Below are 55,989 nucleotides of genomic sequence, written 5' to 3'. Positions count from 1 at the left end.
CGGAGGTGATGCGGAAGACGGGGTGCTTCGGCGCGACGGCGCGCAGCTCCTCGTCGGTGGAGTTCGGGCCGACGCCGGCGAAGAACACGCCGACCTCGGCCTTCCAGCGCTTGAGGTAGGCGCGCAGCACCTCCACCTTGGCGTCGTCGGAGACCTCGGTCGCGGTGAACGCCTCGACGTGCTTGCCGAGGTGCAGCTCGCCGCCGCCGACGGCGCGCATGTTGCGGGTCCACTGGACGTGGCCGCGCGGGGCGACGAGGTAGCGCTCGCCGTCGAGGGTGAGGACGTTGACCGGGGTGGTCCGCCAGGCGCCGCTCTTGCGGCCCCGGACGGCGAGGACCCGCGAGCCCCACACGCTGACGCCGCGCCGGGTCAGCCACGCGACGGCGCGGTTCATGACGTGGACGGTGAACCAGCCGGGCTTCATGACGTGGGCGGGGGTGGTGGACATGGGGGCCTCCTGGGGTGCGGGCGCTGGATGGTGAGCGCGGGGTGGGAGCGGGGTGAGGGCGAGCCAGAGCGGCGGGAGCGAGCCAGAGCAGGTGAGAGCAGGTGAGAGCTGGGGAGAGCGATGCTCTCGATTCGTATCGCTTCATCGAATCGTGAGCACTGCTCTCGCTTGAGAACAGTCTGCACGGATCGGCGCTCACAAGCAAGAGCACCGCTCTCGTTTCAGTGCGGCGATCCGGAACGTGGCAGACTGCTCTCCATGACCACCGTTCAAGGAGCCCGCGCCCGCGCCCGGGTCGAGATCACCGCCGCCATCAAGGACGAGGCCCGCCGGCAGCTCGCCGCCGAGGGTGCCGCCAAGCTCTCCCTGCGCGCCGTCGCCCGCGAGCTCGGCATGGTCTCCTCCGCGCTCTACCGCTACTTCCCCAGCCGCGACGAGCTGCTGACCGCGCTCATCATCGACGCCTACGACTCCGTGGGCGCCGCCGCGGAGAAGGCCCACGCCGCCGCCGTACGCGCCGAGTCCGGCGACCACCTCGCCCACTGGACCGCCGTCTGCCGCGCCGTCCGCGCCTGGGCCGTCGCCCACCCCCACGAGTACGCCCTGATCTACGGCTCCCCGGTCCCCGGCTACACCGCCCCCCAGGACACGGTCGGGCCGGCCGCCCGGGTCGGGCTGCTGCTCGTGGCGGTCGCCCGCGCCGCGTACCAGGGGGAGGGCGTCGCGCTGCCGCCGCTGCCCGGCGGCCTCGCCCCGGAGGCGGAGCGGTTCGCCGCCGATCTCGCCCCTGACCTGCCGCCCGCGCTCGCGGTCGCCCTCGTCTCCTCCTGGGCGCAGCTCTTCGGCCTCGTCTCCTTCGAGGTCTTCGGCCAGTTCAACCGGGTCGTCGAGGACCGCGACGCCTTCTTCGCCGCCGCCGCCGAACGGCTCGGCCGGGAGGCCGGCCTGCTGCCGCGCCCTCGACCGCGCCCGCGCCGGTGAGCGGGAGCGAATGGTCGGACGCCGGCCGGGGGAGGCTCAGATCGCCGAGGTCTCCCGCCACAGCCGCAGGAGTTCCGCGTCGCCGGTGACGGTCACGGCCGTCGCCGGCAGCCGGTTCCACAGCGTCAGGTAGAGCCGTTCGGCGGTCCCGGCGATCTCCGCGTCCGCGGGGCCCGCGGCGGACCCGGCGCGTTCCGTCACGGGCGGCGCCGCCGAGAGCCGTACCGTCCACGCGTCTGAGGTGTCGGTCGCCCGGATGCGCAGCGTGCGCGGGTCCTCGGTCCGGACCCGGCTGCGGTCGCGGCCGTGGAAGCCGGTGAGCAGTTCGTCGACGCCGTCGGCGGCGAGCCGGGCCTCGACCGGTCCGGGGCCGGCCGGCAGCGCCGACTCGGCGTCCGCCCGGTGGACGGTCGTCTCGTGGGCCTGGCGCCGGGCCCAGAAGGCGAGCGGCGATGGGGCCGGCATGAAGGTCCAGCAGGCCAGGGACTCCGGGGCGGCGCGCAGCGCGGTGACCAGCGCCGTGTGGCCCTCGCGGTAGTGGGCGAGGAGCGCGGCGCCGTCCAGCGCGGGCTCGTCGCCCGGAGGCCGGTACGCGGTGTGACCCCCGGCGACGAAGCCGGTCGCCCAGCGGTGCACCGTCGTGGTGTGCCGCAGCAGGTCGCGGACCCGCCACCCCGGGCAGGTCGGGACCTCGGCGTCCGTCCCGGTCGTCTCCGCGGCGGCGGCGAGTGCCGCCCCCGCGGTCTCCAGCGCGTCGACGTGCTCCGTGATCCTCATCGTTCCCCCAGCTCCCGAGTGCGTCCCGCCCCCGCCCCGCCCGGCTCCGGCCGGGTCCGGCGGGCGGCCCCGATCATGGCAGACTCGGGCGCATGAACGGCAAGGCGACGACGACGCGTACTCGGCTGGACAGGGGGCGCAGCGCGCTCGGACCCGCGCTTGAGCTGGTGCACACCGGGCGGGCGCCGACGCGGGCCGTCCTCACCGCCGAGCTCGGCGTCACCCGTGCCACCGCCGGAGCCGTCGCCGCCGAACTGGAGGCCCTCGGGCTGATCAGGGTCGACTCCAACCCCGGGGCCGCCGCCGGTTCGCAGGGCCGTCCGTCGCACCGGCTCGCCGTCGACGAGAAGGGGCCCGTGGCGCTCGCCGCCCAGGTTCACGCGGACGGTTTCCGGGCGGCGCTGGTCGGCCTCGGCGGCACGCTCGTCGCCACCGTCCCCGGTTCGGTGACGGTCTCCGCCGACCCCGCGCAGGTCCTCGGCGCCGTCGTGGACGCGGGCGCCGCGCTCCTCCGGGAGTCCGGGCGGCGCTGCGTCGGCGCCGGGCTCGCCGTGCCGTCCGCCGTCGCCGAGCCCGAGGGCACCGCGCTCAACCCGCTCCACCTCGCCTGGCCGGCCGGCGCGCAGGTCCGGCAGATCTTCGCCGACCGGATCCGGGACGCCGGCATCGAGGGCCCGGCCTTCACCGGCAACGACGTGAACCTCGCCGCCCTCGCCGAGCACCGGCACGGAGCCGGGCGCGGCGCCCGCGACCTGCTGTGCGTGGCCACCGGCCACCGGGGCGTCGGCGGGGCGCTCGTCCTCGACGGGCGGCTCCACACGGGCAGTTCGGGCCTCGCCCTGGAGGTGGGCCACCTGACGGTCAATCCGGACGGCGGTCCCTGCCACTGCGGAGGCCGCGGCTGCCTGGACGTCGAGACCGACCCGCTCGCCTTCCTCACGGCCGCCGGGCGGGAGCCGGGACCCGAGGTGTCCCTGCTCCAGCAGGCCCGCGACCTGCTCAGGACCGCGCCGGACGACCCGGGGGTGCGGGGCGCGGTGGCGGAGCTGATCGACCGGCTCGGCCTGGGCCTCGCCGGTCTGGTGAACATCCTCAACCCCGACCGGATCATCCTCGGCGGTCTCCACCGCGAGCTGCTCGACGCCGACCCGGAGCGGCTGCGCGCCGTCGTGGCCGACCGCAGCCTGTGGGGACGCAGCGGCGGAGTGCCGATCCTGCCCTGCACCCTGGACCACAACAGCCTGGTGGGCGCCGCCGAACTGGCCTGGCAGCCGGTCCTCGACGACCCGCTGGCCGCCCTCGCCGGCGCCTCCGTCTGACCGGGACGCGCACCGGCCCGCCCGGCGGCCCTGGACCGCGTTGCGTAAAGGCGCGCGCAAAGGGGCGCGTAGAGGCGCGCGCAAAGGCGCGCGTAAAGGAGTGGGCAGGACCACGGGGGCCCGGTAACGTCCCCCTCCATGATCACTTCCGATGCTGAACTCCCGCCCCGCCTGGGCAGTCTCACCTTCCACGGCCCGCTCTCCGAGGAGCGGGCCGCGCGCCTCGTCCGCCGGATCGCCGACTCGGGCCCCGCGGACGTCCTCGACATCGGCTGCGGCTGGGGCGAGTTGCTGCTCCGGATCCTCGACGCGGCGCCCGGGGCGAAGGGCATCGGCATCGACATCGAGGCCGATGACCTGGCCCGGGGACGGGCGCTCGCCGCCGAGCGCGGTCTCGCGGACCGCGTCGCCTTCGTGGAGGAGTCCGCGCGCGGCAGCGAGCGCGGCCCGGTCGACGCGATCCTCTGCCTCGGCTCCAGCCAGGCCCTGTGCGATCCGGAGCTGCCGCACGACCCGGCGGAGGCGCTGCGCGAACTGCGCCGCCTCGTACGGCCCGGCGGTCTGGTCGTGCTCGGCGAGGGGTTCTGGGAGCGGACGCCGACCGAGGCGGAGCTCGCCGGGATGTGGCCCGGCGCGACCGCCGGCGACCACTTCCCGCTGGGCGGACTCGTCGACCTGGCGATCGCGGCGGGGTTCCGTCCGGCGTGGATCGAGACGGCGAGCCGCGACGAGTGGGAGGCGTTCGAGTCCGGCTACCGGTACGACACGGAGCTGTGGCTCGCCGCGCACCCGGACCACCCGCTGGCCGCCGAGACCCGCGAGCGCGTCGACCGGCAGCGCTCCGGCTGGCTGAACGGCTACCGAAACGTCCTCGGCATCGCGTACCTGACCCTGGTCGCCACCGCCTGAGCCGGCCCGCCCGGCCGACCGGCGGACCACCGGGCCGTCAGCCCCGGGCGCCCGACGCCAGAGCTCGGGCGCCGGACGTCATCAGCCCGCGAAGACCCCGGCGCCGGACGCCGCCAACGCCGGGGTCTTCGCGGGCGCGCCCAGGGGGACGCCCGCGAGACGGCTGTACGAGACGATCGGGGCGAGCGGCACCAGGTCGAAGCCGAACCCGGCCTCGGCGCCGGCCACCGCCGGGCCGCCGGCGCACGGCGGCGCGGTCAGGGCGAACCAGACGACCTTGCCGCTCGCGCCCCGCGGCCGGACGCCCCAGCTGTCGCTGAGCGCCCCGACGATGGCGAGGCCCCGGCCCGAGGTGGCGAGCGCGTCCGGCCCGTCCCACAGGTCCAGGGCGGACGTCTCGGCCGCCACCGGTATCCGGGGGTCGTTGTCCCGGACCGAGACGGTCAGGCGGTCGAGCAGGAGTTCCAGCTCGACGGTGCACTCCTTGTCGGGCTGCGCGTGGCGGTGCACATTGCTCAACAGCTCGGTCATTCCCAGGGCGACGGGATCGACCAGGTCGTCGAGGTGCCAATGGCGCAGATGGGCGGCGACGATCCTGCGGATCTGTCCGATCCGCGACGGCAGGGCCTGGAGCTCCACCGCGTAATACCTGCTCGGCTCGCTGATCACGGCTGCGACTCCCCGAAGTAGTCCTGAAGACGACGGAGGTTCGGATCTGTCATGCGGTACGGCAGGGCGGCGCACTGAGCACAGTGTCACCACCGTTCCACCCTCAGTGAGGTGCTTCCAGCCTGAGCCAGCCGTCACCGCCCCGCAACCCGCCGCGAGCTTCCCCAGGTCAGGGGCGTCGCCGGGCGGTCACCTGCCGCCGGCCGCCCGTTTCAGCGCGGCGAGGAAGCGGCCCGCCTGCTCGGCGTCCCGGTCGTCGTCCTCCCCGGCCGCGTCCATGGTCAGCCGGTACCGCGTGCCGTTCACCGTCGCCACCGTCTCGTCCGCCTTCGCGAACCACGGGCGGCCCGCCCGCACCGCCTTCACCGGCGCGCTGTCGATCTCGGAGCCGTAACTCGTCAGCAGCGCCAGCCGGCCGTCCTCGATGCGGACCTCGCCGGCCCGGGTGAGCGAGCGCGGCCAGCGCGCGATGCGTACGCCCCTGGCGCTGAACTCCGGTTCCGTCATGGCGGTCCACCCCTTCCGCGTACCCGTCGCTCCCAGTGTGCCGGGCCGTCGGCGCCGGCACCAGGGAACGTCGCCCGACCGCCCCCCAAGCCGATCCTATGGAACGTCAAAGAGAACGTTTGCCCAGGTGAGAGCGGTATCGTCGAGGGTGGGAAGCCAGGGTCCACCCCGGCGGGACAGCGAGGAGAAACCGTTGAGCACCACCCGACCCCCCTACGCCGTGGACGCCGCCACCACCGTGGACGTCGACCGCAGCGATCCGGCGTACCGCGCGTGGCTGAAGGAGGCCGTCCGCAAGGTCCAGGCCGACGCCAACCGCTCCGCCGACACGCACCTCCTGCGCTTCCCGCTCCCGGAGAAGTGGGGCATCGACCTCTACCTGAAGGACGAGTCCACCCACCCCACCGGCAGCCTCAAGCACCGCCTGGCCCGCTCGCTCTTCCTGTACGCGCTCTGCAACGGCTGGATCCGCCCCGGCAAGCCGGTCATCGAGGCGTCCAGCGGCTCGACCGCCGTCTCCGAGGCGTACTTCGCGAAGCTCATCGGCGTCCCCTTCGTCGCCGTGATGCCCCGCACCACCAGCCCCGAGAAGTGCCGGCTGATCGAATTCCACGGCGGGCAGTGCCACTTCGTCGACGACTCGCGCACCATGTACGAGGAGTCGGCGGCGCTCGCGGCCCGGACCGGCGGCCACTACATGGACCAGTTCACCTACGCCGAGCGGGCCACCGACTGGCGCGGCAACAACAACATCGCCGAGTCGATCTACCAGCAGCTGCGCCTGGAGCGGTACCCCGAGCCGGCCTGGATCGTCGCCACCGCGGGCACCGGCGGCACCTCCGCCACCATCGCCCGCTACGTCCACTACACCCAGCAGGACACCCGGATCTGCGTGGCCGACCCGGAGAACTCGTGCTTCTTCGACGGCTGGGTGCACCACGACCCCGACGCCACCGCCGACTGCGGCTCGCGCATCGAGGGCATCGGCCGCCCCCGGATGGAGCCCAGCTTCGTGCCCGGCGCCGTCGACCGGATGATGAAGGTCCCGGACGCGGCGAGCGTCGCCGCCGTCCGCGCGCTGGAGACCGCGATCGGCCGCAAGGCGGGCGGCTCCACCGGCACCGGCCTGTGGAGCGCCTTCAAGATCGTCGCCGAGATGGTCGCGGAGGAGCGCACCGGCAGCGTCGTCACCCTCCTGTGCGACCCCGGCGACCGCTACCTCGACAAGTACTACTCGGACGCCTGGCTCGCCGAGCAGGGCCTCGACATCGCCCCGTACGCGGCGGCTATCGAGCGGTTCCTGGCGACGGGCGTCTGGCCGGAGTGAGCCGCCGGTCCAGTAGGGCCGCCGCCCGGCGGAAGGACAGGCCGAGACCCGGTGCAGCGAGCCGCAGACCGGCGCGGAACGCGGCCGGACCGTCGGCCGCCATCGTCCAGCGCAGCCGTGTCCCCGGGCCCTGACGGGCCATGGCCCACTCCTCGGCCAGCGCGGACACGGCCGGCGCGTTGGTGAGGTCTACGCGGTAGGCGTAGCGCAGGTCCGGTTCGGCGGCCAGGATCGTCTCCTCGAAGCGGACGCCGCCGCGCAGCCGTATCGTGCGGCGCGCCCCGTCGTCCAGGGGGACCGCCGAGGCGACCGGGGTGAACCAGGACGGCAGGCTGCCGACCTCGACGGCTATCGAGCGGTAGACCGCCGGGGGCGGTGCCTGGAGCGTGGCCTCGAAGGCGAGGCGGACGGGCGCGGTGGCGGTGAAGCCGAGCTCCACCGGCCGCAGTCGGCGTGGCATGGACCGGACCTCCAGGAGGGGGCGAAGGGTAGCGGGCACCCTAGGGGCGAAGGGTAGCGGGCACCCTAGCTGACACCGCGTCAGGACGAAAGTCCGTTCGACGAGGGTTGGCTCAGTTCCGTGGACCGCGGCGCAGCAACCCGTCCAGGGCCCGGCCGAAGACCACCCGGCCGGCCCGCGCCAGCACCCCGTCGAAAGCCCGCGGCAGCCCTCGTACCGCCAGCTCCTCCGTCCAGACCACCCGCGCGCCGCCGGACTCGGCCGCCACCCGGATCTCCGCCCAGCCGCGCACCAGCCGCCCGTACTTCTCCAGCCGGCACACCCCCGGCCGGTCCCCGAGCGGCGGCTCCCAGCGGACCACCTCCATCGGGTCGTCGAAACCCAGCGGCCCGAGCCCGGTGCGCGCGGTGAACCGCGTACCCACCCGGCTCGGCCCCGGCGTCAGGACCGCCGTCCTGGTCAGCGGCACCTGCCGGCCGTGCGCCGGCCAGTCGGTGAGCCGCCGCCACGCCTCCGCCGGCGCCAGAGGCACCGAGCGCGCCACCCGGAACCGGCTCACGCCCCCGTCTCTCCGGCCACGAGCAGCCCCGGTACGTGCTCCGCGACCTCGGACCGCACCTCCGCGGCCATGCCCCGGTCCGTCACCCAGGTGTCCACCTCGTCCAGCGACCCGAAGGAACTCAGGCCCACCGTCCCCCACTTGGTGTGGTCCGCGACCACCACCACCCGGCGCGCCGCACGGATCAGACACCCGTTGGTCTCCGCCTCCGCCAGGTTCGGCGTCGACAGGCCCGCCTCCACCGAGAGACCGTGCACGCCGAGGAAGAGCAGGTCGAAGTGGAGCGAGCGGACCGCCCGGTCCGCCACCGGCCCGACCAGCGCGTCCGACGGCGTCCGCACCCCGCCGGTCAGCACCACGGTCGGCGCCCGCCGCCCCTCGCCCGACGCGGGACGCGCCTCGTGGAAGACATCCGCCACCCGGACCGAGTTCGTCACCACGGTCAGGTCCGGCACGTCCAGCAGCTGCCGAGCCAGCGCGTACGTCGTCGTCCCGCCGGAGAGCGCGATCGCCGAACCCGGCACCACCAGCGCCGCCGCCGCCCGCGCGATCTCGTCCTTCGCGCTCGGCTCCAGCGCCGACTTCGCCTCGAACCCCGGCTCGTGCGTGCTCGGCTCCGCCACCGGCACGGCCCCGCCGTGCACCTTCGCGACCATGCCCTGCCGGGCCAGCGCGTCGAGGTCGCGGCGGATCGTCATGTCCGAGACGCCGAGCCGACGGGTCAGCTCGTTCACCCGTACGCCGCCGCGCCGCCGCACCTCGTCGAGGATCAGGGCGCGCCGCTGCTCCGCGAGGAGGTTCTGATTGTCAGTCACCGCCGGGGCCGGTCCTTCCGCAGGAGACGAGGGGATGGCTGTCGGATTCGGTGAGAGACCGTGCGCGGGCGCACCGTCGTCCGCGATCCTGGAGCCGACGTCGCATCCTCCCACTCACGAGAGGAAGACTCCTAAGTGTCCCCTGCCACACCCGCCCCCGAGCACGGGGGCGCGGCGCTCGAACTCCTCGTCCACGGAGTCGGCGGAGCCACCCCCCAGTCCATGCTCGACGACCCCAGGACCGTCCGGGTCACCGGCGACGAGACCGCCGCCGTCCACCGGCGCGCCGACGACCTCGACGCCGAGGACCATCCCGGGCGGCACGCGGCCGGGCCGGTGCCGGAGGCGTACGTCTGGTCCAACCTCACCTCCGGCGACGGCGCCCGCGCCCTCTGGCTGCTGCTCCTGCCGTTCATGGTCGTCAACCTCGCCCACTGGATGCGGCCGCCCGCCCCCGAACGCCCCGGTCTCGTCCGGCTCTACGGCCTCCTCGTCCGCCTCCTCGCCCTCAGCCTCACCGTGCTGCTCACCGCCGCCGTGTGCGAGGTCGCCCTCGACCTGACGGCCTGGCAGTGCGCGGGCACCACCGCCTGCGCCGACGGCCGGGCCTGGCTCGGCTTCGTCTCGGCCGACCGGGCCGGCTGGTGGTCGGGGCCCGGCCGCCGCCTCGCCCTCGCCGCCGTCCTCCCCGCCGCGCTCGTCGCCCTGCTCTGGTACCTCTCCCGCCGCACCTGGAGCGCGTACGAGGCCCAGCGCCCGCCCACGAGCGACGCGCCCGCACCCACGGAGACACCCGCACCCGCCGAGGCGTCCGACGACCCGCGGCCCGCGCTCGGGCGGCCCGGCTTCTGGTACGGGAGGCGGCTCGTCGCCCGGCTGCGCGCGGCGCACACCGCCGCCGGGTTCCTCACCGTCGCGGGCGCCCTGGCCGTCGCCCCCGCCCGCCACGACACCGGCGGGCTCGCCGCCACCGGACTCGCCCTGCGGGCCGCCCTCGCGGTGTGCGCCGCGCTCGTGCTGTGGGCCGTCTGCGGCCGGGGGCGCAGCGAACGCAAGCTCGACCAGCGGGTCGAGAGCGCCCTCGTCACCCGGCTGCCCGCCGCCGCGCTCGGCCTGCTCGCGCTGACCGTCCTGCACACCGGCTGGGCCCGGCCCGGCTGGACTTCCGCCGGCACCCTTCCCGGAAGCGCGGTCTTCGGGATGCTGACCGTCGCCCAGGGCGGCCTCGTCGTCGCCCTCGGCGCCGTGGCCCTGCTGCTCCAGCGGGCGCGGCGCGACTCCCGTACGGCCCTCGCCGGACTCGGCGGGCCGGCCACCGCGATGCTGGCCTGCGCGCTGGCCGGGGTGATGTCCGGCGGCGTCGCCCAGTGGGTCGCGGACCGGCTCGACGGCGGGGCCACCCCCGGCACCGGCGGCAGCCCGCTCGCCGGACCGCCCGTCCTGCTCAGCTGGCAGGCGTCCGTCATCCCCGTCCTGCTCCTGCTGCTGCTCGTGCCCGCCGCCCTCCTCGGCGTCCGCACCGCGCTCGCCGCCCGCCGGCTGCGGGCCGCCGTCGAGGCCGACTACGCCGCCGAGCGCCCCGATCCGGTCCGTACCGGCCAGATCGCCGCGAGCCGCGCCCGCGCCTCGCTCACCGACTCGGCCCCCGTCCTCATCGGTGTCGTCTCCGGCACCACCCTGCTGCTCGGCGCGGCCTCCGTCGCCGGCGCCTGGGCCAGCGACCAGGTCCCCGGCAGCGCCTTCTCCGGCGCCCACCCCGCGATCGCCGCGCTCGCCACCACCACCCAGGCGCTCGGCTCCTGGATGATCGGCTTCGGCTTCCTGCTCTTCGTGACCTGGGGCCGCCGCGCCTACCGCGACGCCCACGCCCGCCGCACCATCGGCATCCTCTGGGACGTCGGCACCTTCTGGCCGCGCGCCGCCCACCCCTTCGCGCCGCCCTGCTACGCCGAGCGGGCGGTGCCCGACCTCACCTGGCGGATGCGTTCCTGGACCGGGCACACCGGCGGCCGGCTCGTCATCTCCGGCCACTCCCAGGGCAGCGTCCTCGCCGCCGCGGCCGTCTGGCAGCTGCCGTCGGCCACCCGCGCCCGGGTCGCCCTGCTCACCTACGGCTCCCCGCTGGAACGGCTCTACGGCCGCTGGTTCCCCGCCTACTTCGGCCCCGACGCGCTGCGCGGCCTGCACCGCGCGGTGCACTGCTGGACCAATCTTCACCGGGCCACCGACCCCATCGGCGGCCCGGTCCGCGTCCCGGCCGAGGACGGCCGCCCGGGCGTCGACGCCCCGGTGCTGCGCGACCCGGTCGCGTACGGGCGCACCCGCGACCACCCGCTGCCCGAACCGCTCCTCGGCCACTCCGACTACCAGGCCGACCCCGGTTTCGCGATCTGCCGGGCGGCGCTCCTGGACCGGCTGCTGCCCGCGCTGCCCCGGCAGCGAGGCGTCGACGAGGCGGCGGATCAGGGGAGTTCGGGCAGGTCCTCCGGGTAGAGCAGGGTCAGGTCGTCGGTGCTCGCCTCGGCGAGCACCGCGACGCGGCCCGCGTGCCGCTCGACCATCGACTCGAAGGTCTGGCGCGCCGTCCGCCCGTTGCCGAACGCCGGGCCCTTCGGCAGCTTCTCGAAGTACCTGAGGAGGGCGTCGTCCGCGCCCTCCGCGAGCCGGTACTCGTGCTCGTCGGTCTGCTGCCGCACGATCCGCAGCAGCTCCTCCGGGGTGTAGTCACCGAAGCTGATGGTCCGTGAGAAGCGGGACGCCACACCGGGGTTGACGGTCAGGAACCGCTCCATCTCGGCGGTGTAGCCGGCGACGATGACCACCACCGCGTCCCGGTGGTCCTCCATCAGCTTCACCAGGGTGTCGATCGCCTCGCGCCCGAAGTCCCGGCCCGAGTCCTCCGGCGACAGCGCGTACGCCTCGTCGACGAACAGGACGCCGCCGCGCGCCCGGTCGAACGCCTCCTGGGTGCGGATCGCCGTCGAGCCGATGTGCTCGCCGACCAGGTCCACCCGGGAGACCTCCACGAGGTGCCCGCGCTCCAGGACGCCGAGCGAGGCGAGGATCTCGCCGTAGAGGCGGGCGACGGTGGTCTTGCCGGTGCCCGGGTTGCCGGTGAAGACGAGGTGGCGGCGGACCGAGGCGGCCTTCAGACCGGCCTCCTGCCGCTTGCGGCCCACCTCGATCATGTTGGTCAGCGTCCGCACCTCGTGCTTCACGCTGTCCAGGCCGACCAGCCCGTCGAGGGCGCCGAGCACGTCCTCCGAGGACCGGGGGGCGGGCACGGCGGCGGACGCCGGCGCGGGTGCCGGTGCCGGAGCGGCGGCGGTACGCGGCGGGGGATAGGCGCCGAGCAGGCCGGGCGAGTGCTGGGCCGCCGTCAGGACCGGCGCCGCCGGGGCGGGCTCGGGCACCGGCGGGGTGCGGACCGCGCTCTCGTCGCCGGTGCAGTCCTCGGCGACGGGACCGTCCTCGGGGAACTCGTACCCGCCGCGCGCGCACCGCTCGGTCCGGCAGCGGCGCAGCACGGTGCGGCAGCCGTCCATCACGTGGAAGCCGTAGCCGCCGCTGCCGGTGACCCGGCAGCCGTGGAAGGTGCCGCGGCCCTCCGCCGACACGTAGAAACCGGCCTCGGCGGGGGAGGTGACGACACAGCGCTCCACCGTGGGGTCGGCGCCCTTGGTGACGATGACGCCCGTCTGCACCGCGTCGATCGTGCAGTTGGCGAGGGTGCCGCCGCTGCCGTGGTCGCGGAACCAGGCGCCGGTGGACGCCTCCTTGATCCGGCAGTCGTCGAGCTGGGCGGTGGCGCCGTCGCTCACCGACACGGCGGTGTTGCGCACCTGGGTGAGATCGCTGTCCACGACGTCCACCCGGGAGCCGCGGTCGAGCACGAACAGCGCGTCGGGCACGTCGTGCACGCGGCAGGCGTCGAGGACGGCGCTCGCCCCGTCGCTCACCCACACCGCGGGGTAGTCGCCGGTGCTGTCGTGGATCTCGCACTGATGGGCGTCCACGCGCGTGCCGGGGTCCCAGACGGAGAGGCCGTTGCGCCCGAAGCGGCGCACCGTCGAGCGGGTCAGCGTGAGCACCGAACGGGACCGCAGGTCCACCGCGTTCTCCGGCACGTCGTGGATGTCGCAGTCGGAGAGCGTCAGGACGGCGTCCGTGTCCAGGGTGACGCCGTCGGCGGAGGTGCGGTGGACGGAGGAGTCCACGAGGTGCGCGCTGCCGCGGGCGGCGATCTGCAGTCCGGCGCCCTTGATCTCGTACACCTCGCAGCCGACGCCTTCCAGGCCGCTGCCCTCGCCGGTGACGGCGATCCCGGCGCCGGAGGCGTGGTGCACCCGGCAGCGTTCGAGCCGGGGATGGGCCCCGCCGCGCACCGACACCCCGGCCTGGCCGGCGGAGACGACCTCGCACTCCTCGAAGACGCCGCCGGCGCCGTCGACGGTCGCGATGCCGACGCCGGCCGGGTTGTCCACGGTGCAGCGGCGGACGGTGGGGCGGGCCTGCCCGCGCACCTCGATCCCGGCGGCGGAGCGGGTCATGATCCGCAGGTCGAGCAGTTCCGGCGTGCCGTCCTCGACGAGCAGCGCCGGCGCCGCCACGTCCTGGCCCTCGATGTGCAGGTCCTGCACGATCGCGGACGCGCGCAGGGTCAGCGGCACGCCGTCCGGCGGCGCGATCCGCACCGGCCCCGCGCCGTCCTCGGGGCCCCGCAGGGTCACCGCCCGGGTCACGACGAGGTTCTCGCGGTAGGTGCCGGGCGCGACGGTGAGGACGTCGCCGTCACCGGCCGCCTCCAGGGCGGCGGCGAGGGTGGCGTACTCGCCCGTGCGGCGCCGCCACCGCGACGTGCCGGTGTGCGTCACCTGGACCGTGCCGTGTGCCATGGGTGTGCTCTGCCCCCGCCTCGTGCGATGGGATCCAGGATCCGGTCCCCGCCGCGTGCGATGGGATCCTGGATCCGGTCTCAGTGGGATCCAGGATCCGGTCTCCTGGATGGTGGATCCGATGCCCCACCGTAGCGCGCGTGGAGGCGCGGGGTTGACGGGTCGTCGTGCCGCACCCGTACGGGGCACGGAAGCCTTGGTTCCGGTCGTCGTCAGCTGCCGGTGCCGGTGCGGCCCCAGTCGGGGCCGACCGACGCCCAGGCGCGGTCCAGGCGCGCGTACCGGCGGAAGGTCAGCCGTCGCATCACGAGCCGGCGGACGAGCTCGACGCCGAGTCCGGCGAGGACGGCCGCCGTCAGGCCGGCGACGAAGGCGTGGGCGCGGGCGGTGTCGCGGGCCAGGGGGGCGGGGACGGCACGGCCGTCCCGGTCGGTCCAGAGCGGGAAGGTGTCGCCGGGCGTGGCGCTGGCCCGGGAGGTGGTGACGGTTCCCGTGCGGGAGGTGCCGTCGGGCGCGGTCCAGCGGGCCACCACCGCGCGCCGGAAGCGCTGTTCGGCCGTCTGGCCGCCGGATCCGGTGGCGCCGGGCGGTGTGGGGGCGGGGCGGAGGACCCGGGCGGTGGTCTCGATCCGTCCCTGCTGCTGGGCGCGGACCGCGCGCTGGAGGGACGCCTGGGCGGAGGAGCCGGCCGCCCAGCCGGCCAGGGGCACCGCCACGCACAGCACGACGACGGCGATGAGCGCCACCCACGCCTCGACCAGGTCCGTCGTCCGGCGCAGGGGATTGCGCCGCCAGCGCCAGAGTCCGGTGATCGCACGCATACCGGAACCCCCTCGTTCGTCGTTCCTCGGACGAGTCTGCCCGGGGGACGCCGGGTTCGCCTGTCGAGAGCCGAGGGGGAAGGGGCGGCCGGGGGAGCCGGGCAGGGTGGAGGTGCCGGGCAGGGTGGGGGAGCCGGGCTGGTCAAGGGCGCCGGGCCGGTCAAGGGCGCCGGGCCGGTCAAGGAAGCCGGGACGGCCGGGGGAGTCCGGCCGGCCGGTCGAGGGGGCCGTGTCAGTCGAGGATCTTCACCGGGTCGCCGACGCGGACGGTGCCGCGGTGTTCGGGGACGAGGTTCTGGCCGAAGACGAGCTTGCCGTTCAGCTTCCGGTGGGCCCCCAGCGTCCGCAGCGGCTCCTTGCCGCGCCGGGCGGTGGTCTGGTCGGTGGTGGTCACCACGCACCGGCCGCACGGCTTGGCCACCCGGAAGGTCACCTCGCCCACGGTCAGGCGGGTCCATCCGTCCTCCGCCCACGGCTCGGTCCCGCCGACGACCAGGTTCGGCCGGAAGCGGCTCATGGGCAGCGGGCCCTCGCTCGCGTGGTCGCCCCGCGCGATCAGGGCGTTGAGGGCGTCGATGGAGGCGGCGGAGGTGACGAGCAGCGGGTAGCCGTCGGCGAGGCTGACGGTCTCTCCGGGGAGCGCGTAGGCGGGATCGACGGGGCGCCGGTGCTCCGGCGCGTCCAGGTGCACCAGGCGCGCGTCCGTCTCCAGGAAGGCGGAGAACCAGGCGGCCGCGGCATCGCCGGCGGGGACCGTCTCCACGGGCGTGTCGAAGACGTCCGCGGTGACCGTGACCGAGGGCTCCGGCACCGGGACCACGAGCGGTTCCCGACCGGGCGCCGTCAGCCGCAGGCCGCCGTCGGCGAGGGGTTCGGCGGTCGCGAGGGCGAGCCGGGGGTGGCGGCGCTGGGTCATGACCGTGCCCCGGGCGTCGACGACGGCCCAGCGGCGGTCGTGCGCGAGGCCCCAGGGCTGCACCTCCGCCTCCGTGCGGTCGAGCGCCCGGAGGGCCTTCACCGGGTGGACGTGGACGGAGCGGAGGACGGGATCAGACATGTCCTCATCCTGCCAGCCGCTCCGTCCCCGGTGGACCTGACTCGCGCGCTCCGTCAGTAACCGCCGCCCTGGTAGGGACGGTTGTACGGGTCCTGGTACGGCGCGGGGGCCGGGACCGGCGCCGGCGCGGGACGCGGGGCGGCCGGGCGCATGGCCTCGTAGCCGCCGGCCATCGGGCGGGCGGGCTGCGGGACCGGACCGCCCGGGTAGCCGCGCTGCGGCGCGGGCTGCTGCGGGATGTACGGCGTGGGCGCCGGCTGCAGCGGCGCGGGGGCCATCTGCGGGGCCGGCTGCGGGTATCCGTACCCACCGCCCTGGTAGACGGGCGCCTGCTGGGGGGACGGCGCCGACGGGAGGGCCGGAAGGGCCGCCGGCAGCGCCGGCAGGTAGGAGCCCGTAGGGGCGGGCGCCGGGTAGCCGACGGGGGCCGGGTAGCCGGTGGGGGCCTCGTACGCGGCGGGCACTCGGATCGGGGCGATCTGAGGCGTGCCCCGCTCCGCGACCAGGGAGTCGTAGATAGGGGTGTCCGGGAAGGACGGCGCGGTGTGGTAACCGCCTCCATAGCTGGAGCGGGGGGAGGTCATGGCACATAAGTTAAGCCCACGATCTGCCGATTGGGGAGCCTGCTCAACACCTTCTTTGACAGGCTTCTGACGGGCATGGATCCCCAACCAGAGCGAACATGTCAAAAACGGGCACGTTTCTGTCCCATGATCGCGTAAAACCCGAGCTGGGAGGGGGTTACCGGCGGGTCTTCCGGGTCGGCGGCGAGAACCACTCCCGGTATGAAGAACAGATAAAGAAAAAGCGACCGGAAGGAGTGACAGAAGTGATCTTGGGTATGCCGAATCGTCAATCCCGCGCCTCGGCGTACCTTGCGCACGCGCCGAATTCGCCGCGTTACTCCCCGTGTCGGGAAGCGAATTCCCCGTCCCCGGGGGCGGCGCCGCCGGAGGCGCCGCCCCCGGAGTGGACGCGCCCCTTCCACGCCCCGCCGCGCCCCCGGTAGTGCAGCACCGCCGAATCGACCGTCATCAGCAGATAGAGGAAGGCGGTGAACGGCAGCAGCGGCGCCGCCCACGGAGACCGGCCGTAGTAGCGGAGCATCGGCAGGTACGTCCCCGCCATCACCGCCCACGCCGCCCCGCCGGCCCACGCGGCCGGCGCGTCCCCGGCCACCGCGCCCGCCACCAGCGCGAACGGCGGCACCAGATAGACGAGCGCGAGCCCGGCCACCGTCCCCAGGAGCAGCAGCGGGTCGTACCGCAGCTGGGCGTACGCGCTCCGCGCCACCATCCGCCACAGCTCCCCGAGCCCCGGGTACGGGCGCACCGAGTCCACCCGCTCGGCGAGGCCCAGCCAGATCCGGCCCCCGGCCGCCCGCACCGCCCGTGCCAGCGCCACGTCGTCGATGACCGCCGTACGGATCGCGTCCGGCACCCCGGCCGCCACCGCCGTCTCCGTCCGCAGCAGCACACAGCCCCCGGCCGCCGCCGTCGCCCGCGGCCGCTCGGCGTTGATCCACCGGAACGGATACAGCTGGGCGAAGAAGTAGACGAACGCCGGGACGACCAGCCGCTCCCAGCCGCCCGCCACCCGCAGTCGCGCCATCTGCGAGACCAGGTCCCGGTCGTCGCCCCGCGCCGCGGCCACCAGGCGCCGCAGACTGTCCGGCTCGTGCGCGATGTCCGCGTCCGTCAGGAGCAGGAACTCGGGCCCACGCGCGCGTGCCAGCGCCATCCCGTGCCGCAGCGCCCACAGCTTCCCCGTCCACCCCGGCGCGGGTTCCCCCGGCGACACCACCGTCAGCGGCAGCCCGCCGTGGCGCGCGGCCAGGTCGACGGCGAGGCGGCCGGTCCCGTCCGTGCTCCCGTCGTCGACCAGGATCACCTCCGCCCGGCCCGGATAGTCCTGGGCCAGCAGCGACGGCAGGCTCAGCGGCAGGACGCCGGCCTCGTCCCGCGCGGGCACCACCACCACGACACCGGGCCACTCCTCCGGTCCTCCGCGCGCGGAGGACCGGCACGCGCGCGTGCCGGTCCGCGGCAGGCGCTGGTCCGTGCGCCAGAAGAAGCCCTGGCCGAGCAGGAGCCAGACCCAGACGGCCAGGGAGGCGGACGCGAACCAGGCGAGGATGCTCATTTGCCGCAGTCTGCCCCAGAACGGCGGGGACATGAGGGCCATCGGCTAGGGTGACCGGGTGAAGATCGCGCTCATGGACTCCGGAATCGGCCTCCTCCCGGCAGCCGCCGCGGTGCGCCGGCTGCGCCCGGACGCCGAGCTGCTGCTCTCCAACGATCCCGACGGCATGCCGTGGGGACCGCGTACCGCCGAAGACCTCACCGGGCGCGCGCTCGCCGTCGCCCGCGCCGCCGCCGCCCACCGGCCGGACGCGCTGATCGTGGCCTGCAACACCGCCTCCGTCCACGCCCTGCCCGCCCTGCGCGCCGCCCTCGAACCGGCGATCCCGGTCATCGGCACCGTCCCCGCGATCAAGCCGGCCGCCGCGGCCGGCGGCAAGGTCGCCATCTGGGCGACCCCCGCCACCACCGGCAGCCCCTACCAGCGCGGACTCATCCGCGAGTTCGCCGCCGGCGCCGAGGTCACCGAGGTGCCCTGCCCCGGCCTCGCCGACGCGGTCGAGCACGCCGACCCCGAGGCCATCGACCGGGCCGTCACCGCCGCCGCCGCGCTCACCCCGCCGGACGTCCGTGCGCTCGTCCTCGGCTGCACCCATTACGAGCTCGTCGAGGACCGCATCCTCGCCGCCCTGACCCCCCGCCGCCGCCCCGGGCTGCCCCCGGTCGTCTTCCACGGCTCCGCAGGCGCCGTCGCCGCCCAGGCCCTCCGCCGCGTCGGCGCCGAACCCGCCCCCGCCGCCGCCCCCACCGGCACCCTCTCCGTCCTCCTCAGCGGCCGCCCCGGCCCCCTCCCGGCCGCCGCCCTCGACTACGCCGCGGGCCGCCTCCTCGCGGCCGCGCCCGCGCCCACGCCCTGACCGCTCACCCCGGGTGACCTGCCCTGGCCGCTCACTCTTGGTGACCGGACGGCTCCGCTCCGACGCGCTGAACCCGGCATCGCTGGGTAATCTTCCCGATATGAGGCAATCCAGGCGGCAGCACGCCGGCGGGCCACAGCCCGCCGTGTGGACCGGCCGCGCCACCAACCGCTTCCAGTGGATCGCCGCCCTCGCGGGAGCCGCCTTCATGGCGCTCGGCATCACCATCGCCGTCGAATCCGCCTGGACCTCCGGCATCCTGGCCCTCGTCATGGCCGTCGTCGGCTGCGTCGCCGCCGGACTCCTCGTCCTCTTCGGCACCCTCGCCTTCGTCCACGTGGAGGTCCGCGTCGACGACCGCGCCATGGAGGTCCGCTGCGGACACATCGGCGTCCCGCGCCGCACCATCCCCTTCACCGAGGTCCTCGACGCCGACTACGCCCCCACCGTCACCCCCCGCCACTGGGGCGGCTGGGGCTACCGCTGGCGCCCCGACCGCGGCACCGCCGTCGTCGTCCGCCGCGGCGAGGGCCTGGTGCTCCGGCTCGCCGACGGACGCACCTTCACCGTCACCGTCGACGGCGCCGAGGGCGCGGTCGACTCCATCCGCGACCACCTCCGCCGCCCCGCCCCGCCCCAGACCCCCGCCGGCGCCTGACCGGCACGCGCGCGTACGGGTGGGACCGATCGACCGGTCCGGACGCCCGGCCCGCCGCCGTACCGTGCCGGACAAGGCGTCAACAGGCACGCCCCGTACACTCCGCAAGGTGAGCACCACCATCACTCCCGAAGCCGCCGGCGACGCCTCCGCCGACGAGGACCGGCCGCGCCGCTTCGGTACGGCCGCGCGCTTCCTCCGCCCCGGGGCGGCCCTGCTCTCCGGCGTCCTGCTCTACCTGAGCTTCCCGCCGCGCCCCCTGTGGTGGCTCGCGCTGCCGGCCTTCGCCCTCCTCGGCTGGAGCCTGTACGGGCGCCGCCTCCGCGCGGGCTTCGGCCTCGGATACCTCGCCGGGCTCGGCTTCCTCCTGCCGCTCCTCATCTGGACCGGGGAGGAGGTCGGCCCCGTGCCGTGGGTCGCCCTCGCCGCCGTCGAGGCCCTCTTCGTCGCCGCCGTCGGACTCGGCGTCGCCGCCGTCTCCCGGCTCCCCTGGTGGCCCGTCTTCGCCGCCGGCGTCTGGATCCTCGGCGAGGCCGCACGCGCGCGCGTGCCCTTCGGCGGCTTCCCCTGGGGCAAGATCGCCTTCGGCCAGGCCGACGGCGTCTTCCTGCCCCTCGCCGCCGTCGGCGGCACCCCGGTGCTCGGCTTCGCGGTCGCCCTCTGCGGCTTCGGCCTCTACGAGGCCGTCCGCCTCGTCCGCCTCCACCGCGCCACCGGCAGCGTCCCGCGCGGACCGCTCGCCGCCGCCGCGCTCTCCGTCCTCGTCCCCGTGACGGGCGCCCTCGCCGCCCTGCCGCTCGTCAGCAACACCGCCGAGGACGGCACCGCCACCGTCGCCGCCATCCAGGGCAACGTCCCCCGGCTCGGCCTCGACTTCAACGCCCAGCGCCGCCAGGTCCTCGACAACCACGCGGCCCGCACCCGCGAGCTCGCCGAGGAGGTGAAGGCCGGCACCCGGCCCCAGCCGGACTTCGTCCTCTGGCCGGAGAACTCCTCCGACATCGACCCCTACGCCAACCCCGACGCCGCCGCCGTCATCCAGGGCGCCGTCGACGCCGTCAAGGCGCCCACCGTCATCGGCGCCGTCATCTCCCCGCCCACCGGGAAGCTCCGCAACACCCTCATCCAGTGGGAACCCGGCCGCGGACCCGTCGCCACCTACGACAAGCGGCACGTCCAGCCCTTCGGCGAGTACATCCCGCTGCGGCCGCTCGTACGGATCTTCAACAGCAACGTGGACCGCGTGGCCCGCGACTTCGGCGCCGGCGACGAGGTCGGCGTCTTCGACCTCGCCGGCACCAAGGTCGGCCTCGCCACCTGCTACGAGGCCGCCTTCGACTGGGCCGTCCGCGACACCGTCACCCACGGCGCGCAGCTGCTCACCGTCCCCAGCAACAACGCCACCTTCGGCCGCAGCGAGATGACCTACCAGCAGCTCGCCATGTCCCGGGTGCGGGCCGTCGAGCACAGCCGCGCCGTCGTCGTGCCGGTCACCAGCGGCGTCAGCGCCGTGATCCGCCCCGACGGCGAGATCGTGTCGAGCACCGGGATGTTCACCCCGGACTACCTCGTCGAGGAAGTGCCCCTGCGCTCCACGCAGACCCCCGCCACCCGGCTCGGCACCCTCCCGGAGGCCCTGCTCGCCGCCGTCGCCGCCGCCGGACTCGGCTGGGCCGCCACCCGCGCCGTACGGGCCCGCCGCGCACGGGCCTGAGCCCTCGGACCGCTCCGGCGGATGATCTAGGGTCGGGCCCATGGCGACCCCTGACTTCATCCGAGAACTCCGCAAGACCGCCGGGCACCAGCTGCTCTTCCTGCCCGGCGTCAGCGCCGTCGTGTTCGACGACCGGGGCCGGGTCCTGCTGGGACGGCGCGCCGACACCGGGGCGTGGGCCGTGATCGGCGGCATCGTCGAACCGGGGGAGCAGCCCGCCGACTGCGCCGTCCGCGAGGTCGAGGAGGAGACCGGGGTCCTGTGCGTGCCCGAGCGGATCCTCCTCGTCGAGACCCTGCGCAAGCCCGTCGTCTACGCCAACGGCGACATCTGCCAGTACCTGGACGTGGCCTTCGCCTGCCGGGCCGTCGGCGGCGAGGCCAGGGTCAACGACGACGAGTCCATCGACGTCGGCTGGTTCGACCTCGACGCCCTTCCCGAGATGAGGGGCTTCTCGCACCGGCGGATCGACAAGGCGCTCGCCGACGAACCCACCTGGTTCCGCACGGCACACGGCCGCTGAGCCGGGGGCCGGGCTGGGCCGTGGGCCGTGGGCCGTGGGCCGGCTTCGGGAAGTCGGAGGGGGATGCGGGGGCCGGGGAGCTGGACGCCGGGCGCCCGCGGCGGGGCCTGGGGCCGGGGGCTACGAGCCGCGAGCCGGAGCCGTGAGCCTGGGCGCGGGGGACTGGGGCGGGGTGGCGGGACCGCCCCGGCCCGGGTTGTCCACAGGAGCCGTCCACAGGGCTGGCGCGGGCCCGCCCTCGCCGGGTATCCCTGTCCCATGTCCCACGAACACGTCTCCTACCTGGAACTCCTCGCCCGGGGAGCCGCCACGGAGGCATACGACCGGCCCGTGCTCCTGGCCCGCGCGAGCGGCGCGGGCCCCGAGACGCTGGCCGGTCTCGAGGAGGCCAAACAGCTCGCCCTGCGCGTCCGCGCCGAGCTGGAGGGCCGGCGCCGCCGCGAGGCCGAGCTGTCCGCGCTCTTCGCGACCGCCCACGACCTCGCGGGACTCCGCGACCTCGACGCGGTGCTGCGCGCCATCGTCCAGCGCGCCCGCGCCCTCCTCGGCACCGAGGTCGCCTATCTGAGCCTCAACGACCCGGCGGCCGGGGACACCTACATGCGGGTCACCGAGGGCTCCGTCTCCGCCCGCTTCCAGCAGCTCAGACTGGGCATGGGCGAAGGACTCGGCGGCCTCGTCGCCCAGACCGCCCGCCCCTACGTCACCGACGACTACTTCGACGACGAGCGCTTCCAGCACACCCGCACCATCGACACCGCCGTCCGCGACGAGGGACTGGTCGCCATCCTCGGCGTGCCGCTCACCCTCGGCAGCCAGGTCATCGGGGTGCTCTTCGCCGCCGACCGGCGGGCCCGGGTCTTCGAGCGCGAGCAGGTCGCCCTCCTCGGCTCCTTCGCCGCCCACGCGGCCGTCGCCATCGACACCGCCAACCTGCTCGCCGAGACCCGCTCCGCCCTCGCCGAACTGGAGCGGGCCAACGACATCATCCGCGCCCACAGCGCCGGCATCGAGCGCGCCGCCGAGGTCCACGACCGGCTCTCCGAGCTGGTCCTGCGCGGCGGCGGCGTCCACGACGTCACCGAGGCCGTCTCCGAGGTCCTCGGGGGCACCGTCGAGTTCACCGAGACCACCGCCGGCGCCGTCCGCCGCGCGGGCGGGCACGCGGTCCGCGCCGGCGACGACTGGGTCGCCGCCGTCTCCGCGGGCGGCGAGCACCTCGGCGCGCTCGTCCTGCGCGGCAGGCCCGGCCTCGACCCCGTCGACCTGCGCACCCTGGAGCGGGCCGCGCTCGTCACCTCCCTGCTCCTGCTCGCCCGCCGCTCGGCGGGCGAGGCCGAGCAGCGGGTACGGGGCGAGCTGCTCGACGACCTCCTCGACGCCCCCGACCGCGACCGGCGCCTGCTCCGCGAGCGCGCCGCCCGCCTCCGTACCGACAGCGACGCCCCGCACGTCGTCCTCGCCGCACGCGTCGACCGGGCCGGCCGCGACGGCGGCACCGAACCGCCCGGCCGCGAGGGCGCCGACCGGCAGCGGCTCTCGTCCGCCGCCTCCCACCTCGCCGCCACCCGCCGCGGCCTCGCCTCCGCCCGCGACGGCGGTACGGTCCTCCTGCTGCCGCTGGGCCCCGGCGAGGACGCCGCCGAACTGGCCCGCCAGACCGCCGCGCACCTGGGCGGCGCCCTGCGGGAGCCGGTCACCGTCGGCGCCTCCGCACCCGTACGGGACCCGCTCGACCACCCGGACCGGGTTGCGGGCGCCTACCAGGAGGCCCGCCGCTGCCTCGACGCGCTCGGGCTGCTGCACCGCGCGGGCGAGGGCGCGGCGGCCGAGGACCTCGGCTTCCTGGGGCTGCTCCTCGCCGACAGCCGGGACATCGGCGGCTTCGTGGAGCGCACCATCGGCCAGGTCGTCGCCTACGACGCGCGCCGGGGCACCGACCTGCTGCGCACCCTGGACGCCTACTTCGCCAGCGGCATGAGCCCGGCCCGCACCAAGGACGACCTGCACGTCCACGTGAACACGGTGGCGCAGCGGCTGGAGCGGGTGGGCCGCCTCCTCGGCCCGGACTGGCAGGCGCCGTCCCGCGCCCTGGAGATACAACTGGCGCTGCGCCTGCACGCCCTCGCGTCCCCGCCGGCCCGCCGGTGACCGCCGGGCCGCGGCCGGGTGTCGGTGACCCGGAGTGTCCGGCGCGCCGCGCCGTGTCGTCGCCCTGCGGGGCCGAAGCGTGCTACGGTGGACTTGTTGCAGTTGTGGTACCCATGAACCTATGTGCGCCTGACCGGAATGTTTTTCCGCAGGCGCATATTTCGTTTTACCGGCATCTCCGGATGGGGCCTCTGCCTTACAGAAGGAGAACGTCATGGCACAGGGAACCGTGAAGTGGTTCAACTCGGAGAAGGGCTTCGGCTTCATCGAGCAGGACGGTGGCGGCCCCGACGTCTTCGCCCACTACTCGAACATCGCCACCCAGGGCTTCCGTGAGCTCCAGGAGGGCCAGCGGGTCTCGTTCGACGTCACGCAGGGCCAGAAGGGCCCGCAGGCGGAGAACATCGTCCCCGCCTGATCACCGGACGCCAGTCCGTCGCTCACCGGGGTCCGCACCGTCACGGTGCGGACCCCGGTTTGTGCTGTTCGAAGAAAGGCAGAGAACCCTATGTCCCGCAGGCCCAGGAAGCCGAACAAGCGCGGCTCGAACCCCTCGGCTCCGGCCTCGTCCCCGGCCTCGCCCGCCGAGTTCCGGATGCCGGAGAGCGCCACGCCCGCCCTCCCCGCCGCGGAGGACTTCGCCTCCCTGGACATGCCCGCGGGGCTGCTGGCGACCCTCACCGCCCAGGGCGTGACCACGCCCTTCCCCATCCAGGGCGCCACCCTGCCCGACTCGCTCGCCGGCCGTGACGTGCTGGCTCGGGGGCGTACCGGCTCCGGCAAGACCCTCGCCTTCGGCCTGGCCCTGCTGGCGCGCACGGCGGGGCTGCGCGCGCAGCCCAAGGCGCCGCTCGCGCTCGTGCTGGTGCCGACCCGCGAGCTGGCGCAGCAGGTCACGGACGCCCTGGCGCCCTACGCGACCGCCGTGAACGTACGCCTCGCCACCATCGTCGGCGGGCTGTCGATCACCAAGCAGGCGACCACGCTGCGGCGCGGTGCCGAAGTGGTCGTCGCGAGCCCCGGCCGCCTGAACGACCTGGTCGAGCGGGGGGACTGCGTCCTCGACGACGTCCGCATCACGGTGCTGGACGAAGCCGACCAGATGACCGACATGGGCTTCCTGCCGCAGATCACCAAGCTGATCAAGCAGGTGCGGCCCGACGGGCAGCGGATGCTCTTCTCCGCCACCCTGGACCGCAACATCGACCAGCTGGTGAAGCGCTTCCTCACCGACCCGGTGGTGCACTCGGTCGACCCGTCGGCCGGTGCGGTGACCACGATGGAGCACCACGTCCTCCACGTGCAGGACGTGACCGACAAGAAGGCCGTCACCACGCGGATCGCGGCCAGGGACGGCCGGGTCATCCTCTTCCTCGACACCAAGCGCTCGGCGGACCGGCTGGCCAAGCGCCTGCTGTCCGTCGGCGTCCGCGCGGCGGCCCTGCACGGCGGCCGGACGCAGCCGCAGCGGAACCGGACCCTGGAGCAGTTCAAGACCGGCCAGGTCACGGCGCTGGTGGCGACGAACGTCGCGGCCCGCGGCATCCACATCGACGACCTCGACCTGGTCGTGAACGTGGACCCGCCGGCCGACCACAAGGACTACCTCCACCGCGGCGGCCGCACGGCCCGGGCCGGCGGTTCCGGCAGCGTCGTGACGCTGGTCCTGCCGGAGCAGAAGCACGAGTTCAGCCGGCTCATGAAGGACGCGGGCATCGCCCCGCGGACGACCCGACTGAAGTCCAGCGACGAGGAGCTGGCCACCCTCACCGGCGCCCGTGAGCCGTCCGGCGTCGCGGTCACCATCGAGGTGCCCCAGCCCGCCGCGCCCGCGGCCTCCCGCTCCGCCCGCGGGGCCTCCGCCGAAGGCGGCCGCCCGTCCCGGCGGCGTCGCGGCGGTGGCGGCGGCGCGGCGGCGTCGGCCGAGGCCCCCGCGCGTACGGGCGGGCGCGGCACCGGCCGCCGTACCGCCGGTACGGGTGGTGCCGCCGGTTCCGGCGGTACGAAGGCCGCTGCCGGCGGCAGGTCCGCCGCGGCGGCGAAGTCCACCGCCGGCGCCACCGCCGGCGGCCGCGCCCCCTCCCGGCGTACGGGATCCGGCGTGGCGGCCAAGGGCGGCGACGCCGTCGCGAAGTCCGGCGGCCGGGGCGCCGACCGCCGTCCCCGCCGCCGCGCCTCCGCCCAGGGCGGCACGTCGGAGCGCTGACGGCACCCGCAGGACGAGCACCGCACGGGCCCGGTTCCCCTCACGGGGGCCGGGCCCGTCCGCGTCTCGGGGCCGGGGCGTCAGTCGAGGTAGTCGGCGACGAGCTCGGCGAACGCCTCAGGAGCCAGGACCTCCACACCGAGCCTCTCGGCGGCGACCGCCTTCGAGCTCGGCTTGCCGCCCGCGCCGGGCGCGGAGACCAGACAGCTGGTCCCGGAGTTGACGCCGCTGCCGGCCCGGCCCCCGGCCCGCTCGATGAGCTCGCTCATCCGGGAGCGGCTGTACGAGGCCAAGGGGCCGGTCATCTTCCCGGTGACCACCACCGTCATACCGGCCAGCGGGCCCTCGGCGGGCGTGGAGCCGTCGGCCGCCGCGCCGTCGGCCGCGGGCCCGGCGGACGGACCGGGCCGCTCGGGCTCGGTCATGTTGACGCCCGCGGCGATCAGCTTGTCGACGACGGGCGCGAGGGCGGCCAGCTCGGCGACGACCACCGGCGCCTTCTCCGGACCGATGCCCTCGACGGCCAGCAGGTCCTCGGCGCTCGCCGCCCGGATCGCCTCCATCGTGCCGAAGTGGTCCGCGAGCCGCCGCGACATGCGGCGGCCGGTGCCCCGGATGCCGAGGGCGCAGAACACCCGGCTGAGCGGGCGGCTGCGGGCCAGCGCGAACTGCTCGGCGAGCTTCGCGCCGCGCCGGGCGCTGCCCGCCGCGGCCGACAGCTGTTCCTCGGTGAGGGTGAAGAGGTCCGCCACGTCCGTGACCAGGCCGGAGTCGATCAGCGCCTTCACATAGGTCCTGCCCAGGCCGTCGATGTCCAGGACGTCCCGCCCGGCCGCGTACTCGATCAGCGGGGCGAGGGCGCACCCCGCGCCCTTCGCGCACCGCCAGCGCTCCTGGCTCTTGTCGATCCCGCCCCCGCAGTTCGGGCAGACGGCCGGCAGCGGGACGGGCTCGGCGCCCTCCGGCCGGAGCTCCACGACGGGCGCCTGGACGCGCGGGATGATGTCGCCGGCCTTGTGGACCGTGACCGTGTCGCCGAGGTGGAGGCCGCGGCGGGCGATGTCGGCCGGATTGTGCAGGGTGGCGCGGGAGACGGTGGAGCCGTCGATCTCGACCGGGTCGAGGACGGCGGTCGGCGCGAGCACGCCCGTGCGGCCCACCTCCCACACGACGTCCCGCAGCACCGTCTGGCGCTCCACCGCCGACAGCTTGTAGGCGATCGCCCAGTAGGGGAAGCGGCTGCCGAGCCCGGCCTCGGCCTGCTCCGCCGCGCTGTTCGCCTTCACGACCACGCCGTCGATGCCGAACGGCAGCCCCGCGCGCAGCGCGCCGATCGCGTCCACCCGCTCCTGAGCCTCGGCGATGGTGTCCACCACGTGCAGCCCGGCGGGGGTGTCCGCCGTCGTCCGGACGCCGGCCGCGGAGACCGCGGCCAGGACCTCGGCGTGCGTCGCGCCGGCGGGGAGAAACGATCCGCCGTCCAGCTCGGCGGCGCCGTACGCCCAGAACGTCATCTCCAGCCGGTACGGCCGGTCCTTCGCCCGCAGCGTGCCCGCCACCGCGTTCCGCGGGTTCGCGAACGGCGCCCCGCCGTGCGCCGCGCGCACCTCCTGCGCCGTCTCGAACTGCTCGCGGGTGAACAGCACCTCGCCGCGCACCTCGAAGGTCACCGGCTCCGCCAGCCGCTCGGGCAGGCCGACGACCGAGCCCACGACATGGCTGACGTCCTCGCCGTGCGTGCCGTCGCCACGGGTGACGACCTGGGTGAGCCGCCCGTCCCGGTACCGGGCGGCGACGGCCGCCCCGTCCAGCTTCGGCTCGACCGTGAACCCGCCCTCGACGTCCCGGCCGAGGCGCCGGCGGAGCGAGGCGTCCCACGCGAGCAGCTGCTCGGGCCCGAAGACGTTGTCGAGGCTGAGCAGCCGCGTGGTGTGCGCGACGTCGCCCTCCGGCGCGGCGCCGTCGGCGACGAGACCCGTCGGGGAGGCCGCGGCCTCGCCCGGGTGCTCCGCCTCCCAGGCGAGCACGGCCAGCCGCAGCGCGTCGTACGACGCGTCGTCCAGGGGGCTGTTCTCCCCGGCGTAGTAGGCGCGCGACGCGGCACGCAGCCGACCGAGCGCGTCCTCGTACGCGACGGATCCGGACAGGACAAGGGGCGCCTCGACGGCGGGAGATGCGGTCATGGGTCCATCCTTGCGTGGGGGTCTGACAACGCCCTTCCGGCAGGCGGGCGGGCAGGTGGGCGGGCGGCCGGCAAGGCTCGGCGCGGTCGTTCGGACGGGACGAAACCGGGTGGGGCGAGCTCGTCCGTGGCCTCTACGATCCCGGAGTGCGTCCGACGTCGAATCCGCCCACGGGTCCCCTCCCTTCCTCTTCCCTCCCGCCCGCCCCGGTTCCCGCCGGCCCCGAGGCCGCGTTGCGACTGGCCGCAGCGGGCGGGCCGCCGCCCGGGTGGCGGGAGTGGCCGGACGAGGTTCTGGTGCCGGCGGTGCGGGTCGCGCTGTCGGCGGCGGAACTCGCACGGGATCCCGGGGCGTTGGCCCGCGCGCGGCGGGACGAGGTGCTGTACCAGGCCCTGCGGGGTCTCGACGTCGCCGCCGTCGTGGACGCCGGCGCGCTCGTCGGGGAGCTGGCGGGCAGCGGGGACGCCGTTCTGGAGGCGGAAGCCGTGCGGCTGGCCGGGGCCGGGCTGCGTACGCGGGTCCTCGGACCGGCCTTCGTACGGCAGACGCTGACCGGGCTGCTCGGGTCGAGCGCCGGATCCGTGGTGAACGCCGCGCTCGCCGCGCTCGCCGAACCCTGGGCCGCCGTCGAGCCGTTGCCGCCCGCCCGCCTCGCCGGGCTCCTCGGCCCGGTCACCGGCGACGCCGCGCTCACCGCGGCGGCCGCGCACGGGGCGGCCGCCGTGCTGTGGCGGGCCGCCGGCGATCCGGACCAGGCGCCCGGCGTACGGAGGCGCGCCCTGGCGCTGTACGGGGAGACCGCGCGGCGCGACGACGTGCGCGCCGTCCTGGAGCTCGCGGGGGAGGACCCGCTGCTGCTCGCCGGTCCCGCGGTCGACTGCCTGCGCGCGATGCACCGGCGCGGCCACTTCGTCACCGACCCGGACGTCCCGGCCGTGCTGGCCCTCGCGCTCGCCGACCACACCGTCCCGGCCCGCACCGTGGCGACCGTCCTCTTCACCGCCCGGCGCGCACTGCTGCGCCTGCTGGTCGACACCGCCCCGGACGATCCCCGGTGGCCGCGCCGGCTCGAACTGCTCGTCGCCCTGGACGCGCAGGGCGTCGGCGGCCTGCCGGTCGCTGCCGAGATCGCCCGCGTCCTGCCGCGGGCCCCCGCCCCCGGTCCGTTCCTGCGCGCCCTGCGCGCGCTCCGCGACCCCGCGACCGAGGACGCCGTCCTCGCCGCCCTCCCGCACGCCCCCGCCGACGCGCTCGACGCGCTGGAGGCCGTCGGCGGAGAGCGAACGGTACGCCTCCTGACCGCGGCCCTCGGCCTCGACGGCGTCGGGAGGGACGGCGGAGGATCGGATGGAGGCGGAGGGGACAGCGCCGGGAGGGACGGCTCTGGGGCGGACGGCGTGGGGGCGGATGACGCCGGGTCGGACGGCCCTGGCGCGGACGGCTCCCGGTCCGATGGCGCCGGATCGGATGGCGTTGGGAGGGACGGCTCCGGGGCGGAAGGCTCTGGGTCGGACGGCTCTGGATCGGGTGACGCCGGGTTGGATGGCTCCGGCGCGGTCGGCGCCGGGTCGGATGGCGCCGGGGCGGATGGTTCCAGGGCGGTCGGTGTCAGGACGGACGCCGGTGGACTGCCCTCGCCCGCGCGGGTCGAGTGTGCGGTGCGGGCCTTTCGGGGGCGGGTCCTGGAGTTGGTCTGGCTGCTGGCCGTGGATCCCGGGACGCGGCGCCGGCTGCTCGGTCGGGTGGACGCCGCCGAGCTGCCCGCCCGGATGGCCGCCGACCTCGGCGGCCCCGACGAACGCGAACTCGCCCTCCTCGCCGCGCACCTGGACCCGGCCCGGCCCGCCGCCGCCCTCGCCCGGCTCGCCGCGCACGCGGCGCCCGGCCTCCTGCCCGTCCTCGCCGACCTGCTGCTGCGGGTCGCCGGGGAAGCCGCCTCGGCCTGGGAACCCGGCGGCACGGCGCCCGTACCCGGAGCGGAACCCGTGGTGCCGCCCGAGGCCGACGAGGCGCTGCGCGGCCTCGGCCGGCGGCTGTACGAGCGCGGCCGGATCCGGCCGGTGTGCCTGCTCGACGCCCCCGACGCCGACGCGGCCGGACAGGCGCTCGTCGCCGATCTGACCCTCGGCCTGCTCGACCGGCCCGGTCTCACGGCGGGCGAACAAACCGTGCTGCTCCGCCTGCTGACCGACCTCCCCCGCGCGCCCCACGCCACGGTCCGGCGCCGCGTACACCCCCTCCTGCGCCACCCGGACCCGCACGTGCGCAAGCACGTCGTCGTCCTCCTCGCGCGCGACACGGACGGCGACGGCGTCGAGGCCGTGTCGGCGACGCTGCTCGCGCTGACCGGACCGGACCGCGACCCGCAGACCGTACGCCGCACGGTCGAGGCCCTGGGCGGCGCCGGGGCCCGCTGGGCCTCCGACGCGATCGCCGCCTGCCTCGACCACCCGACCATGAACATCCGCAAGACGGCCGCCCGGGCCCTGGCCACCGCCGGCACCGCCCGGGCCGTACCCCACCTCCTCCGCCGCCTCGGCCACGACGACAACCCCGGCCTGCGCACGCTCCTCCTCGACGCGCTCCGCGCCCTGCTCGGCGACACCCTCCCCGCCACGGTCACCGCCGCCGCGGCCCGCGCGACGGACGCCCACGCCCGCGACCGCCTCCATGCCGCGCTCGCCGCGCTCGCCCCACCCGAACCCGACCAGGACCAGACCGACCTCGACCACCTCGCGGACCACGGCTGGGACCCGGAGGCCGCCCTGCGCCTGGCCGAACGGCACGCGCCCGGCGGGCCTGCCGCGCCCAGGGCCGCGCGGCTCGGTGCGACGCGCCCGTACCTCGCCGACTGGCTGGCGCTCGCCGCCGGCCCGGCGCGCCGTCCTGGGCCTGCTGCCGGTCCACCTCTGCCCCGGCCCCCGCCCGGCCCACGAACGCGACGCGCTCGCCCGGCACGCCACGGTCCTCCTCGACGGCCTCGCGGAAGCGGAGGGAGAGGCCCGGGACGGGCTGATCGGGCTCCTGGAGACCGTCGCGGACCGCCCGGCCGTCGGCGAGCGGGTCGTCAGGGCCGTACGGGCGCTGCCCGCCCGCCGCCCCGGCCGCCGCTCGGTGCTGCCGCTGCTCCGGGCCGCCGGCGCGGTCCTCGTCCGCGCCGACCTCGACCGCGCTCTCACCGCCACGGCGCTGGACCCCGACCCGAAGCGGGCGGGGACCGCGCTGCTGCGGGAGACCTTCGGGGTCGCCGGTCCGGCCGTCCCGTCGGAGTGGCGACGCGAACTCGCCGCCGCCACCGGGGACGTGCGGGCCCTGGCCGCCCACCGTTCCCGTGGCACCACCCCCGGGTCGCGGGAGCTGCTCGCCGCCCTCGCCGACGTCCACGCGGACGCCCCGCCGGACGTACGGGCGGCGCTGGTCGACTGGATGACGGACCTTCAGCCGCTGGGCGCCCCGCCCTGGACCCTCGCCGAGGACGCCCGCGCCGGGGCCGCCGCGCCGCGCGCGGTCCATCCGGCGGACCTGGACCAGCCCCGCTCCGCCGCGCAGCGGGAACGACTGCTCGCCCTGCTCGCCTCCGGCACCCCCCGGCAGCGGAACACGGCCGCGCACGCCCTCCTCTCGTGGCCGGAACCGGAGGCCCGCGCCGCCGCCCTCGACGCGTACCTGCGCGGCCGGACCGACGCACCCGCCGACCGCGCGCGCCTGACCGCGCTCGGCCGCGCGCTGACGGAGGCCGATCCGGTACGCCTCCTCGACGAGGCGGGAGGCGTACGGCCCGACCGGGTGGCGCGGATCGCCGCCACGAGCCTCGACGCCCGACAGCTCCAGGCGCTGCTGCCCGTCCTCCTCCGCCTGTGGCTCCACGGACCGGAGAGCGCGCGGGCCGACGCGTGCGGCGCGCTGCGCCAGGCGCCGGCCGACGCCCTGGCCGGGCACCTCGAACACCGTCTCGCCGCCGGGGAGTCGGGCCTCCTCGAGCTGGTCGCGGGCCGCGCCCTCCAGCGCACCCCGCTCCTCGACCGGCTGGCCGAGCGGCACCCCGGGGCGCGGCTCGTCCTCGTCGACGGCCCGCTGCCCGGTCCGGACGCCGCCGAACGCCGTACGGCCGCGCTCCGCGCCCTGCGCGAGCGCGCGCCCGTGCCCGTACCCGCGGGGTCCTCCGCCTCCTCGGACGAGGAGCCGGCCGCGCTCCTGCGGTCGCCCGAGCCCGCGCGGATCCGGCGCGCCCTGGCCCGGCTCACGGAGGGCTCCTTGGTGCTCGATCCGGCGCGTCTGGAGGAGCTGGTACGGGAGTTGCTGACGCACCCCGAGACCGGCGTACGGCTGCACGCGCACCGGACCTCGCGGGTCCTGCTCGACCGGGAGACGCATCTGCGGCTGACCGAGCGGCTGCTCGGCGACGCGCGGCCGGACGTGGTGCGCACCGCGATCCGGGTGCTGTCGCAGGCGCGGTGGACGCCGGCGCTCCCGGCGTTCGTCGCGCTCCTCGGCCACGGGCGGGCCACCGTGCGGCGAGCCGCGGAGGAGGCCGTCCTGCGCGCGGGACCGGACGCCGTCCCCCTGCTGCGCCGGGCCGTCTCCCGCGCCCGCCCCGACCGCCGGGCCGGTTACGAGCGCCTGCTGGAGCGGATCCGGGAGGCGGAGTCCCGGTAGGTGGGGCGGGCGGGGGAACGCGGCGGGGGCGGCGTACGCCGACGGGGGTCGGGTACGCCGCCCTGGCGGCCGGGGAGCGGGGAGTCAGCGGGGGTCGCGGCCGAAGACCGACTTCGACCAGAGGTAGCCGAGGATCGTGAGGGCGGCGCACCAGCCGAGGGCGAGCCAGCCGTTGTGGCCGATCTCGGTGCCGAGGAGGAGGCCGCGGAGGGTCTCGATGGCGGGGGTGAAGGGCTGGTACTCGGCGATGGGCTGGAACCAGCCGGGCATGGAGTCGATCGGGACGAACGCGCTGGAGATCAGGGGGAGCACGACGAGGGGGAGGGCGTTGTTGGAGGCGGCCTCGGCGTTGGGCGAGACCAGGCCCATGCCGACGGCGATCCAGGTGAGGGCGAAGGCGATCAGGGCGGTGAGGCCGAAGGCGGCGAGCCATTCGAGGGCGGTGGCGTCGGTGGAGCGGAAGCCGACGGCGACGGCGACCGCGCCGACGAGGACCACGCTCATGAGGCACTGGAGGACGCTGCCGACGACGTGCCCGATGAGGATCGAGGGCCGGTGGATCGCCATGGTGCGGAAGCGGGCGACGATGCCCTCGGTCATGTCGTTGGAGACGGAGACCGCGGTGCCGACCACCGTGCCGCCGACGGTCATCATCAGGATGCCGGGCACCACGTAGGCGACGTACGCGGCGCGGTCGGCGACCGCGCCCATGCCGGCGCTCATCACGTCACCGAAGACGTAGACGAAGAGCAGCAGCATCATCACCGGGGTGAGCAGCAGGTTCAGGGTCAGGGACGGGTAGCGGCGGGCGTGCAGGAGGTTGCGCCGCAGCATCGTGGACGAGTCGCGGAAGGCGAGGGTGAGGGCACTCATCGGACTGCGTCCTTCGGCTGGGTGGAGACGGCGGCGGTTTCGGGGGTGGTGGCGGTGAGGGCGAAGAAGACGTCGTCGAGGTCGGGGGTGTGGACGGTGAGTTCGTCGGCCTCGACGCCGGCGGAGTCCAGCCAGTCGAGGATGGCCCGCAGCTCGCGCTGGCCGGAGCCGCTGGCGATCTGGAGCGCCAGGGACTCGTCGTCGCGGGTGACCTCGCGGAGGGCCGTGGCAGCGGCCAGGTAGGTGTCGGGGTCGGTGAAGCGGAGGCGGACGTGGCCGCCGGGGATCTGGCGCTTGAGCTGGTCGGCGGTGCCTTCGGCGACGATGCGGCCGCCGTTGAGGACGGCGATGCGGTCGGCGAGTTCGTCGGCCTCTTCGAGGTACTGGGTGGTGAGGAAGACGGTGACGCCGTCGGCGACGAGTGCGCGGATGATCTGCCACATGTTGTGGCGGGAGCGCGGGTCGAGGCCGGTGGTGGGTTCGTCGAGGAAGATGATCCTGGGGTTCCCGACGAGGGTCATGGCGATGTCGAGGCGTCGCTTCATGCCGCCGGAGTAGGTGGAGGCGGGCTTCTTCGCCGCGTCGACGAGGTCGAAGCGGGCGAGGAGGTCGGCGGCGACCCGGCGGCCCTCGGCCTTGGGCAGGTGGTGGAGGTCGGCCATCAGGAGCATGTTCTCCTCGCCGGTGATCAGGCCGTCCACGGCGGAGAACTGTCCGGTGACGCCGATCGCGGCGCGGACCTTCTGCGGTGCGCGGCGGAGGTCGTGTCCGGCGACCGTGACCTGGCCGGCGTCGGCGGTGACGAGGGTGGAGAGGATCTTGACGGCGGTGGTCTTGCCCGCGCCGTTCGGGCCGAGCAGGGCGAAGACCGTGCCGGCCGGGATGTGGAGGTCGACTCCGTCGAGGACGGACTTGTCGCCGTACGCCTTGCGGAGGCCGGTGGCGGTGATGGCGGCCGGCGCGGCGCGACCGCCCGACCCGTCGGGCGCGGGAGTGGGCATGGGCATGACAGAAGAAGGCATGAGGCCCTCCGATCGAAGGGTGGTGAGGTGAAGGGGAGGCGAAGGTGGTGTCGCCTTGACGGAGAGGGGGTGTGGCAGGGGGAGGTTCAGGCGCGGGCGCGGCGGATGTCGATGTTGCCCCAGTTGGTGCGCGCCCGGATCGTGACGGTGTCCTCGGTCTCCGTCGGGGCGTCGGAGGCGGCGAGAGCGTTGCGCACCTGTCCGCGGTGGGAGCTGACGTCGAGCCAGGCGGCGGTGCCCTCGCGGACGCCGACCTCGATGGAGCCGTTGGACGTCTCCAGGCGGACCTCGCCGCGAGAGACCTCGGAGACGCGGAGATTGCCGTGGGTCGTGGTGCCGGTGACGTTCGCGTCGGCGCGGACGATCTCTACGGCGCCGTGGGCGCCGTTCACCCGGAGCTCGCCGGTGACGCGGTCGACGATCGTGCTGCCGTGGGAGTTCTTCAGGACGGCGGGGCCGGTGATCGTGCCGACGCGCAGGCTGCCGGTGTTGCTGGTGATCTCGGCCGCGCCCTCGACCCGGTCGACGGTGGACGCGCCGTGGGCCGCGTCCAGCTTCAGGGGGCCGGTGGTGTCGAGGCGGACCTCGCCGGCCGAGACCTTGACGCTGGTCTCGCCGAGCCGTCCCTCGCCGAGCACGGAGGCGCCGGTGCCGGTCACGTCGACGCGGGAGTCGGTGGGCAGGTCGACCGTCACGTCGACGATCCCGCCGCGTCCGAGCAGGTTGGCCTTGGGCGTCCTGATGGTCAGGACACCGCTCGCGAAGCCGACCTCGGTCTGCTCGGCCGCCCGGACGTCCAGGTCCTTCTTCGCGTTGCGCGGCCTGACCTCGACGACGGTGTCGGGGCGGTCGCCCGCGGTGAACTGGAGCGAGCCGGCGTACACGAAAGCGGTGACGGAGATCGGTGCGGGAGTGTCGAAAGAAGGCATGGCTGTCCCGTCCTCTTGGGTCGTCGGGTCGTCCCCGCGGGTGGGGGCCGTGAGCAGGAAGGAAGTGGTGGGTGCGGGCGGGGTGCGCCGGCTAGCGGACCCAGCCCGTGACGCTCTGTCCGATGGTCCGGGTCTTCTCGGGCGGGCGGGGGGCGGTGCCGCCGCCGACCGCCGCCGAGACGGCCCGTACCAGCCAGGCGTTGACCGACAGGCCCTCGCGGGCGGCGGCCTCCTCGGCGCGGGCCTTGAGGTGGGCCGGCAGGCGCAGGTTGACGCGGGCGGTGCCGCCCTCGTCGCCCTCGGCGACCGCCGGGGCCGGGAACGGTTCGGCGGGCGGAGCCGGCTCCGCGGGGGCGCCGGAGTCGGTCGGCGGCAGCGTCACCACGAAGTCGGGGTCCAGCCCGCGCAGCCGTACGTCGACCGAGCCGGGGGCGAGCTCACGGGTGATCTCGTCCATGGCGGCGGAGAGCACGTTGAGCATGGTCAGACGGGTCGCCGACTCCAGAGGGGCGGTGAGCCGCTCGGCCAGTTCGCGCGCTTCGTCGCCACCGGCCTCGGCGGCCACCGCGAGCTCTCGGCGGAGGCTGTCGACGTACGGGTTGAGGTCCATGACGTCATCATGGCATCACCGTGGCGCCATGTGCAACCCCTTGTGGTGTCACGTGGCGCCGAATGGCGTCAGATGGCGCCATCGGGGGTGCCGGGTGGCACCGTAGGGCGCCGGATGGCGCCACCAGGTGTCGGTGTGGCGCCAGGCTGCATCGGTGTGGCGCCGGGCTGCATCGGCATGGCGCCGGGCGGTGTCGGCGCGGCGTCGGGGCGATGTCGATGCGAGGTCGCTCAGGGGCGCGAAGTCGCCCCCGTCCGCCGCGTGACGACCCGAGGGTGTCGGGAGTGACCTCGCCACCCTCCCGCCCCCGGCTCAACTCGCTTCCGTGTCGGGGTGGTTGACGGTAGGTCTGGACCAATCTACGGTCGGCGGAAGCGCGCGCCATGCCCCGGACCTCCCCCCCCCCACGTCCCAAGGAGCACGCATGCCAGGCTCACGGATCGCCCGCGCCCTCGGAGCGGGCCTGGGCGCCCTCGCCGCCCTGCTCGCCACCGTCACTGCCGCCCCCGCCCAGGCCGACTCCGGCCGGAGCGCCGCCACCGCCGCCGACACCTGCGCCCTCAAGCCGCGCCCCGCGGGCAAGGTGCTCCAGGGGTACTGGGAGAACTGGGACGGCGCCGCCAACGGCGTCCACCCGCCCTTCGGGTGGGTGCCCATCGACGACCCCCGGCTCGCCGCCCACGGGTACAACGTCATCAACGCCGCCTTCCCCGTGATCCGGTCGGACGGCACGGTGCTGTGGGAGGACGGCATGGACAACACCGTCCGCGTCTCCACCCCGGCCGAGATGTGCCGCGCCAAGGCGGCCGGAGCCACCCTCCTCATGTCCATCGGCGGGGCCGCCGCCGGGATCGACCTCAGCTCCCAGGCCGTCGCCGACCGCTTCGTCGCGACGATCGTGCCGATCCTCCAGAAGTACAACTTCGACGGCATCGACATCGACATCGAGACCGGGCTCGTCGGCAGCGGCAGCATCACCACCCTCTCCGCCTCCCAGGCCAACCTGATCCGCATCATCGACGGCGTCCTCGCCCGCATGCCCGCCGGCTTCGGCCTCACCATGGCGCCCGAGACCGCCTACGTCACCGGCGGCAGCGTCGCGTACGGCTCGATCTGGGGCGCGTACCTCCCCATCGTCAAGAAGTACGCGGACAACGGGCGCCTGTGGTGGCTCAACATGCAGTACTACAACGGCAGCATGTACGGCTGCTCCGGCGACTCCTACTCCGCCGGCACCGTCGCGGGCTTCACCGCGCAGACCGACTGCCTCGACCGCGGTCTCGTCATCCAGGGCACCACCATCCGCGTTCCGTACGACAAGCAGGTCCCCGGCCTGCCCGCCCAGCCCGGCGCGGGCGGCGGCCACATGGCGCCCTCCCTCGTCGCCCAGGCGTGGAACCACTACGGCGGCAGGCTCAAGGGCCTGATGACCTGGTCGGCGAACTGGGACGGATCGAGGAACTGGACCTTCGGGGACAACGTCAAGAGGCTCCAGGGGCGTTAGTACTCCGGACGGTCGCCCGGCCCTCGCGTGTTACCCGCGGGTACGCCATGATGGCGTCGACGGCGGTATCCATCCACGACTCCGGGGGCTGAGGCAGCGGTGACTTTCGAGAAGCGGACGAGGGTGCACGCCTTCCGGGACGACTCCCTCGGGGAGCACGACGCCGTCGGCCTGGCCGCGGCGATCCGGCGCGGCGAGGTGAGCGCCGCCGAGGCGGCCCGGGACGCGGCGGCCCGGCTGCGGGCGGTCGCGGGACTGAACGCCGTGCAGGTCCCGCTGGACCCGCCGGAGCTCCGCGGCGGCACCGACGGCGCCTTCACCGGCGTCCCGACCCTCGTCAAGGACAACACCGACTACGCGGGCCTGCCCACCGGCCACGGCAGCGCCGCCTTCACCCCCCGGCCGGCCCGCCGGCACGCGCCCTTCGTCCGGCAGCTGCTCAGCACCGGTGTCACCGTCGTCGGCAAGACCCGGCTGCCCGAGTTCGGCTTCAGCCCGACCACGGAGTACGAGTCCGAGGAGCCGGTCCGCAACCCGTGGCACACCGGCCACTCCGCGGGCGGCTCCTCCGGCGGTGCCGCCGCGCTCGTCGCCGCCGGCGCCGTGCCCCTCGCCCACGCCAACGACGGCGGGGGCTCCATCCGGATCCCCGCCGCCTGCTGCGGTCTCGTCGGCCTCAAGCCCACCCGGGGCCGGGTCGTCGCCAACGACCAGAGCCGGCACCTGCCGGTGGACCTCGTCGTCGACGGCGTCGTCACCCGCACCGTCCGCGACTCGGCGGCCTTCCTCGCCGCCGCCGAACGCCACCACCGCCACCCCAAGCTGCCGCCGGTCGGCCTCGTCGAGGGCCCCTCGGACCGCAGGCTCCGCATCGGCTACCTGCTCGACTCGCCCAACGGGGTCCGCTGCGACGACGACACCCGCGCCGCCGTCACCGACACCGTCGCCACCCTCCGGGGCCTCGGCCACACCGTCGAGCCCGTCACCATGGAGATCGACCCCCGCTTCACCGAGGACTTCCTCACGTACTGGGGCATGCTCTCCTTCCTCCTCGGCGCCACCGGCCGCACCTTCGGCACCGACTTCGACCGGCGCCGCATGGACGGGCTCAGCCGCGGACTGCGCGAGGAGTACGTGAGGCGCTGGCGCGGCACCCCGGGCGTGGTCCGCCGGCTGCGGAGCACCAAGCAGGCGTACGCGGCGGCCCTGCGCGGCCACGACCTCGTCCTCACGCCGGTCCTCGCCCGCACGACACCGCCCATCGGGCACCTCGCGCCCAGCGTCCCGTACCCCGTCCTCGTCGAGCGGATCCTGGAGTACGTGGCCTACACGCCGGTCGACAACGTGGTGGGCACCCCGTCGCTGTCGCTGCCCAGCGCCCGGACCACGGCCGACGGGCTGCCGGTCGGCGTCCTCCTCTCCGGCCGCCCGGGCAGCGAACGCACCCTGCTGGAGGCCGCGTTCGCGCTGGAGGCCGAGCGGCCCTTCCGGCGCGTACAGGACGCCTGACCCATCTGACACGCGGATAGGGCTGACACGCCGTCCGACGCGCCGAGCGGGTGACGGGGGGACGACCCCCGGAGGTTCACCGCGGCCCGCCGGGGCGTGCGCCGCAGAGTGGCCGCATGAATGTCGAGCGGGTCATCGACGAGCTGTACGGGCTGCGGCCGTCCGAGTTCACGGCGGCCCGGGACGCGTACGCCGCCGAGGCGCGGCGGGCCAAGGACACGCGGGCCGCGAAGACGATCGCCGCGCTGCGCCGGCCGCCGCTCGCCGTCTGGGCGGCGAACCTGCTGGCCCGCGAACGGCCCGAGGAGGCGGAGCGCTTCCTCGGGCTCGGCGAGGCGCTGCGCGAGGCCCACCGGACCCTCGACGGCGAGGCCCTGCGGGAGGCGAGCCGGCAGCGGAACCGGCTGGTCGCCGCGCTCGTCAGGACCACCGCCGGGCTCGCCGAGGAGGCGGGGCAGCACCCGAGCGACGCCGTGCTGGGCGACGTCGAGACGATCCTCCACGCCGTCCTCGCCCTTCCGGACGTGGCGGGACCGTGGGCGAAGGGCCGCCTCACCGCGATGCCGGCGTCGGCCGTCGGCTTCCCCGCCGCCCCGGAGGGAACCCCGCCCGCGCGACCGCCGGCCGCCGCCCGAGCCCGGAAGACACCCGAGGAGCCGGCCCCTGCCCGAGCCCGGAAAACCCCCGAAGCACCGGCCGCCGCGCGGGCCGAGAAGGCCCGGAAGGCGGCGGCGGAGGCCGAGGCCACCCTCGTCCGCCGCGAACGGGAACGCGACACGGCCCGCGAGGCCGAAGCGGCCGCGACGGAGGCGGCCCGGAAGGCCGCCGACCGGCTGCGCCGCGCCGAGCGGGAGCGGGCGGAGGCCGAGGAGGCCGCCGCCGAGGCCGACCGGGCGGCGGCGGAGGCGGGCACCGCCCTCCGGACCGCCGACCACGCGCTCGACGAGGCACGGGCGGCGTCCGAGCGCGCCGAGGAGAAGGCCCGGCGCACTGAAGGGTGAGCCGGACCGCCTGTCGAGGAGAAGGCCCGGCGCGCCGAAGAGTGAGCCGGTCCGCCCGTCGAGGAGAAGGCCCGGCGCGCCGAGGGTGCGTAGGGCCGCACCTGAGTACGGACGACCCGCCGCTCTGAGTACGTCCCCGGATCCGCCACCCCGCCCGCCCGTGATCAGCTGAGGCTATGACGACGCCCGCCCCCGCCCTCACCCCCACCCGCACCGACCCGCACTGGTGGAAGGTGCCGCTGGGCGTGACACTGCCCGGACTGCCGCTCCTGGTCGGGGAGTTCGCGTTCTTCGGTGCCGACGGGTACACCAGCGGCATCGAGGTGATCATGACCCTCGCCGCCGCGCTCCTCGCGCTCTCCTGGCTGCCGCCGTACCGCCGCTCCTTCCGGGTCCCGCGGATCGTCACCGCCTCGGCCGCGCTGCTCCTGATCGCCGCGCCCTTCGCGCTGGCCGTGCTGATGGGCCTGGCGATGGCCTCCGGCTGAGCCGGTCCGAGGACTCAGCCCTGCTCCGGGAAGTGGCAGGCCACCTCCCGGGGTTCGCCCGCCGCGAGCGACCGCAGGGGCGGCGCCTCGGCCCGGCAGACCGGCTGGGCCTTCGGGCAGCGCGGGTGGAAGGTGCAGCCCGGCGGGGGCGCGGCGGGGCTCGGCGGGTCGCCGAGCAGGGTGATGCGCTCCCTGGCCCGCTCCGCGGCCGGGTCCGGCAGCGGCACGGCGGAGAGCAGCGCCCTCGTGTAGGGGTGCGCGGGGGCTCCGTACACCCGCTCCTTCGCGCCGATCTCGACGATCCGGCCCAGGTACATGACGGCGACCCGGTCGCAGACCCGCTTGACCACCGACAGGTCGTGGGCGATGAACAGGTAGGCGAGGCCGAGTTCGTCCTGGAGCCGCTCCATCAGGTTGACGATCTGCGCCTGGACGGAGACGTCGAGCGCCGAGACCGGTTCGTCCGCGACGACGAGCCGGGGGCCGGTGGCGAGCGCGCGGGCGATGCCGACGCGCTGCGCCTGGCCGCCGGAGAACTCGTGCGGGAAGCGGTCGGCGTGTTCCGGGATGAGGCCGACCAGTTCCATCAGCTCCAGGGCCCGCTCGCGCGCCTCCGCCGGCGGGGTGCCCTGGACCAGCAGCGGGTCGGCGATGATCCGGGCCACCGGGCGGCGGGGGTTGAGGGAGGAGTGCGGATCCTGGAAGACCATCTGGATCTCGCGGCGGAGCGGTTTCAGAGCCCGCTGCGGGAGGTGGGCGATGGGCCGGCCGGCGTACTCGACGGAGCCCGCGGTCGGTTCCAGGAGCCGGACGATCATCCGGCCGGTGGTCGACTTGCCGCAGCCGGACTCGCCGACCAGACCGAGGGTCTCGCCCGCCGCCAGGTCGAAGCCGACGCCGTCGACGGCCCGGACGGGCGCCGAGCGGCGGCGGCCGGGGAAGGTCATGGCGAGGTCGCGGACCCGCAGCAGCGGCGGCGCGTTCTCGGCGGCGGGGGGTTTCGTGGTGGTCACGGGGCGGTCCCTTCGTACGCGGGCACGGCCGGGAGGGCGGCGAAGTGGCAGGCGGCGGTGTGGCCTTCGGGCCCGCCGAGCACGGGCCGCTCGGTCGCGCACCGGTCCCGTTCCCCGGCGGTGCCGGCCGCCGCGCGGGCGCAGCGGGGTGCGAAGGCGCAGCCGGGGGCGGGGTCGAGGAGGGACGGCGGGCTGCCGGGGATGGCCCGCAGGGGTACGTCGTCCGGGTCGTCGAGACGGGGCAGGGAGTCGAGCAGCCCGCGGGTGTACGGGTGTGCGGGGGCGGCGAACAGGGCGTCCACCGGGGCCTGTTCGGCGGCCCGTCCGCCGTACATGACGAGCACCTCGTGGGCGACCCGGGCGACCACGCCGAGGTCGTGGGTGATCATCACGATGGAGAGCCTGCGCTCCCGCTGGATGCGGGCGAGCAGGTCGAGGATCTGGGCCTGCACGGTGACGTCGAGCGCGGTGGTGGGTTCGTCGGCGATGAGCAGGTCGGGCTCGCAGACCAGCGCCATGGCGATCATCACCCGCTGGCGCATGCCGCCGGAGAACTGGTGGGGGTACTCGCCGGCCCGGCGTTTCGGCTCGGGGATGCCGACCTCGGCGAGGGCCTCGACCGCGCGGGCGCGGGCGGCGGCCCGCCGGGTGCCGAAGTGGACCCGGTGGTGCTCGGCGATCTGCTCGCCGACCGTGTAGTACGGGTGGAGGCTGGACAGCGGGTCCTGGAAGATCATCGCCATGCGCCGGCCGCGCAGCCGGCCGAGCTCCCGGTCGGGCAGGCCGACGAGTTCGCGCCCGTCGAGCGTGACGGAGCCGGTGATCTGGGCGCTCGTGTGCAGGCCCAGGACGGCGAGCGAGGTCACGGACTTGCCGGAGCCGGACTCGCCGACGATGCCGAGGGTGCGGCCGTGCGGCACGTCGAAGGAGAGGGAGTCCACGGCGCGGACGGGGCCGCGCGGGGTGGGGAAGGTGACGGTGAGGTCCCGTACGGACAGCAGGGCGGTCATCAGTACCTCACTCGCGGGTCGACGACGGCGTACAGCAGGTCCACGACCAGGTTGGCGACGACGATGAAGGTGGCGGCGAGGAGGGTCACCCCGAGGATGACGGGCTGGTCGCCGCTGGTGAGGGCGCCGTAGAAGAGGCGTCCGACGCCGGGGAGTCCGAAGAGGGACTCGGTGATGACGGCGCCGGCGAGGAGCCCGCCGAGGTCCATGCCGAAGATGGTGAGGACCGGGGTCAGGCCGGCCCGCAGGCCGTGCTTGACGACGACCGTGCGGCGCGGCAGGCCCTTGGCGCGGGCGGTGCGGATGTACGGCTCCGCCATGGACTCGATCATCGCGCCGCGGCTCTGCCGGGCGTACATGGCGGCGTACAGGACCGCGAGCGCCAGCCACGGCAGCAGCAGGTTCGATGCCCAGGAGAGCGGGTCGGAGGTGAGGGGGACGTACTGCGGGTAGGGGAGCAGTCCGGTGAGCCGGATCAGTCCGTAGATGAGGAGGACCGAGGTGAAGTAGACGGGCAGGGAGGCGGCGGCGACGGCGCCGACCATCAGGGCCCGGTCGGTGAGGGTGTCCTTGCGGAGGGCCGCGGTGATGCCCGCCGACAGGCCGAGGGCGAGCCAGAGGACGGCGGCGCCGGCGGCGAGCGAGGCGGAGACCGGGAGGCGGTCGACGAGCAGGTCCCAGACGTTCTCGCTGTTCTCGTAGGAGTAGCCGAGGCAGGGGAAGTCGCAGTGCAGGGCGTACTGCCCGGTGCCCATGGTGCGGCCGGTGAAGACGCCGGTGACGAAGTCGGCGAACTGGCTCCAGACCGGCTGGTCCAGGCCCATGTTCGCGCGGATGGCGGCCAGTCGTTCGTCGCTGCACGCCTTGCCGCAGGCGGCGGCGGCCGGGTCGGAGGGCAGGACGTAGAAGATGGTGAAGGTGACGGCGGCGATGGCGAGGAGGACGCCGAGCACCCCGAGGAGCCGGCGGCCGAGGTAGAGGATCACGTACGGCTCCCCCGGGGGTCGAGGACGTCGCGCAGCGCGTCGCCGAGGAGGGTGAAGGCGAGGACGGTGAGGAAGAGGCAGAAGCTGGGGACGAGGAAGTACATGGGGTCCGTGTCGTAGTACGCGACGCTCTCGGCGATCATCTGGCCCCAGGACGGGGTGGGCGGGCGGACTCCGACGCCGAGGTAGCTGAGCGCGGCCTCGGTGGCGATCATGCCGGGGACCATCAGGGTGGTGTAGGCGATGACCGGCCCGGAGACGCCGGGGAGGATGTCGCGGGCGAGGATCCGCCAGGGTCCCGCGCCGCCGACGCGGGCCGCGTCGACGTACTCGCGGTGTTTGAGGGAGAGGGTCTGGCCGCGGACGACACGGGCGACGCCGGGCCAGCCGAAGAGGCCGATGACGAGGGTCATGAGGAGGATCCGGTCGACGTCCCTGGCCACCGACATCATCGCGATCATGAAGATGAGGGAGGGGAAGGACATCGTGAGGTCCATCAGCCGGGAGAGCACGGTGTCGATGCGCCCGCCGAAGTAGCCGGCGGCGACGCCGGCCGCGGTGCCGGCGACGACGACGATCGCGGTGGCGGCGAAGGCGATGAGCAGCGAGACCTGGGCGCCGTGGACGACCCGGGCGAACAGGTCGCGGCCGGTGACGGGTTCGACGCCGAGCCAGTGCTCGGCGGAGACGCCGCCGAGCGGCCCGATCGGCAGTCCGCCGAGGTACGGGTCGACGGCCGTTTTGTCGAACTCCTCCGGGCCCCAGCCGCCCAGCGCGCTGATCAGCGGGGCGGCGACGGTCATCAGCGCGAAGAGGGCGACGACGGCGAGGGAGACCTTCAGGGAGGCCCGGCGGCGGAGTTCGGCGCGGACGAGTGCCCAGGCCCCGCCGCCCCCGTGCGGCGCGGGGGCGGTGGTCCCGGTCGTGGCGGTGGTGGTGGTCATGGAAGGGGGTGTCATCGGTCCGTGCTCTTGGACGGGTCCTTGAGGCCGATCGTGGCGTAGTCGATCTGGCCGCCCCACGAGGTGTGGCCGAAGGCGCCGGCGATGTTGGTGCCGAGGACGAGGGGGCGGCGCTTCACGGCGGCGGGGGCGACGGGGGCCTGGGCGAGGATCCTTCCGTCGAGTTCCTGCCACGCCTTGTTGGCGGCGGCGCCGTCGGACATGGCGTTGATCTCGTCGATCCGCCGCTGGGTGGCGTCGTCGCGGAAGAGGGAGTGGTTGCCGGTGTTGCCCTTCTCCTTGATGCCGCGGCCGTCGAAGACGAAGGGGAGGAAGGTGGAGCCGGACGGGTAGTCGGGGCACCAGCCGGTGTAGACGAGGTCGGTGCGGTTCTTGGTGTCGCCGATGGTGTCGTAGAAGGCGGACGGGTCGACGGTCTCGATGGTGACCTCGATGCCGGCCCGGCCCAGGGCCTGCTGGACGGCCTCGCCGATGGCCTTGTCGCCGCTGGAGACGGTGATGCTGGTGGAGAACCCGTCGGCCTTCCCGGCCTCCTTGAGGAGCTGCTTCGCCTTCTCGGGGTCGCCGGCGAGCGGGATCTGCAGGGTGTCGGGCTGCTTGCCGCCGGTGAAGAGCGCGCCCGGCATGGCGGCCGTGGACGCCTCGGTGAGGGCGGGGCCGCCGGCGGCGGTGACGATGGCCTCGCGGTCGAGCGCGTACTGCACGGCCTGACGGACCTTCACGTCGGTGAAGGGGGCGCGGCCGGTGTGCATCTGGAGCATCTCGTTGCAGGTGCTGGACTCGGCGAGGAGCCGGGACTTGACCTCCGGCTTCGTCAGCACCTTGGAGGTGGACTCGGGGCGGAGGGCGGCCCACGGGACGGCGGAGGCGTCGGCGCCGGCGGAGGCGATGAGCCGGTCGTCGACCTGGTTGCCCTTGAGGCCCATGGTGACGACGATCCGGTCCGGGTACGCCTTGCGGACGGTGTCGCTCGCCGGGTCCCAGTGGGTGTTGCGGACCAGGACGAGCTGCTTGTCGCGGGCGTAGGACTCGATCTTGTACGGCCCCGAGGAGAACGGGCGGTTGTCGTACTGGGGGCCCTTGTCCCGTGCCTTCGGCACCGGGGAGAAGGTCGGCAGGGTGGCGGCGAAGGGGAACTCGGCGAAGGAGGTGTGGAACTCGAAGACGATCGTGCGCGCGTCGGGCGTCTTCACCGAGTCGAGGTGCTTCCCCTGGGCCGGGCCCTGGTAGCCCTTGGCGCCCGCCAGGTAGCGGGCCGCGTAGTCGGGGCCGCCGGGCAGGTCGGGGGAGAAGGACCGTTCGACGTTGTGCTTGATGTCCTGGGCGGTGACGGGGGTGCCGTCCTCGTACTTCAGGCCGGGCTTCAGGCGGAAGGTCCAGGTCTTCGCCCCGTTGGAGGGGGTGCCGAGGTCCTCGGCGAGGTCGGGGACGAGTTCGCTGCCCTTGGCGCCGGGCTCCGCCTTGTACGTGACGAGGGTGCGGTAGAGCAGCCGGGTGCCGAAGTCCATGTCGGGCATGACCCAGTTGCGGGCCGGGTCGAGGTGGGAGAAGTCCTGGTTGGACAGGACGTTGAGGGTGCCGCCCTTCTGCGGGGTGCCGCCGAGGACCGCGCCGGCGTTGGCCGCGGCGGGGTTCTTCCGTTCGCCGCCGCCGGTCTGGCCGCCTGACGCGCCGCCGGAGCAGGCCGCGAGGGCGAGAGTCAGGGTCGACACCAGGGCGGTGGCCAGGGTGCGGGTGCGCTTGTTCATGGGTCACTCCGAGAGAGCGGGAGAGCGGTGGGACAGCCAGAGCGGCCGGAATGTGACCCGTAACATAGTAATGTGAAATTGCACTGACAAGGTGTGAGCGGAGGTCGGGCTGGTCCGTTACTCATCCGTGTCCCGGAGGGGGCGACTCCGGTCAGGCGCCGACCCTGCTCTTTGCGCGGGATCTGCAAAGGGCTGTCATTCTCTTGCGGTGCTTGCGCTAGCCTTGCGCGCATGACGCGACGACTTGCTCAGGTGGCGAAGAAGGTGGGGGTCAGCGAGGCGACGGTCAGCCGGGTCCTCAACGGCAAGCCCGGGGTGTCCGAGGCGACCCGGCAGTCCGTCCTCACCGCCCTGGACGTGCTCGGCTACGAGCGGCCCACCCAGCTCAGGGGCGAGCGCGCCCGGCTCGTCGGACTCGTCCTCCCCGAGCTCCAGAACCCGATCTTCCCCGCCTTCGCGGAGGTGATCGGCGGAGCGCTCGCCCAGCAGGGGCTCACCCCGGTGCTCTGCACCCAGACCAAGGGCGGCGTCTCCGAGGCCGACTACGTGGACCTGCTGCTCCAGCAGCAGGTGTCCGGCGTGGTCTTCGCCGGCGGGCTCTTCGCGCAGGCCGACGCCCCGCACGACCACTACCACCAGCTCCACGAGCGGAACATCCCGGTCGTCCTCGTCAACGCCTCCATCGAGGGCCTCGACTTCCCGTGCGTCGCCTGCGACGACGCCGTCGCCGTCGAACAGGCGTGGCGCCACCTCGCCTCCCTCGGCCACGAGAGGATCGGGATGCTCCTCGGCCCCGCCGACCACGTGCCCTCCCGCCGCAAGCTCCAGGCGGCGCGGGCCGTCGCCGAGGCCGCCGGCACCCCGCTCCCCGACGCGCACGTCGTCCGCTCGACCTTCTCCCTCCAAGGCGGCCAGGCCGCCGCCAACCGCCTCCTCGAAGCAGGCGTCACCGGCATCGTCTCCGCGAGCGACCCGCTCGCCCTCGGCGCCATCCGGGCCGCCCGCCGGCGCGGACTAGCCGTCCCCGACGACGTCTCGGTGGTCGGCTTCGACGACTCGGCCTTCATGACCTGCACCGAACCGCCGCTCTCCACGGTCCGTCAGCCCATCGAGGCCATGGGCCGGGCCGCCGTCGAGCTGCTCTGCGCCCAGATCCAGGGCGTCCACTCGCAGCCGGGCGAGCTGCTCTTCGAGCCCGAACTCGTCGTCCGCGGCTCCACGGCCCCGCCCCGGCGCACGCCGTCCCCTGCGGCGGCCTCCGCCGTCGCGCCGGGCGCCCCCGCTGCCCGGACCTGACCCCGGGGCGCGGGGGTCACCACGGGGTCACCAGCCGAAGCGGCGGTCGACCACGGCGGCGAACTCCTCGAAGCTCAGGACGCGGTCGCCGTTCTGGTCGGCCGCGTCGAAGAGCGCGGCGGAGTCGTCGACGTCCCCCACGCCCCAGAGCGGTATGACCCCCCGCGCCGCCAGCGTGGGCCCCTTCTCCCGCAGGGCCCGGATCACCTCGGTACGGGTCAGCGTGCCGTCCTGGTCGAGGTCGAGCGCGTCGAAGAGGACGCGGGCCTTGTCGCTCATGGCAAGTCCTAGGGTCGGTCGTGACGGCCTTCGTGTGGGGGAGGACGCGCGTTCCGCCGTACGGGTTGCCTAGGCTCTGCCCATGGCGAACCCTTCCCCGACCGAGCTGCTCGTCCTGCACGCCGTACGGCTGCGGGGCATGACCACCGAGACCGAGGCCGCGGCGCGCTTCGGGCTCGATCCGGAGGCCGTCGGCGAGCTGCTGCTCGACCTCCAGGCGTACGGGCGGGTCACCCGCTCCTCCTTCGCCGGCACCTCCGGCTGGAGCCTCACCGACCGGGGACGGGCGGAGGGGGAACGGCTGCTCGCGGAGGAGCTGGCGCGGACGGGGCTCGCGCCCTTCGTACGGGAGCGGTACGAGACCTTCCTGGCGTACAACGCCCGCTGCCTCACCGCCTGCACCGACTGGCAGCTGCGGCCCGACGGTGCCGGGCGGCTCGCCGTCAACACGCACGGGGACGCGGACTGGGACCGGCGCGTCCTCGACGAGCTCACCGTCCTCGGCGGGGTGATCGACACCCTCTCGGCCGAACTGGGCGCGCCGCTGCCCCGCTTCGGCGGCTACGGCGGGCGCTTCACCGGCGCGCTCGCCCGGGTGCGGCGCGGTGAGCTGTCCTGGGTGGACCGCCCGCGCGCCGACTCCTGCCACACGGTGTGGATGGAGCTTCACGAGGACCTGCTCGCGACCCTCGGCATCCGCCGGGGCGAGGAGCCCGTTCCGTAGGCCAGGACGAAGGTGACGGTGATCAGCAGCGCCCAGGCGCCGAACTTGGCGACGGAGACGGGCTGCCAGCCGTCGAGCTGGTCGGGGTAGGACCAGGCGCCGACGTAGGTGGCCGCGTTCTCGGCGATCCACAGGAAGAAGCCGATGAGGACGAAGGAGAGCGCGAGCGGCATCCGGTGGTCCGCGTCGCCGACGCGGAAGCGGACCCAGGTGCCGGCGGTGGCGAGCAGCAGCAGGCCGGCGAGGACCCAGCGGGCGTCGGGCAGCCAGTGGTGGCTGAAGAAGTTGAGGTAGACCGCCCCGGCGAGGACCGCCATGATCCGGGGCCGGTAGCCGGTCAGACGCAGGTCGAACAGGCGCCAGGCCCGGCAGACGTAGCTGCCGACGGCCGCGTAGAGGAAGCCGCCGTAGAGGGGGACGCCGCCGAACTTGGTGACCGCGTCCTCCGGGTAGCTCCAGGAGCCCATGCGGACCTTGACCAGCTCGAAGAGCAGGCCGATGAGGTGGCAGACGGCGATGACGGCGATGTCGCGCCCGCTGTCCCAGCCGAGCCGCCAGGCCACCGCGGTGAGCACGATGCCGTAGCCGAGGAGCAGGTCGTAGCGCGCCACCGGCAGCTCGGGCAGGAGCGCCGACACCGCGATGCCGCCGATGAGCGCGACGGCGAAGGCGCAGCAGCGGGCCTCCAGGAGCCCGAAGCGCAGGAGCTGGCGGAAGCCGTGGGTGATCCGGTCCATGCGGGAGGGGACGCGCTCGCCCGCGTGTGCGGTTTCCGGCCCGCGCGGCGGGTGTCGGCGGGTGTCAGCGTTGGCCAGTGGTGGTCAGTGGTGGTCAGTGCCGGTCGGGGTGATGCGCGCAGTGCGGGGCGGTGAGGAGGCGGCGGACCATGTCGCCGGCCGCGGCGGCGTCCCGGGCCTCGGCGGGGAAGAGGAGGCGCAGGTCGCAGTGGCCCTCGCCGTACTCGCAGCGGAGGGAGACGGCGTGCCGGTCCATGGCGAGCGGGAGGGCGCGGACGACGCCGTAGGGGAGGCGGGAGCCGGCGAGGACGACCAGGTCGGAGACGAGGTCGGGGTGGGCGTCGGCGAGGTGGGTGAGGAGCGCGGCCTCTTCGAGGGCGAGCGGGTCCGGGGCGGCGAGGGCGTACGCGGTGGGGGTGACCTCCTCGGTCCCGGTGCCGGTGCCGAGGGTGATCCGGGAGAGGTCCAGGCGGAGCGCGCCGAGGTCGCCGGGGGCCGCGGGGGTGAGCCGGCCGGTGAGGGTGACCCGGGCGCGGACCCGGTCGCGCAGCGCGGTCGGGGCGATGTCGGTGAGGTCGACGCGGGCGTCGAGGATGCCGAGCGGGGCGCGGTCGAGGTGGTCGGTGAGCGGGGTGTCGGCCGGCGGGTGGAGGGTGATCCGGCCGCGGGCGCCGACCGTGTGGGCGCCGAGGAGGTCGTAACTCTGTCCTTCGAGGGTGAGCGAGAGGGAGAGGGCGCGGGCGAGGACGGAGCGGACCTGTTCCGCGGCGGTCTGCTGGGGCAGGGCGGGGGAGGGGGCGACGCTCACGATGACTCTCCTCAGTCAGGTTTAGGTAAGGCTTACCTAACCATCCCTGGGTCGCCGGTGTCCAGGACGCCGCGACGGCCGGTCGGGGGCCGGGGTCTGTCGGTCCGTCACGCACACCCCGCTCGTGAGGGGCCTGTTGGTCCGTCACGCGCGCCCCCGCTCGTGATACTGCATGACTGGGACATATCGCGTTTGTCCCGATTGATGGGGAAAGGGGTCGCGGATGGCGCGGGACGGACAGGATCCGGAGGACCGGCGGGACGGTGCCGGACCGGGCGGCAAGGACGGGAGCGGGCGGGGCGCGCTTCCGGTGACGGCGGACCTTCCCGATCCCGCCGGCCGCCACCCCGCCCGCACCGACGTGGTCGTCTTTGGTATCACCGCCGTCCTCACGCTCGCCTTCGTCGTCTGGGGCGCGACGGCGACCGACAGCCTGGAGTCGGTCTCCAGCCGCCTCCTCGACGGTCTGATCCGGGACGGCGGCTGGGCGTTCATGCTGGCCGCGTCCGGCTTCGTCGTCTTCGCGCTGTGGCTGGCGATCAGCCGGTACGGACGGATCACCCTCGGCCAGGAGGGCGAGGGCCCGGAGTTCCGCACGGTCTCGTGGATCGCCATGATGTTCAGCGCCGGCATGGGCATCGGCCTGATGTTCTACGGCGTGAGCGAGCCGCTCGCCCACTACGGCACGCCGCCGCCCGGCACCTCCCCGGCCGACTCGGCCGAGCGGATGGAGACGGCCATGGCCACCACGCTCTTCCACTGGACGCTCCACCCGTGGGCGATCTACGCCGTCGTCGGCCTCGCCATCGCGTACTCGACCTTCCGGCGCCGCCGCCGGCAGACCATCAGCGCCGTCTTCGTCCCGCTGATGGGCGAGCGCAGGGCGTTCGGCGGACCGGGCCGGTTCATCGACATCCTCGCCATCTTCGCCACGCTGTTCGGCTCCGCGGCCTCGCTGGGCCTCGGCGCGCTCCAGATCGGCAGCGGCGTGGAGGAGCTGGGCTGGCTGGAGAAGACCGGCACCGGCCTGCTCGTCGGCATCATCGCCGTGCTCACCGTGGCCTTCGTGCTGTCCGCCGTCTCCGGCGTGGAGAAGGGCATCCAGTGGCTCTCCAACATCAACATGGTGCTGGCGCTGCTCCTGGCCGTCTTCGTCTTCGTCGCCGGCCCCACCATCATCGTCCTCGACCTGCTGCCGACCTCCATCGCCGCCTACATCGGCGACCTGCCCCAGCTGGCCGGCCGCACCGAGGCCACCAGCGGCGAGAACATCCACGACTGGCTCGGCAGCTGGACCGTCTTCTACTGGGCGTGGTGGATCTCCTGGACGCCCTTCGTCGGCATGTTCATCGCCCGGATCAGCCGCGGCCGGACGATCCGCCAGTTCATCGGCGGCGTCATCCTGGTGCCGAGCGCGGTCAGCCTGGTGTGGTTCGCGATCTTCGGCGGCACCGCGATGCGGCTGAGCGAGGAGGGCAGGCTGAGCGACGAGACCACCCCGGAGGGCCAGCTCTTCGGGCTGCTCCAGGAGTTCCCGCTGACGGGCGTGATGAGCCTGCTGGTGATGATCCTCGTCGGGATCTTCTTCGTCTCCGGCGCGGACGCCGCCTCCATCGTCATGGGCACCCTCTCGCAGCGCGGGGCGATGGAACCGACCCGCCCCGTGGTGATCTTCTGGGGCGTGGTCACCGGCGCCGTCGCCGCGATCATGCTGCTGATCGGCGACGGCCAGGGCGACGCCCTGGCGGGCCTGCAGAACCTGACGATCCTGGTCGCCGCCCCGTTTGTCCTGGTGATGATCGGCATGTGCGTGGCGCTCATGCGGGACCTGCGCGAGGATCCGCTGATTGTGCGCGGCCAGGTCGGCGAGGAGGTCGTCGGCGTCGCGGTGATCGCCGGGCACGAGAAGTACGACGGCGACTTCGAGCTCCGCATCGGCCCGGGCACCGCCGACGGCACGACCGACGGCACCCCCGGCAAGGCTCCGGGCGGCCCGCCGGTCAAGGGCTGACGGAGCGCCAGATCCGGTCGGGGAGGACGCGGGCGCCCTCTTCGAGGTCCACGTCCCCGAGGGTGAGCCAGCGGCGGGCGAAGCCGATCACCGGGCCCAGGACGAGGGTCTCGATGACGGGACTGGGCAGGTCGACGAGTTCGCCGGCCTTGCGGTGGCCGTCGAGCCACTGCTCGATCGGGGTGAGCCGCGCCTCCTGGTTGTCGCGGATCTCCCCGGCGCGGGCCGACCCCTCCTGGTCCGCGAAGGGGGAGTGGAGCAGGCGGGCGGCGGCCGGCTGGGTCCGCACGAAGCCGAGGTAGGCGCGCACCACCGCCTCGATGCCGGACCGGGCGTCCTGATGCGTGGTCAGGGCGGTCGCCAGCTCGCCGATGAGACGGCCGAGCCAGCGCAGCGCGAGGGCGCTGACCACCCCGTGCAGATTGCCGAAGTGATGGTAGATGCTGCCGGTGCTGACCCCGCTGACCCGGGTCAGGGCGGAGACGGTGAGCCCCGCCTCACCCTCGCGCGCGTAGAGGTCGAGCGCGGCGTCGAGGACGCGCTCGACGGTGACTTCTCCGCGCTGCTGCTTCCGGCTCATCGAGCGGGGTGCCCCTTCGTCCGCGGGCCATCCCTGGCCAGGCTTTTCCGTACCTGGCCAGCATAGGAGGCGCGGACGCCGCCGGACCCCGCAGCGCGTACCCGCCGGACCCCGCAGCGCGTACCCGCCGGACCCCGCAGCGCGTACCCGCCGGACCCCGCAGCGCGTACCCGCCGGCCGCCGCCGTCCCCAGCACCGCCCAGGTGACGGGGTGCGTCCAGACCGCCGGGTCGAGCTGCCGGGCGAGGACGAGGACGCCCATGACGACGACGAACCAGCCGAAGGCCGTACGGAGGGCGTCCCGCGGCACGCGGCCGGACAGCCGCGCCCCGGCCAGGCTCCCGGCGACGGCGGCTCCGGTGACCGTGAGCGCGAGACCCCGGTCGACGGCGGTGCCGGAGAGGTGACCGGCGAGCCCGGCGAAGGAGTTCATGGCGAGCACGAGCAGCGAGGTGGCGACGGCGCCGCTCATCGGGAGCCCGCCGAGGAGGGCCAGGGCGGGGACGACGAGGAAGCCGCCGCCGGCACCCACCAGACCGGTCACCGCGCCCACCGCGAGACCCTGGGCGGCGACCCGCCGCAGCGGCGCGCCGCCGGGCCGCGGTCGCGGCGTACGCCCCCGCCGGGGCCGGCGCAGCATCGCGACGGCGGTGGCCGGCATCATCACGGCGAAGGCGACGAGGAGCGCGGTGCCGGGCACGTACGCGGCGGCCCGGCCGCCCGCGTACGCCCCCGCCATGCTGAACGCGCCGAAGAGGAGCCCGGTCCGCCACCGGACGCGGCCCGCCCGCGCGTGCGGTACCAGCGCCGCGAGGCTGGTGACGCCGACGACGAACAGGGAGGTGGCGATGGCCTCCTTCGGGTCCTGCCCGGCGAGGTGGACCAGGACCGGGACGGTGAGGATCGACCCGCCGCCGCCGAGGACGCCGAGGCTGACCCCGGCGAGCAGCGACGCCGCCACGATCAGAGCGGTCACCGGCTGCTCCGCAGCTCCGCGATCACGGTACGGACGTCGGTGCGGGGGCCCCGGTTGTAGGGGAGCCTGGAGAGCAGGACGCCCAGGGCGCAGGAGTTGCGGAGCGCCGCGAAGGTCAGTCCGGCGCCGATCGCCGTGCCGATCAGGTGCGCGCCCGGCACGACGATCCCGGCCACACCGGTGACCAGGACGACCGAACCGGCGATGAGCCGGACCTGGCGCTCCATGTCCCACCGCTCCGGGCCGCGCTCGACCGGCGCGCCGGCCGTCTCCCAGGCGGCGATCCCGCCGTCCAGGACGCGGAGCTCCGGCAGGCCCGCCTCGGCGAGCGCCCGCTCGGCCTCCTTCGCCCGCTGCCCCGACCGGCACACGAGGACGGCCTCCGCGTCGAGGTGGCCGACGAGTTCGGCTCGGTGCGCGCGCAGGGTGTGCAGCGGCACGTTGGACGAGCCGGGGATGTGCGCCGCGCGGAACTCGCCGGGCGTGCGGACGTCGAGGAGGCGCGGGGCGCGGCCTTCCCTGACGAGGCGGTGCAGGGCGGTGGGGGAGAGGGTGGCGGGCGTGCTCATGGGAGGCTCCGTTCGCTGGTGACGGGTGGTGGGGGAGGGGGACGGGGGGAGGCGGCGCTCGGTCAGGTGGCGGGGGTCGCCGTCAGGGCCCAGGCGGTGTAGCCGCCGAGCAGGTCGGAGACGTCCTCGAAGCCGCGCCGGCGCAGCAGGCCGGCGGCGGCGGACGAGCGGTGGCCGCCGGCGCAGTGCAGGACGAGCGGCCGGCCGGCGGGGAGTTCGCCGGCGCGGCGGGGGAGTTCGTTGAGCGGGATGTGGACGGCCGCGTCGATGACGCCGTTCGCCTCGCGCTCGTCCCCGGTGCGCAGGTCCACGACGAGCGGCGGCCGCGCGCCGGTGAGGGCCTCCCGCGGCCGGGCGGCGGTGATCCGGCTCGCCGGGGAGACCTCGGCGGCGAGCGCCTCCAGGGCCGCCTCCGGGTCCGGGAGGCAGCCCTCGGCGCGGTCGAGGCCGACGCGGGCGAGCCGGGTGAGCACTTCCTCCGCGCGCCGCTCCGGGGCGATGACGACGAGCCGGTCGCCGGGGTCGAGGACGGTCCCGGCCAGCTCGGCGAAGCGGCCGTCGGCCGGCACGTTGACCGCGCCGCGCAGATGGCCGGCGGCGAACTCCCGCGGGTCGCGCGCGTCGACCACGACCGCCCCGGCCTCCCGCAGCGCGGTGAACTCGGCGAGGGACAGCGGCCGGGCGGCGGTGGCGGAGTCGTACCGCCGGCGGTCCTTGCGGTTGAGCGCGGCGTCGTGGGCGAAGTAGCCGGGCGGGGCGGACTGGCCGGCCGTGACGAGCGCGACGAACCTTTCCCGGCTCATCGGCGCGCAGGCGTAGTTGGCCGCCCGCTGCTCCCCGATCGTGGAGGACGTCTCGGCGGAGAGGTGTTTGCCGCAGGCCGAGCCGGCGCCGTGGGCGGGGAAGACGCGGACCTCGTCGGGCAGGCCCATGAGTTTGCGCTGGACGCTGTCGTGGAGCATCCCGCCCAGCTCCTCGGAGGTGAAGCCGGCCGAGGCGAGGAGGTCCGGCCTGCCGACGTCCCCGACGAACAGGGCGTCGCCGGTCAGGACCCCGTACGGCACCTTGTCGCCGGCGTGCTCGTACACCAGGACGCTGATCGACTCGGGGGTGTGGCCCGGGGTCTCCATGACCTCCAGGACGACGTCGCCGAGGGGGATCCGCTCGCCCTCGGCGAGCGGGCGGATCGGGTACTCGGTCTCCGCGCGCCGGCCGTAGCCGATCCAGGCCCCGGTGCTGTCGGCCAGCTCCAGGTGGCCGGCGACGAAGTCGGCGTGGAAGTGGGTGTTGACGACGCCGACGACGGTGAGGCCGTGCGCGGCGGCGTCCGCGAGGTACTCGGACACGTCCCGGCGCGGGTCCACGACCACGGCCCGCCCCGTCCCCTCGTCGCCGATCAGGTACGAGGCGTGGGAGAGACAGTCGAGGTAGTACTGGGCGAAGAACACGGCGGAGCCTCCCGCTGGCGTCTGGATACCCCCCTGGGTATGAACGCCTCGACCGTAGAGGGTCCCGTCGCGTCCGGTCAAATACCCGGGGGGGTATTGGGGGTCTCCAGGGTCGCGCCATGCGAGATATACGGGAGGGGGTATCCTGACCTGCGCCGGGAAGCGAGAAGGGGCGCGCCCGGCGGCCCGCGCAGGCCCGCTGGCATGCCCCCCCCCCGCGCGGCACCCCCCGCCGGCCGCCCGGGGGGCCCCCCCGCCCCCCCCGGAAGG

General features: G+C 75.0%; 49 protein-coding genes and 1 pseudogene (1 of these 50 running past the window's edge). 21 read left to right on the top strand and 29 right to left on the bottom strand.

What is annotated here, in order from left to right; translation table 11 throughout:
• On the bottom strand, positions 1 to 451 hold the 5' portion of the coding sequence (locus tag ACIGHB_RS12580; RefSeq protein ID WP_399912253.1) for a nitroreductase family deazaflavin-dependent oxidoreductase. Its footprint begins 11 nt before the window's first position; only the first 451 of its 462 coding nucleotides appear in the window; it begins with the start codon at positions 449 to 451; its stop codon lies beyond the left edge, outside the window.
• Positions 452 to 709: 258 nt separating this feature from the next.
• Between ACIGHB_RS12580 and ACIGHB_RS12575 the strand changes: the two genes are divergently transcribed.
• On the top strand, positions 710 to 1,432 hold the full coding sequence (locus tag ACIGHB_RS12575) for a TetR/AcrR family transcriptional regulator (protein ID WP_399912249.1): 723 nt from the start codon (positions 710 to 712) through the stop codon (positions 1,430 to 1,432).
• A 36-nt stretch (positions 1,433 to 1,468) separates the two neighbouring features.
• On the opposite strand, the gene ACIGHB_RS12570 is transcribed toward ACIGHB_RS12575, so the two are convergent.
• Entirely contained in the window at positions 1,469 to 2,209 is a 741-nt protein-coding gene (locus ACIGHB_RS12570; protein WP_399912246.1) for a maleylpyruvate isomerase family mycothiol-dependent enzyme, read from the bottom strand.
• 92 nt (positions 2,210 to 2,301) lie between these two features.
• Here ACIGHB_RS12570 and ACIGHB_RS12565 point away from each other — a divergent pair, with 92 nt between their 5' ends.
• Together ACIGHB_RS12565 and ACIGHB_RS12560 are read left to right on the top strand one after the other, a co-directional pair.
• The gene (locus ACIGHB_RS12565; protein ID WP_360320787.1) at positions 2,302 to 3,528 is read left to right on the top strand and encodes an ROK family protein; all 1,227 of its coding nucleotides are present in this window, start codon (positions 2,302 to 2,304) and stop codon (positions 3,526 to 3,528) included.
• A 138-nt stretch (positions 3,529 to 3,666) separates the two neighbouring features.
• Positions 3,667 to 4,437, top strand: a complete 771-nt coding sequence (locus tag ACIGHB_RS12560; protein ID WP_399912243.1) for an SAM-dependent methyltransferase — start codon at positions 3,667 to 3,669, stop codon at positions 4,435 to 4,437.
• 81 nt (positions 4,438 to 4,518) lie between these two features.
• Here the strand turns inward: ACIGHB_RS12560 and ACIGHB_RS12555 are convergent, their stop codons facing one another.
• Positions 4,519 to 5,106 carry an ATP-binding protein gene (locus ACIGHB_RS12555; RefSeq protein ID WP_360320781.1) on the bottom strand — a complete coding sequence of 196 codons (588 nt, stop codon included), beginning with the start codon at positions 5,104 to 5,106 and terminating at the stop codon, positions 4,519 to 4,521.
• Positions 5,107 to 5,295: 189 nt separating this feature from the next.
• On the bottom strand, positions 5,296 to 5,613 hold the full coding sequence (locus ACIGHB_RS12550) for a hypothetical protein (RefSeq protein WP_360320778.1): 318 nt from the start codon (positions 5,611 to 5,613) through the stop codon (positions 5,296 to 5,298).
• 193 nt (positions 5,614 to 5,806) lie between these two features.
• Between ACIGHB_RS12550 and ACIGHB_RS12545 the strand changes: the two genes are divergently transcribed.
• On the top strand, positions 5,807 to 6,940 hold the full coding sequence (locus ACIGHB_RS12545; RefSeq protein ID WP_360320775.1) for a PLP-dependent cysteine synthase family protein: 1,134 nt from the start codon (positions 5,807 to 5,809) through the stop codon (positions 6,938 to 6,940).
• Here the strand turns inward: ACIGHB_RS12545 and ACIGHB_RS12540 are convergent.
• The 3 genes from ACIGHB_RS12540 to ACIGHB_RS12530 all read right to left on the bottom strand — a co-directional run bounded on the left by ACIGHB_RS12540 (position 6,900) and on the right by ACIGHB_RS12530 (position 8,774).
• The gene (locus ACIGHB_RS12540) at positions 6,900 to 7,400 is read right to left on the bottom strand and encodes an SRPBCC family protein (protein ID WP_399912238.1); all 501 of its coding nucleotides are present in this window, start codon (positions 7,398 to 7,400) and stop codon (positions 6,900 to 6,902) included. The genes ACIGHB_RS12545 and ACIGHB_RS12540 overlap by 41 nt on opposite strands.
• Positions 7,401 to 7,512: 112 nt before the next feature.
• Complete coding sequence (locus ACIGHB_RS12535) at positions 7,513 to 7,959, bottom strand: SRPBCC family protein (protein WP_399912235.1); 447 nt, start codon at positions 7,957 to 7,959, stop codon at positions 7,513 to 7,515.
• Positions 7,956 to 8,774: a DeoR/GlpR family DNA-binding transcription regulator gene (locus tag ACIGHB_RS12530; protein WP_360320766.1), complete on the bottom strand. Its 819-nt coding sequence runs from the start codon at positions 8,772 to 8,774 to the stop codon at positions 7,956 to 7,958. The genes ACIGHB_RS12535 and ACIGHB_RS12530 overlap by 4 nt, the downstream gene beginning before the upstream one ends.
• Before the next feature lie 135 nt (positions 8,775 to 8,909).
• Here ACIGHB_RS12530 and ACIGHB_RS12525 point away from each other — a divergent pair, with 135 nt between their 5' ends.
• Positions 8,910 to 11,267 carry a hypothetical protein gene (locus tag ACIGHB_RS12525; RefSeq protein WP_399912231.1) on the top strand — a complete coding sequence of 786 codons (2,358 nt, stop codon included), beginning with the start codon at positions 8,910 to 8,912 and terminating at the stop codon, positions 11,265 to 11,267.
• Here the strand turns inward: ACIGHB_RS12525 and ACIGHB_RS12520 are convergent.
• From ACIGHB_RS12520 to ACIGHB_RS12500, 5 genes are all read right to left on the bottom strand, one after another.
• Positions 11,237 to 13,669: a right-handed parallel beta-helix repeat-containing protein gene (locus ACIGHB_RS12520; RefSeq protein WP_399912228.1), complete on the bottom strand. Its 2,433-nt coding sequence runs from the start codon at positions 13,667 to 13,669 to the stop codon at positions 11,237 to 11,239. The genes ACIGHB_RS12525 and ACIGHB_RS12520 overlap by 31 nt on opposite strands.
• A 212-nt stretch (positions 13,670 to 13,881) precedes the next feature.
• Positions 13,882 to 14,490, bottom strand: coding sequence for a hypothetical protein (locus ACIGHB_RS12515; protein ID WP_399912225.1), 609 nt, complete (start codon positions 14,488 to 14,490; stop codon positions 13,882 to 13,884).
• A gap of 232 nt (positions 14,491 to 14,722) precedes the next feature.
• A complete protein-coding gene (locus ACIGHB_RS12510) occupies positions 14,723 to 15,547 on the bottom strand; it encodes an MOSC domain-containing protein (RefSeq protein ID WP_399912222.1) in 825 nt (274 codons plus the stop codon).
• A 53-nt stretch (positions 15,548 to 15,600) separates the two neighbouring features.
• The gene (locus ACIGHB_RS12505; RefSeq protein WP_360311485.1) at positions 15,601 to 16,131 is read right to left on the bottom strand and encodes a DUF6643 family protein; all 531 of its coding nucleotides are present in this window, start codon (positions 16,129 to 16,131) and stop codon (positions 15,601 to 15,603) included.
• Positions 16,132 to 16,447: 316 nt separating this feature from the next.
• Positions 16,448 to 17,689 (bottom strand): glycosyltransferase, encoded by a 1,242-nt coding sequence (locus tag ACIGHB_RS12500; protein ID WP_399912219.1) that lies wholly within the window; start codon positions 17,687 to 17,689, stop codon positions 16,448 to 16,450.
• Positions 17,690 to 17,747: 58 nt separating this feature from the next.
• Between ACIGHB_RS12500 and ACIGHB_RS12495 the strand changes: the two genes are divergently transcribed.
• The 7 genes from ACIGHB_RS12495 to ACIGHB_RS12465 all read left to right on the top strand — a co-directional run bounded on the left by ACIGHB_RS12495 (position 17,748) and on the right by ACIGHB_RS12465 (position 25,797).
• Complete coding sequence (locus ACIGHB_RS12495; RefSeq protein ID WP_399912216.1) at positions 17,748 to 18,545, top strand: glutamate racemase; 798 nt, start codon at positions 17,748 to 17,750, stop codon at positions 18,543 to 18,545.
• 100 nt (positions 18,546 to 18,645) lie between these two features.
• On the top strand, positions 18,646 to 19,203 hold the full coding sequence (locus ACIGHB_RS12490) for a hypothetical protein (RefSeq protein WP_399912213.1): 558 nt from the start codon (positions 18,646 to 18,648) through the stop codon (positions 19,201 to 19,203).
• Positions 19,204 to 19,312: 109 nt separating this feature from the next.
• Positions 19,313 to 20,917 carry an apolipoprotein N-acyltransferase gene (lnt, locus tag ACIGHB_RS12485; protein ID WP_399912210.1) on the top strand — a complete coding sequence of 535 codons (1,605 nt, stop codon included), beginning with the start codon at positions 19,313 to 19,315 and terminating at the stop codon, positions 20,915 to 20,917.
• Positions 20,918 to 20,957: 40 nt separating this feature from the next.
• Positions 20,958 to 21,440, top strand: coding sequence for an NUDIX domain-containing protein (locus ACIGHB_RS12480; RefSeq protein ID WP_360311497.1), 483 nt, complete (start codon positions 20,958 to 20,960; stop codon positions 21,438 to 21,440).
• A 258-nt stretch (positions 21,441 to 21,698) separates the two neighbouring features.
• Positions 21,699 to 23,591 carry a helix-turn-helix domain-containing protein gene (locus ACIGHB_RS12475; RefSeq protein ID WP_399912208.1) on the top strand — a complete coding sequence of 631 codons (1,893 nt, stop codon included), beginning with the start codon at positions 21,699 to 21,701 and terminating at the stop codon, positions 23,589 to 23,591.
• Between the two features lie 214 nt (positions 23,592 to 23,805).
• On the top strand, positions 23,806 to 24,009 hold the full coding sequence (locus ACIGHB_RS12470) for a cold-shock protein (protein WP_007502648.1): 204 nt from the start codon (positions 23,806 to 23,808) through the stop codon (positions 24,007 to 24,009).
• A 90-nt stretch (positions 24,010 to 24,099) separates the two neighbouring features.
• Entirely contained in the window at positions 24,100 to 25,797 is a 1,698-nt protein-coding gene (locus ACIGHB_RS12465; protein ID WP_399912205.1) for a DEAD/DEAH box helicase, read from the top strand.
• A gap of 80 nt (positions 25,798 to 25,877) precedes the next feature.
• On the opposite strand, the gene ligA is transcribed toward ACIGHB_RS12465, so the two are convergent.
• A complete protein-coding gene (ligA, locus tag ACIGHB_RS12460) occupies positions 25,878 to 27,980 on the bottom strand; it encodes an NAD-dependent DNA ligase LigA (RefSeq protein ID WP_399912202.1) in 2,103 nt (700 codons plus the stop codon).
• Between the two features lie 890 nt (positions 27,981 to 28,870).
• Between ligA and ACIGHB_RS12455 the strand changes: the two are divergent.
• Both ACIGHB_RS12455 and ACIGHB_RS12450 read left to right on the top strand, forming a co-directional pair.
• Positions 28,871 to 30,508 (top strand): annotated as a pseudogene (locus tag ACIGHB_RS12455) (HEAT repeat domain-containing protein); the annotation flags it as partial.
• 298 nt (positions 30,509 to 30,806) lie between these two features.
• Positions 30,807 to 32,636, top strand: a complete 1,830-nt coding sequence (locus ACIGHB_RS12450; protein WP_399912199.1) for a hypothetical protein — start codon at positions 30,807 to 30,809, stop codon at positions 32,634 to 32,636.
• A gap of 84 nt (positions 32,637 to 32,720) precedes the next feature.
• Here ACIGHB_RS12450 and ACIGHB_RS12445 read toward each other — a convergent pair whose 3' ends face one another.
• The 4 genes from ACIGHB_RS12445 to ACIGHB_RS12430 form a co-directional block, all read right to left on the bottom strand.
• Positions 32,721 to 33,509, bottom strand: coding sequence for an ABC transporter permease (locus ACIGHB_RS12445; RefSeq protein ID WP_399912196.1), 789 nt, complete (start codon positions 33,507 to 33,509; stop codon positions 32,721 to 32,723).
• The gene (locus tag ACIGHB_RS12440) at positions 33,506 to 34,531 is read right to left on the bottom strand and encodes an ATP-binding cassette domain-containing protein (RefSeq protein ID WP_399912193.1); all 1,026 of its coding nucleotides are present in this window, start codon (positions 34,529 to 34,531) and stop codon (positions 33,506 to 33,508) included. Before ACIGHB_RS12440 ends, ACIGHB_RS12445 begins: the two co-directional genes overlap by 4 nt.
• 86 nt (positions 34,532 to 34,617) lie before the next feature.
• Positions 34,618 to 35,460, bottom strand: a complete 843-nt coding sequence (locus tag ACIGHB_RS12435; protein ID WP_399912190.1) for a DUF4097 family beta strand repeat-containing protein — start codon at positions 35,458 to 35,460, stop codon at positions 34,618 to 34,620.
• A gap of 91 nt (positions 35,461 to 35,551) precedes the next feature.
• On the bottom strand, positions 35,552 to 36,070 hold the full coding sequence (locus ACIGHB_RS12430) for a toxin-antitoxin system HicB family antitoxin (protein ID WP_399912187.1): 519 nt from the start codon (positions 36,068 to 36,070) through the stop codon (positions 35,552 to 35,554).
• A gap of 424 nt (positions 36,071 to 36,494) precedes the next feature.
• Between ACIGHB_RS12430 and ACIGHB_RS12425 the strand changes: the two genes are divergently transcribed.
• The 4 genes from ACIGHB_RS12425 (at position 36,495) to ACIGHB_RS12410 (ending at position 40,572) form a co-directional block, all read left to right on the top strand.
• Entirely contained in the window at positions 36,495 to 37,574 is a 1,080-nt protein-coding gene (locus ACIGHB_RS12425; RefSeq protein WP_399912184.1) for a chitinase, read from the top strand.
• A gap of 99 nt (positions 37,575 to 37,673) precedes the next feature.
• Positions 37,674 to 39,083, top strand: a complete 1,410-nt coding sequence (locus ACIGHB_RS12420; RefSeq protein ID WP_399912181.1) for an amidase — start codon at positions 37,674 to 37,676, stop codon at positions 39,081 to 39,083.
• Positions 39,084 to 39,199: 116 nt separating this feature from the next.
• A complete protein-coding gene (locus tag ACIGHB_RS12415) occupies positions 39,200 to 40,084 on the top strand; it encodes a hypothetical protein (protein WP_399912178.1) in 885 nt (294 codons plus the stop codon).
• Between the two features lie 176 nt (positions 40,085 to 40,260).
• Entirely contained in the window at positions 40,261 to 40,572 is a 312-nt protein-coding gene (locus ACIGHB_RS12410) for a hypothetical protein (RefSeq protein ID WP_399912175.1), read from the top strand.
• Between the two features lie 14 nt (positions 40,573 to 40,586).
• On the opposite strand, the gene ACIGHB_RS12405 is transcribed toward ACIGHB_RS12410, so the two are convergent.
• The 5 genes from ACIGHB_RS12405 to ACIGHB_RS12385 all read right to left on the bottom strand — a co-directional run bounded on the left by ACIGHB_RS12405 (position 40,587) and on the right by ACIGHB_RS12385 (position 46,291).
• Positions 40,587 to 41,519 carry an oligopeptide/dipeptide ABC transporter ATP-binding protein gene (locus tag ACIGHB_RS12405; protein ID WP_360320012.1) on the bottom strand — a complete coding sequence of 311 codons (933 nt, stop codon included), beginning with the start codon at positions 41,517 to 41,519 and terminating at the stop codon, positions 40,587 to 40,589.
• Positions 41,520 to 41,581: 62 nt separating this feature from the next.
• Positions 41,582 to 42,595, bottom strand: coding sequence for an ABC transporter ATP-binding protein (locus tag ACIGHB_RS12400; protein WP_360319970.1), 1,014 nt, complete (start codon positions 42,593 to 42,595; stop codon positions 41,582 to 41,584).
• Positions 42,595 to 43,581, bottom strand: a complete 987-nt coding sequence (locus ACIGHB_RS12395) for an ABC transporter permease (protein WP_399912171.1) — start codon at positions 43,579 to 43,581, stop codon at positions 42,595 to 42,597. The genes ACIGHB_RS12400 and ACIGHB_RS12395 overlap by 1 nt, the downstream gene beginning before the upstream one ends.
• Entirely contained in the window at positions 43,578 to 44,525 is a 948-nt protein-coding gene (locus ACIGHB_RS12390) for an ABC transporter permease (RefSeq protein WP_399912168.1), read from the bottom strand. The genes ACIGHB_RS12395 and ACIGHB_RS12390 overlap by 4 nt, the downstream gene beginning before the upstream one ends.
• Before the next feature lie 11 nt (positions 44,526 to 44,536).
• Entirely contained in the window at positions 44,537 to 46,291 is a 1,755-nt protein-coding gene (locus tag ACIGHB_RS12385; protein WP_399912166.1) for an ABC transporter substrate-binding protein, read from the bottom strand.
• 231 nt (positions 46,292 to 46,522) lie between these two features.
• Here ACIGHB_RS12385 and ACIGHB_RS12380 point away from each other — a divergent pair, with 231 nt between their 5' ends.
• Positions 46,523 to 47,587, top strand: a complete 1,065-nt coding sequence (locus ACIGHB_RS12380; RefSeq protein WP_360319982.1) for a LacI family DNA-binding transcriptional regulator — start codon at positions 46,523 to 46,525, stop codon at positions 47,585 to 47,587.
• Between the two features lie 27 nt (positions 47,588 to 47,614).
• On the opposite strand, the gene ACIGHB_RS12375 is transcribed toward ACIGHB_RS12380, so the two are convergent.
• Positions 47,615 to 47,866, bottom strand: a complete 252-nt coding sequence (locus ACIGHB_RS12375) for an EF-hand domain-containing protein (protein ID WP_360319985.1) — start codon at positions 47,864 to 47,866, stop codon at positions 47,615 to 47,617.
• An 82-nt stretch (positions 47,867 to 47,948) separates the two neighbouring features.
• Here ACIGHB_RS12375 and ACIGHB_RS12370 point away from each other — a divergent pair, with 82 nt between their 5' ends.
• Positions 47,949 to 48,590 carry a transcriptional regulator gene (locus ACIGHB_RS12370; protein ID WP_360319988.1) on the top strand — a complete coding sequence of 214 codons (642 nt, stop codon included), beginning with the start codon at positions 47,949 to 47,951 and terminating at the stop codon, positions 48,588 to 48,590.
• Here the strand turns inward: ACIGHB_RS12370 and ACIGHB_RS12365 are convergent.
• The gene (locus ACIGHB_RS12365; protein ID WP_360319991.1) at positions 48,533 to 49,327 is read right to left on the bottom strand and encodes a DUF817 domain-containing protein; all 795 of its coding nucleotides are present in this window, start codon (positions 49,325 to 49,327) and stop codon (positions 48,533 to 48,535) included. The genes ACIGHB_RS12370 and ACIGHB_RS12365 overlap by 58 nt on opposite strands.
• Positions 49,328 to 49,421: 94 nt before the next feature.
• Complete coding sequence (locus tag ACIGHB_RS12360) at positions 49,422 to 50,135, bottom strand: DUF2470 domain-containing protein (RefSeq protein WP_399912163.1); 714 nt, start codon at positions 50,133 to 50,135, stop codon at positions 49,422 to 49,424.
• Positions 50,136 to 50,358: 223 nt separating this feature from the next.
• On the opposite strand from ACIGHB_RS12360, the gene ACIGHB_RS12355 reads away from it, so the two are divergent.
• Positions 50,359 to 52,146 (top strand): BCCT family transporter, encoded by a 1,788-nt coding sequence (locus tag ACIGHB_RS12355; RefSeq protein ID WP_399912160.1) that lies wholly within the window; start codon positions 50,359 to 50,361, stop codon positions 52,144 to 52,146.
• On the opposite strand, the gene ACIGHB_RS12350 is transcribed toward ACIGHB_RS12355, so the two are convergent.
• The 4 genes from ACIGHB_RS12350 to ACIGHB_RS12335 form a co-directional block, all read right to left on the bottom strand.
• Positions 52,136 to 52,726 carry a TetR/AcrR family transcriptional regulator gene (locus ACIGHB_RS12350; protein ID WP_360320000.1) on the bottom strand — a complete coding sequence of 197 codons (591 nt, stop codon included), beginning with the start codon at positions 52,724 to 52,726 and terminating at the stop codon, positions 52,136 to 52,138. The two genes, ACIGHB_RS12355 and ACIGHB_RS12350, sit on opposite strands and share 11 nt — an antisense overlap.
• A complete protein-coding gene (locus ACIGHB_RS12345) occupies positions 52,644 to 53,702 on the bottom strand; it encodes a sulfite exporter TauE/SafE family protein (protein ID WP_399912156.1) in 1,059 nt (352 codons plus the stop codon). Before ACIGHB_RS12345 ends, ACIGHB_RS12350 begins: the two co-directional genes overlap by 83 nt.
• Positions 53,699 to 54,271, bottom strand: a complete 573-nt coding sequence (locus ACIGHB_RS12340; RefSeq protein WP_399912153.1) for a rhodanese-like domain-containing protein — start codon at positions 54,269 to 54,271, stop codon at positions 53,699 to 53,701. The genes ACIGHB_RS12345 and ACIGHB_RS12340 overlap by 4 nt, the downstream gene beginning before the upstream one ends.
• Positions 54,272 to 54,333: 62 nt before the next feature.
• On the bottom strand, positions 54,334 to 55,719 hold the full coding sequence (locus ACIGHB_RS12335) for a rhodanese-like domain-containing protein (protein ID WP_399912150.1): 1,386 nt from the start codon (positions 55,717 to 55,719) through the stop codon (positions 54,334 to 54,336).
• Positions 55,720 to 55,989 lie beyond the last annotated feature (270 nt).

It is taken from the genome of Streptomyces sp. NPDC085460 (assembly GCF_044541975.1).
Lineage (GTDB): Bacteria > Actinomycetota > Actinomycetes > Streptomycetales > Streptomycetaceae > Streptomyces.
This window is presented reverse-complemented; position numbering and strand designations above follow the sequence as displayed.

Bases quoted from the DNA above. Each gene is read 5' to 3' on its own strand.
- ACIGHB_RS12410 (WP_399912175.1), top strand. From the start codon at position 40,261: ATGACGACGCCCGCCCCCGCCCTCACCCCCACCCGCACCGACCCGCAC.
- ACIGHB_RS12575 (WP_399912249.1), top strand. From the start codon at position 710: ATGACCACCGTTCAAGGAGCCCGCGCCCGCGCCCGGGTCGAGATCACC.
- ACIGHB_RS12375 (WP_360319985.1), bottom strand. From the start codon at position 47,866: ATGAGCGACAAGGCCCGCGTCCTCTTCGACGCGCTCGACCTCGACCAG.
- ACIGHB_RS12365 (WP_360319991.1), bottom strand. From the start codon at position 49,327: ATGGACCGGATCACCCACGGCTTCCGCCAGCTCCTGCGCTTCGGGCTC.
- ACIGHB_RS12340 (WP_399912153.1), bottom strand. From the start codon at position 54,271: ATGAGCACGCCCGCCACCCTCTCCCCCACCGCCCTGCACCGCCTCGTC.
- ACIGHB_RS12385 (WP_399912166.1), bottom strand. From the start codon at position 46,291: ATGAACAAGCGCACCCGCACCCTGGCCACCGCCCTGGTGTCGACCCTG.
- ACIGHB_RS12515 (WP_399912225.1), bottom strand. From the start codon at position 14,490: ATGCGTGCGATCACCGGACTCTGGCGCTGGCGGCGCAATCCCCTGCGC.
- ACIGHB_RS12500 (WP_399912219.1), bottom strand. From the start codon at position 17,689: ATGAGCATCCTCGCCTGGTTCGCGTCCGCCTCCCTGGCCGTCTGGGTC.
- ACIGHB_RS12520 (WP_399912228.1), bottom strand. From the start codon at position 13,669: ATGGCACACGGCACGGTCCAGGTGACGCACACCGGCACGTCGCGGTGG.
- ACIGHB_RS12475 (WP_399912208.1), top strand. From the start codon at position 21,699: ATGTCCCACGAACACGTCTCCTACCTGGAACTCCTCGCCCGGGGAGCC.
- ACIGHB_RS12470 (WP_007502648.1), top strand. From the start codon at position 23,806: ATGGCACAGGGAACCGTGAAGTGGTTCAACTCGGAGAAGGGCTTCGGC.
- ACIGHB_RS12570 (WP_399912246.1), bottom strand. From the start codon at position 2,209: ATGAGGATCACGGAGCACGTCGACGCGCTGGAGACCGCGGGGGCGGCA.
- ACIGHB_RS12480 (WP_360311497.1), top strand. From the start codon at position 20,958: ATGGCGACCCCTGACTTCATCCGAGAACTCCGCAAGACCGCCGGGCAC.
- ACIGHB_RS12425 (WP_399912184.1), top strand. From the start codon at position 36,495: ATGCCAGGCTCACGGATCGCCCGCGCCCTCGGAGCGGGCCTGGGCGCC.
- ACIGHB_RS12540 (WP_399912238.1), bottom strand. From the start codon at position 7,400: ATGCCACGCCGACTGCGGCCGGTGGAGCTCGGCTTCACCGCCACCGCG.
- ACIGHB_RS12565 (WP_360320787.1), top strand. From the start codon at position 2,302: ATGAACGGCAAGGCGACGACGACGCGTACTCGGCTGGACAGGGGGCGC.
- ACIGHB_RS12400 (WP_360319970.1), bottom strand. From the start codon at position 42,595: ATGACCGCCCTGCTGTCCGTACGGGACCTCACCGTCACCTTCCCCACC.
- ACIGHB_RS12350 (WP_360320000.1), bottom strand. From the start codon at position 52,726: ATGAGCCGGAAGCAGCAGCGCGGAGAAGTCACCGTCGAGCGCGTCCTC.
- ACIGHB_RS12405 (WP_360320012.1), bottom strand. From the start codon at position 41,519: ATGACCTTCCCCGGCCGCCGCCGCTCGGCGCCCGTCCGGGCCGTCGAC.
- ACIGHB_RS12370 (WP_360319988.1), top strand. From the start codon at position 47,949: ATGGCGAACCCTTCCCCGACCGAGCTGCTCGTCCTGCACGCCGTACGG.
- ACIGHB_RS12445 (WP_399912196.1), bottom strand. From the start codon at position 33,509: ATGAGTGCCCTCACCCTCGCCTTCCGCGACTCGTCCACGATGCTGCGG.
- ACIGHB_RS12560 (WP_399912243.1), top strand. From the start codon at position 3,667: ATGATCACTTCCGATGCTGAACTCCCGCCCCGCCTGGGCAGTCTCACC.
- ACIGHB_RS12380 (WP_360319982.1), top strand. From the start codon at position 46,523: ATGACGCGACGACTTGCTCAGGTGGCGAAGAAGGTGGGGGTCAGCGAG.
- ACIGHB_RS12505 (WP_360311485.1), bottom strand. From the start codon at position 16,131: ATGACCTCCCCCCGCTCCAGCTATGGAGGCGGTTACCACACCGCGCCG.
- ACIGHB_RS12390 (WP_399912168.1), bottom strand. From the start codon at position 44,525: ATGACCACCACCACCGCCACGACCGGGACCACCGCCCCCGCGCCGCAC.
- ligA (WP_399912202.1), bottom strand. From the start codon at position 27,980: ATGACCGCATCTCCCGCCGTCGAGGCGCCCCTTGTCCTGTCCGGATCC.
- ACIGHB_RS12440 (WP_399912193.1), bottom strand. From the start codon at position 34,531: ATGCCTTCTTCTGTCATGCCCATGCCCACTCCCGCGCCCGACGGGTCG.
- ACIGHB_RS12430 (WP_399912187.1), bottom strand. From the start codon at position 36,070: ATGGACCTCAACCCGTACGTCGACAGCCTCCGCCGAGAGCTCGCGGTG.
- ACIGHB_RS12465 (WP_399912205.1), top strand. From the start codon at position 24,100: ATGTCCCGCAGGCCCAGGAAGCCGAACAAGCGCGGCTCGAACCCCTCG.
- ACIGHB_RS12415 (WP_399912178.1), top strand. From the start codon at position 39,200: ATGAATGTCGAGCGGGTCATCGACGAGCTGTACGGGCTGCGGCCGTCC.
- ACIGHB_RS12550 (WP_360320778.1), bottom strand. From the start codon at position 5,613: ATGACGGAACCGGAGTTCAGCGCCAGGGGCGTACGCATCGCGCGCTGG.
- ACIGHB_RS12490 (WP_399912213.1), top strand. From the start codon at position 18,646: ATGAGGCAATCCAGGCGGCAGCACGCCGGCGGGCCACAGCCCGCCGTG.
- ACIGHB_RS12355 (WP_399912160.1), top strand. From the start codon at position 50,359: ATGGCGCGGGACGGACAGGATCCGGAGGACCGGCGGGACGGTGCCGGA.
- ACIGHB_RS12435 (WP_399912190.1), bottom strand. From the start codon at position 35,460: ATGCCTTCTTTCGACACTCCCGCACCGATCTCCGTCACCGCTTTCGTG.
- ACIGHB_RS12510 (WP_399912222.1), bottom strand. From the start codon at position 15,547: ATGTCTGATCCCGTCCTCCGCTCCGTCCACGTCCACCCGGTGAAGGCC.